Source organism: Hyphococcus aureus (genome assembly GCF_042643165.1).
In the GTDB taxonomy this organism is placed as follows: Bacteria; Pseudomonadota; Alphaproteobacteria; order Caulobacterales; family Parvularculaceae; genus Hyphococcus; species Hyphococcus aureus.
The window spans coordinates 1,904,686-1,959,294 of the sequence record NZ_JBHRSH010000001.1 but is presented as its reverse complement, the minus strand read 5'-3'; the positions used below and the strand labels follow the sequence as shown (position 1 = coordinate 1,959,294).

The 54,609-nt window shown below is 57.1% G+C and carries 63 protein-coding genes (2 of these 63 cut by a window edge); 22 read left to right on the top strand and 41 right to left on the bottom strand.

Annotated features, from left to right (window positions below):
• Positions 1-936, bottom strand: partial view of a hypothetical protein gene (locus ACFOOP_RS09650; RefSeq protein ID WP_379880734.1) — the 5' portion only. It extends 486 nt beyond the left edge of the window; the window shows 936 of its 1,422 coding nt (coding positions 1-936); its start codon is at positions 934-936; its stop codon lies off the left edge, out of view.
• 10 nt (positions 937-946) lie between these two features.
• On the bottom strand, positions 947-1,171 hold the full coding sequence (locus ACFOOP_RS09645) for a DUF3126 family protein (RefSeq protein WP_379880733.1): 225 nt from the start codon (positions 1,169-1,171) through the stop codon (positions 947-949).
• A gap of 97 nt (positions 1,172-1,268) precedes the next feature.
• On the opposite strand from ACFOOP_RS09645, the gene ACFOOP_RS09640 reads away from it, so the two are divergent.
• Positions 1,269-1,751: a copper chaperone PCu(A)C gene (locus tag ACFOOP_RS09640; protein ID WP_379880732.1), complete on the top strand. Its 483-nt coding sequence runs from the start codon at positions 1,269-1,271 to the stop codon at positions 1,749-1,751.
• 25 nt (positions 1,752-1,776) lie between these two features.
• Here ACFOOP_RS09640 and ACFOOP_RS09635 read toward each other — a convergent pair whose 3' ends face one another.
• Positions 1,777-2,976 carry a hypothetical protein gene (locus ACFOOP_RS09635; RefSeq protein ID WP_379880731.1) on the bottom strand — a complete coding sequence of 400 codons (1,200 nt, stop codon included), beginning with the start codon at positions 2,974-2,976 and terminating at the stop codon, positions 1,777-1,779.
• A gap of 91 nt (positions 2,977-3,067) precedes the next feature.
• Here ACFOOP_RS09635 and ACFOOP_RS09630 point away from each other — a divergent pair, with 91 nt between their 5' ends.
• The 4 genes from ACFOOP_RS09630 (at position 3,068) to ACFOOP_RS09615 (ending at position 7,243) form a co-directional block, all read left to right on the top strand.
• Positions 3,068-3,913, top strand: coding sequence for a hypothetical protein (locus tag ACFOOP_RS09630; RefSeq protein ID WP_379880730.1), 846 nt, complete (start codon positions 3,068-3,070; stop codon positions 3,911-3,913).
• Positions 3,914-3,963: 50 nt separating this feature from the next.
• Positions 3,964-5,847 (top strand): ABC-F family ATP-binding cassette domain-containing protein, encoded by a 1,884-nt coding sequence (locus tag ACFOOP_RS09625; protein ID WP_379880729.1) that lies wholly within the window; start codon positions 3,964-3,966, stop codon positions 5,845-5,847.
• Between the two features lie 65 nt (positions 5,848-5,912).
• A complete protein-coding gene (locus tag ACFOOP_RS09620; protein WP_379880728.1) occupies positions 5,913-6,206 on the top strand; it encodes a chorismate mutase in 294 nt (97 codons plus the stop codon).
• 101 nt (positions 6,207-6,307) lie between these two features.
• The gene (locus tag ACFOOP_RS09615; RefSeq protein WP_379880727.1) at positions 6,308-7,243 is read left to right on the top strand and encodes a calcium/sodium antiporter; all 936 of its coding nucleotides are present in this window, start codon (positions 6,308-6,310) and stop codon (positions 7,241-7,243) included.
• Here the strand turns inward: ACFOOP_RS09615 and ACFOOP_RS09610 are convergent.
• The 4 genes from ACFOOP_RS09610 to ACFOOP_RS09595 are packed head-to-tail and all read right to left on the bottom strand — an operon-like array spanning position 7,240 to position 9,987.
• Positions 7,240-7,575, bottom strand: coding sequence for a TraR/DksA family transcriptional regulator (locus ACFOOP_RS09610; RefSeq protein WP_379880726.1), 336 nt, complete (start codon positions 7,573-7,575; stop codon positions 7,240-7,242). The two genes, ACFOOP_RS09615 and ACFOOP_RS09610, sit on opposite strands and share 4 nt — an antisense overlap.
• A gap of 12 nt (positions 7,576-7,587) precedes the next feature.
• Positions 7,588-8,037, bottom strand: coding sequence for a DNA polymerase III subunit chi (locus ACFOOP_RS09605; RefSeq protein ID WP_379880725.1), 450 nt, complete (start codon positions 8,035-8,037; stop codon positions 7,588-7,590).
• 3 nt (positions 8,038-8,040) lie between these two features.
• Positions 8,041-8,475: a DUF1499 domain-containing protein gene (locus ACFOOP_RS09600; protein ID WP_379880724.1), complete on the bottom strand. Its 435-nt coding sequence runs from the start codon at positions 8,473-8,475 to the stop codon at positions 8,041-8,043.
• Positions 8,476-8,496: 21 nt separating this feature from the next.
• Positions 8,497-9,987 carry a leucyl aminopeptidase gene (locus ACFOOP_RS09595; protein ID WP_379880723.1) on the bottom strand — a complete coding sequence of 497 codons (1,491 nt, stop codon included), beginning with the start codon at positions 9,985-9,987 and terminating at the stop codon, positions 8,497-8,499.
• Positions 9,988-10,152: 165 nt separating this feature from the next.
• Between ACFOOP_RS09595 and ACFOOP_RS09590 the strand changes: the two genes are divergently transcribed.
• The 6 genes from ACFOOP_RS09590 to rsmA all read left to right on the top strand — a co-directional run bounded on the left by ACFOOP_RS09590 (position 10,153) and on the right by rsmA (position 18,035).
• Positions 10,153-11,265, top strand: a complete 1,113-nt coding sequence (locus ACFOOP_RS09590; protein ID WP_379880722.1) for an LptF/LptG family permease — start codon at positions 10,153-10,155, stop codon at positions 11,263-11,265.
• Positions 11,265-12,359, top strand: coding sequence for an LPS export ABC transporter permease LptG (gene lptG, locus ACFOOP_RS09585; protein ID WP_379880720.1), 1,095 nt, complete (start codon positions 11,265-11,267; stop codon positions 12,357-12,359). Before ACFOOP_RS09590 ends, lptG begins: the two co-directional genes overlap by 1 nt.
• A 113-nt stretch (positions 12,360-12,472) precedes the next feature.
• Positions 12,473-14,797 carry an LPS-assembly protein LptD gene (locus ACFOOP_RS09580; protein WP_379880719.1) on the top strand — a complete coding sequence of 775 codons (2,325 nt, stop codon included), beginning with the start codon at positions 12,473-12,475 and terminating at the stop codon, positions 14,795-14,797.
• A 76-nt stretch (positions 14,798-14,873) separates the two neighbouring features.
• Positions 14,874-16,202 carry a peptidylprolyl isomerase gene (locus tag ACFOOP_RS09575; protein WP_379880718.1) on the top strand — a complete coding sequence of 443 codons (1,329 nt, stop codon included), beginning with the start codon at positions 14,874-14,876 and terminating at the stop codon, positions 16,200-16,202.
• Between the two features lie 4 nt (positions 16,203-16,206).
• Positions 16,207-17,211 (top strand): 4-hydroxythreonine-4-phosphate dehydrogenase PdxA, encoded by a 1,005-nt coding sequence (gene pdxA, locus ACFOOP_RS09570; RefSeq protein WP_379880716.1) that lies wholly within the window; start codon positions 16,207-16,209, stop codon positions 17,209-17,211.
• Positions 17,208-18,035 (top strand): 16S rRNA (adenine(1518)-N(6)/adenine(1519)-N(6))-dimethyltransferase RsmA, encoded by an 828-nt coding sequence (rsmA, locus tag ACFOOP_RS09565; protein WP_379880715.1) that lies wholly within the window; start codon positions 17,208-17,210, stop codon positions 18,033-18,035. Before pdxA ends, rsmA begins: the two co-directional genes overlap by 4 nt.
• A gap of 7 nt (positions 18,036-18,042) precedes the next feature.
• On the opposite strand, the gene ACFOOP_RS09560 is transcribed toward rsmA, so the two are convergent.
• The 4 genes from ACFOOP_RS09560 to ACFOOP_RS09545 all read right to left on the bottom strand — a co-directional run bounded on the left by ACFOOP_RS09560 (position 18,043) and on the right by ACFOOP_RS09545 (position 20,199).
• Positions 18,043-18,462 carry a PaaI family thioesterase gene (locus ACFOOP_RS09560; RefSeq protein WP_379880714.1) on the bottom strand — a complete coding sequence of 140 codons (420 nt, stop codon included), beginning with the start codon at positions 18,460-18,462 and terminating at the stop codon, positions 18,043-18,045.
• 7 nt (positions 18,463-18,469) lie between these two features.
• Positions 18,470-19,057 (bottom strand): methyltransferase family protein, encoded by a 588-nt coding sequence (locus ACFOOP_RS09555; RefSeq protein ID WP_379880713.1) that lies wholly within the window; start codon positions 19,055-19,057, stop codon positions 18,470-18,472.
• Between the two features lie 111 nt (positions 19,058-19,168).
• The gene (locus ACFOOP_RS09550) at positions 19,169-19,705 is read right to left on the bottom strand and encodes a cupin domain-containing protein (protein WP_379880712.1); all 537 of its coding nucleotides are present in this window, start codon (positions 19,703-19,705) and stop codon (positions 19,169-19,171) included.
• 2 nt (positions 19,706-19,707) lie between these two features.
• Positions 19,708-20,199: a CC0125/CC1285 family lipoprotein gene (locus ACFOOP_RS09545; protein WP_379880711.1), complete on the bottom strand. Its 492-nt coding sequence runs from the start codon at positions 20,197-20,199 to the stop codon at positions 19,708-19,710.
• A gap of 385 nt (positions 20,200-20,584) precedes the next feature.
• Between ACFOOP_RS09545 and ACFOOP_RS09540 the strand changes: the two genes are divergently transcribed.
• Positions 20,585-20,953 carry a hypothetical protein gene (locus tag ACFOOP_RS09540; protein WP_379880710.1) on the top strand — a complete coding sequence of 123 codons (369 nt, stop codon included), beginning with the start codon at positions 20,585-20,587 and terminating at the stop codon, positions 20,951-20,953.
• Between the two features lie 17 nt (positions 20,954-20,970).
• Here ACFOOP_RS09540 and ACFOOP_RS09535 read toward each other — a convergent pair whose 3' ends face one another.
• Entirely contained in the window at positions 20,971-22,020 is a 1,050-nt protein-coding gene (locus ACFOOP_RS09535) for an NADP-dependent oxidoreductase (protein WP_379880709.1), read from the bottom strand.
• 229 nt (positions 22,021-22,249) lie between these two features.
• Between ACFOOP_RS09535 and ACFOOP_RS09530 the strand changes: the two genes are divergently transcribed.
• Together ACFOOP_RS09530 and ACFOOP_RS09525 are read left to right on the top strand one after the other, a co-directional pair.
• Positions 22,250-22,618, top strand: a complete 369-nt coding sequence (locus ACFOOP_RS09530; RefSeq protein ID WP_379880708.1) for a YMGG-like glycine zipper-containing protein — start codon at positions 22,250-22,252, stop codon at positions 22,616-22,618.
• A 162-nt stretch (positions 22,619-22,780) separates the two neighbouring features.
• Positions 22,781-23,143 (top strand): YMGG-like glycine zipper-containing protein, encoded by a 363-nt coding sequence (locus ACFOOP_RS09525; RefSeq protein WP_379880707.1) that lies wholly within the window; start codon positions 22,781-22,783, stop codon positions 23,141-23,143.
• A gap of 29 nt (positions 23,144-23,172) precedes the next feature.
• Here ACFOOP_RS09525 and ACFOOP_RS09520 read toward each other — a convergent pair whose 3' ends face one another.
• From ACFOOP_RS09520 to ACFOOP_RS09490, 7 genes are all read right to left on the bottom strand, one after another.
• Positions 23,173-23,448: a hypothetical protein gene (locus ACFOOP_RS09520; RefSeq protein ID WP_379880705.1), complete on the bottom strand. Its 276-nt coding sequence runs from the start codon at positions 23,446-23,448 to the stop codon at positions 23,173-23,175.
• A complete protein-coding gene (locus ACFOOP_RS09515; protein WP_379880704.1) occupies positions 23,445-24,353 on the bottom strand; it encodes an alpha/beta hydrolase in 909 nt (302 codons plus the stop codon). The genes ACFOOP_RS09520 and ACFOOP_RS09515 overlap by 4 nt, the downstream gene beginning before the upstream one ends.
• 65 nt (positions 24,354-24,418) lie before the next feature.
• Positions 24,419-26,431: a TonB-dependent receptor gene (locus tag ACFOOP_RS09510; protein WP_379880702.1), complete on the bottom strand. Its 2,013-nt coding sequence runs from the start codon at positions 26,429-26,431 to the stop codon at positions 24,419-24,421.
• 37 nt (positions 26,432-26,468) lie between these two features.
• A complete protein-coding gene (locus ACFOOP_RS09505; RefSeq protein WP_379880701.1) occupies positions 26,469-27,485 on the bottom strand; it encodes a fumarylacetoacetate hydrolase family protein in 1,017 nt (338 codons plus the stop codon).
• Between the two features lie 346 nt (positions 27,486-27,831).
• Positions 27,832-28,182 (bottom strand): hypothetical protein, encoded by a 351-nt coding sequence (locus ACFOOP_RS09500; RefSeq protein ID WP_379880700.1) that lies wholly within the window; start codon positions 28,180-28,182, stop codon positions 27,832-27,834.
• Between the two features lie 186 nt (positions 28,183-28,368).
• Positions 28,369-28,611, bottom strand: coding sequence for a DUF6980 family protein (locus ACFOOP_RS09495; protein ID WP_379880698.1), 243 nt, complete (start codon positions 28,609-28,611; stop codon positions 28,369-28,371).
• Positions 28,604-29,737, bottom strand: coding sequence for a homogentisate 1,2-dioxygenase (locus tag ACFOOP_RS09490; protein ID WP_379880697.1), 1,134 nt, complete (start codon positions 29,735-29,737; stop codon positions 28,604-28,606). The genes ACFOOP_RS09495 and ACFOOP_RS09490 overlap by 8 nt, the downstream gene beginning before the upstream one ends.
• A gap of 220 nt (positions 29,738-29,957) precedes the next feature.
• Here ACFOOP_RS09490 and trxB point away from each other — a divergent pair, with 220 nt between their 5' ends.
• Complete coding sequence (gene trxB / locus ACFOOP_RS09485; protein WP_379881547.1) at positions 29,958-30,920, top strand: thioredoxin-disulfide reductase; 963 nt, start codon at positions 29,958-29,960, stop codon at positions 30,918-30,920.
• 3 nt (positions 30,921-30,923) lie between these two features.
• Here trxB and ACFOOP_RS09480 read toward each other — a convergent pair whose 3' ends face one another.
• Genes ACFOOP_RS09480 through ACFOOP_RS09450 form a run of 7 tightly spaced genes read right to left on the bottom strand, consistent with a single transcriptional unit; the run spans position 30,924 to position 38,160 of the window.
• Entirely contained in the window at positions 30,924-31,352 is a 429-nt protein-coding gene (locus ACFOOP_RS09480) for a VOC family protein (protein ID WP_379880696.1), read from the bottom strand.
• A gap of 18 nt (positions 31,353-31,370) precedes the next feature.
• On the bottom strand, positions 31,371-32,231 hold the full coding sequence (locus ACFOOP_RS09475) for a beta-keto acid cleavage family enzyme (RefSeq protein ID WP_379880695.1): 861 nt from the start codon (positions 32,229-32,231) through the stop codon (positions 31,371-31,373).
• Entirely contained in the window at positions 32,232-34,190 is a 1,959-nt protein-coding gene (locus ACFOOP_RS09470) for an acetyl/propionyl/methylcrotonyl-CoA carboxylase subunit alpha (RefSeq protein ID WP_379880694.1), read from the bottom strand.
• Positions 34,187-35,023 (bottom strand): enoyl-CoA hydratase/isomerase family protein, encoded by an 837-nt coding sequence (locus ACFOOP_RS09465; protein WP_379880693.1) that lies wholly within the window; start codon positions 35,021-35,023, stop codon positions 34,187-34,189. The genes ACFOOP_RS09470 and ACFOOP_RS09465 overlap by 4 nt, the downstream gene beginning before the upstream one ends.
• Positions 35,024-35,026: 3 nt before the next feature.
• The gene (locus ACFOOP_RS09460; RefSeq protein ID WP_379880692.1) at positions 35,027-36,208 is read right to left on the bottom strand and encodes an acyl-CoA dehydrogenase family protein; all 1,182 of its coding nucleotides are present in this window, start codon (positions 36,206-36,208) and stop codon (positions 35,027-35,029) included.
• Complete coding sequence (locus ACFOOP_RS09455; protein ID WP_379880691.1) at positions 36,209-36,550, bottom strand: hypothetical protein; 342 nt, start codon at positions 36,548-36,550, stop codon at positions 36,209-36,211.
• Positions 36,550-38,160, bottom strand: a complete 1,611-nt coding sequence (locus tag ACFOOP_RS09450) for an acyl-CoA carboxylase subunit beta (RefSeq protein ID WP_379880690.1) — start codon at positions 38,158-38,160, stop codon at positions 36,550-36,552. Before ACFOOP_RS09450 ends, ACFOOP_RS09455 begins: the two co-directional genes overlap by 1 nt.
• A gap of 176 nt (positions 38,161-38,336) precedes the next feature.
• Between ACFOOP_RS09450 and ACFOOP_RS09445 the strand changes: the two genes are divergently transcribed.
• Positions 38,337-38,753, top strand: a complete 417-nt coding sequence (locus tag ACFOOP_RS09445; RefSeq protein ID WP_379880688.1) for a PaaI family thioesterase — start codon at positions 38,337-38,339, stop codon at positions 38,751-38,753.
• On the opposite strand, the gene ACFOOP_RS09440 is transcribed toward ACFOOP_RS09445, so the two are convergent.
• From ACFOOP_RS09440 to ACFOOP_RS09430, 3 genes are all read right to left on the bottom strand, one after another.
• Positions 38,754-39,359: a glutathione S-transferase family protein gene (locus ACFOOP_RS09440; protein WP_379880687.1), complete on the bottom strand. Its 606-nt coding sequence runs from the start codon at positions 39,357-39,359 to the stop codon at positions 38,754-38,756. It lies immediately after the preceding gene.
• A 228-nt stretch (positions 39,360-39,587) separates the two neighbouring features.
• Complete coding sequence (locus tag ACFOOP_RS09435) at positions 39,588-40,316, bottom strand: VPLPA-CTERM sorting domain-containing protein (protein ID WP_379880686.1); 729 nt, start codon at positions 40,314-40,316, stop codon at positions 39,588-39,590.
• Positions 40,317-40,537: 221 nt separating this feature from the next.
• A complete protein-coding gene (locus ACFOOP_RS09430) occupies positions 40,538-42,091 on the bottom strand; it encodes a long-chain-fatty-acid--CoA ligase (RefSeq protein ID WP_379880685.1) in 1,554 nt (517 codons plus the stop codon).
• 123 nt (positions 42,092-42,214) lie between these two features.
• Between ACFOOP_RS09430 and ACFOOP_RS09425 the strand changes: the two genes are divergently transcribed.
• The 6 genes from ACFOOP_RS09425 (at position 42,215) to ACFOOP_RS09400 (ending at position 46,555) form a co-directional block, all read left to right on the top strand.
• The gene (locus ACFOOP_RS09425; RefSeq protein ID WP_379880684.1) at positions 42,215-43,180 is read left to right on the top strand and encodes an NAD(P)H-dependent flavin oxidoreductase; all 966 of its coding nucleotides are present in this window, start codon (positions 42,215-42,217) and stop codon (positions 43,178-43,180) included.
• Positions 43,181-43,241: 61 nt separating this feature from the next.
• Positions 43,242-43,421, top strand: coding sequence for a hypothetical protein (locus tag ACFOOP_RS09420; protein ID WP_379880683.1), 180 nt, complete (start codon positions 43,242-43,244; stop codon positions 43,419-43,421).
• Positions 43,422-43,497: 76 nt separating this feature from the next.
• Positions 43,498-43,980, top strand: a complete 483-nt coding sequence (locus ACFOOP_RS09415) for a CreA family protein (RefSeq protein ID WP_379880682.1) — start codon at positions 43,498-43,500, stop codon at positions 43,978-43,980.
• A 62-nt stretch (positions 43,981-44,042) separates the two neighbouring features.
• Positions 44,043-45,461 carry a pyruvate kinase gene (gene pyk / locus ACFOOP_RS09410; RefSeq protein WP_379880681.1) on the top strand — a complete coding sequence of 473 codons (1,419 nt, stop codon included), beginning with the start codon at positions 44,043-44,045 and terminating at the stop codon, positions 45,459-45,461.
• 80 nt (positions 45,462-45,541) lie between these two features.
• Complete coding sequence (locus ACFOOP_RS09405; protein ID WP_379880680.1) at positions 45,542-45,748, top strand: hypothetical protein; 207 nt, start codon at positions 45,542-45,544, stop codon at positions 45,746-45,748.
• An 84-nt stretch (positions 45,749-45,832) separates the two neighbouring features.
• The gene (locus tag ACFOOP_RS09400) at positions 45,833-46,555 is read left to right on the top strand and encodes a dienelactone hydrolase family protein (RefSeq protein ID WP_379880679.1); all 723 of its coding nucleotides are present in this window, start codon (positions 45,833-45,835) and stop codon (positions 46,553-46,555) included.
• A gap of 531 nt (positions 46,556-47,086) precedes the next feature.
• Here ACFOOP_RS09400 and ACFOOP_RS09395 read toward each other — a convergent pair.
• The 12 genes in view from ACFOOP_RS09395 to sufB are tightly spaced (at most 36 nt apart) and all read right to left on the bottom strand, a layout consistent with a single transcriptional unit that may run on beyond the window.
• Positions 47,087-47,494 (bottom strand): TfoX/Sxy family protein, encoded by a 408-nt coding sequence (locus tag ACFOOP_RS09395; protein WP_379880678.1) that lies wholly within the window; start codon positions 47,492-47,494, stop codon positions 47,087-47,089.
• A complete protein-coding gene (locus tag ACFOOP_RS09390) occupies positions 47,494-47,862 on the bottom strand; it encodes a HesB/IscA family protein (RefSeq protein WP_379880677.1) in 369 nt (122 codons plus the stop codon). The genes ACFOOP_RS09395 and ACFOOP_RS09390 overlap by 1 nt, the downstream gene beginning before the upstream one ends.
• Position 47,863: 1 nt before the next feature.
• Positions 47,864-48,265 carry an SUF system Fe-S cluster assembly protein gene (locus tag ACFOOP_RS09385; protein ID WP_379880676.1) on the bottom strand — a complete coding sequence of 134 codons (402 nt, stop codon included), beginning with the start codon at positions 48,263-48,265 and terminating at the stop codon, positions 47,864-47,866.
• Between the two features lie 9 nt (positions 48,266-48,274).
• Positions 48,275-49,516 carry an aminotransferase class V-fold PLP-dependent enzyme gene (locus ACFOOP_RS09380; protein ID WP_379880675.1) on the bottom strand — a complete coding sequence of 414 codons (1,242 nt, stop codon included), beginning with the start codon at positions 49,514-49,516 and terminating at the stop codon, positions 48,275-48,277.
• Complete coding sequence (locus tag ACFOOP_RS09375; protein WP_379880673.1) at positions 49,509-49,745, bottom strand: hypothetical protein; 237 nt, start codon at positions 49,743-49,745, stop codon at positions 49,509-49,511. The genes ACFOOP_RS09380 and ACFOOP_RS09375 overlap by 8 nt, the downstream gene beginning before the upstream one ends.
• Positions 49,742-50,971, bottom strand: coding sequence for a Fe-S cluster assembly protein SufD (sufD, locus tag ACFOOP_RS09370; protein WP_379880672.1), 1,230 nt, complete (start codon positions 50,969-50,971; stop codon positions 49,742-49,744). The genes ACFOOP_RS09375 and sufD overlap by 4 nt, the downstream gene beginning before the upstream one ends.
• A 5-nt stretch (positions 50,972-50,976) precedes the next feature.
• Positions 50,977-51,723: a Fe-S cluster assembly ATPase SufC gene (gene sufC, locus ACFOOP_RS09365; protein ID WP_379880670.1), complete on the bottom strand. Its 747-nt coding sequence runs from the start codon at positions 51,721-51,723 to the stop codon at positions 50,977-50,979.
• A complete protein-coding gene (locus ACFOOP_RS09360; protein WP_379880669.1) occupies positions 51,723-52,178 on the bottom strand; it encodes a YybH family protein in 456 nt (151 codons plus the stop codon). Before ACFOOP_RS09360 ends, sufC begins: the two co-directional genes overlap by 1 nt.
• Positions 52,175-52,615, bottom strand: a complete 441-nt coding sequence (locus tag ACFOOP_RS09355) for a RidA family protein (RefSeq protein WP_379880668.1) — start codon at positions 52,613-52,615, stop codon at positions 52,175-52,177. Before ACFOOP_RS09355 ends, ACFOOP_RS09360 begins: the two co-directional genes overlap by 4 nt.
• Positions 52,612-53,100 (bottom strand): cupin domain-containing protein, encoded by a 489-nt coding sequence (locus ACFOOP_RS09350; RefSeq protein ID WP_379880666.1) that lies wholly within the window; start codon positions 53,098-53,100, stop codon positions 52,612-52,614. Before ACFOOP_RS09350 ends, ACFOOP_RS09355 begins: the two co-directional genes overlap by 4 nt.
• Positions 53,101-53,136: 36 nt before the next feature.
• Positions 53,137-53,634 carry a cupin domain-containing protein gene (locus ACFOOP_RS09345; RefSeq protein ID WP_379880664.1) on the bottom strand — a complete coding sequence of 166 codons (498 nt, stop codon included), beginning with the start codon at positions 53,632-53,634 and terminating at the stop codon, positions 53,137-53,139.
• On the bottom strand, positions 53,634-54,609 hold the 3' portion of the coding sequence (sufB, locus tag ACFOOP_RS09340; protein ID WP_379880663.1) for a Fe-S cluster assembly protein SufB. The gene runs 575 nt beyond the window's last position; the window shows 976 of its 1,551 coding nt (coding positions 576-1,551); the start codon falls outside the window, past its right edge; its stop codon occupies positions 53,634-53,636. The genes ACFOOP_RS09345 and sufB overlap by 1 nt, the downstream gene beginning before the upstream one ends.

Sequence of the window (54,609 nt, the reverse complement as noted above, 5' to 3'; positions counted from 1 at the left end):
CAGGGCGACCACAACGAAAACGCCGACGATAGCCGTCGCCGCCGATGCTGTCGCCGCCGGAAGGCGTCTCCGGAATGGCCGCCAGCTTTCGGCGAAACGCTGACGGCGCCGGTTTTCCTCAACCGCAGCCTGTTCGCTTGGCCGGATCAGGGCGAGCGCAGCAGTCGCGAAAACGAGCGCCGCCGCAGAAGCAAGCAGGACTTCGACGCTTGCCGCCGCCAGCTCGCGCCAACCAATCATGCCGTAGTTGGCTTTGAAGGTGACGATCACCATCCAGGCTGCTGCCGCGAGCACACTAAACGCAGCGGGTGCAATCGCCATATGGCCTGCTGACGCCGCAGCAGTTTGTGGCGTCAGCCCTCTAGCAAAATGTCGGGCGTAATCGGCGCCCACCCCCGCCCCAACACAGACCCCTGCGGTCATGGCGATGGCCGATGCGGCTGCGCTGAAAGGCGATGACAAGAGGTTTTCAAGTGCAAGATAACCTATGCCGCCTGCGACGCCGGTAACTGCGGCAATGGGCCCGACGCCACCAAGCCGTAAGGTGCTCCGCGTCAGGGGCGCCAGGATAGCGAGAAAAGTGAAGTAGCCCACGGCAGCTCCCACAGCCACCCTCGGCGCCGTCATCTGTAACGGCGCGTCAAGGGCACCGAAGGCCGAGGCGAGCAAAAGCCCGCAGAAAACAACCATCAATGCCAGAAAAATAACCCGCATGACGGGCCTGTTCGGGGTCAGCGCCGCCAGCGCCATTGGCGCACAGACGATAAAGCCTGCCGCAATCAAAAACCGAAGGATCAAGACGCTGCTTAAAGCCCCAGGATGGCTGCGCGCGCCAAGCACGCACAATACTGCGAGCCCAAGCGCCATCACGCCCGACGCAAGCAAGGGACGTTCAGCAGACAGCCTTCCGACAAACCCCGTTGGCGCCCCGGGCAAAGGTCACCTCTTAATTGGTTGGCCGTTCTGGCAGGTCGATTTCGAGGATCGCCATGTTGAAGTCATAGGATACGTCGCCGTCTTCATCATCGCGGAATATGACGCCAATGAATTCTTCGCCAAGATAAACCTCAGCCGAATCATCCTTGTTTGCTCGCTCCCGCACGGTGAGATTGGGCACGCTGAATTTGGTCCGCAAATAATCCTGCAGGCGGGCGACTTCGGTGGCATCCATAACGCTCTAATCCTTTACTTTAGCCCGTCTTAACCCTATCCGCTGCGGGCGCCAACCGCTTCGAGCGACGCCAATTCATAGAAAATGGAGCACAATCATGCACATCTTTCGCATCGTCCCCTTCTCCGCACTGGCTCTCCTCGCCGCCTGCTCCCGTCAGGAGACAACAACCGCGTGCGCCGGAGATGAGATCATCGCCAGCAATGCGTGGGTCCGGGCCGCGAGTGAAGGCAGCCCCATGAGCGCCGCCTATGTTGAGCTCTGCAATGGCGGAGACGCCGCAGACCGGCTGATCGCCGTGCGCTTTGATGATGCTGACGCCGCGGAAGTTCACCTAACACGAATGAGCGAAGATGGCGTGGCGAGCATGGCACCGGCGGAAGGCGGCCTGGATTTGCCCGCCCACGAGAAAACCGAACTCGCCCCGGGCGGCGCACATATCATGCTGATCGGCCTCACCAGCCCTCTCGAAGAAGGCGAAGAAGCAGCGCTCACCCTCGAATTTGAAAACGCCGAGCCCATGACCCTCATGTTCGAGGTGCGTTCACGAGTGGACGCCGCCGGGCATTCCGGCCACTAGGACCTCAACACCCGACACAAGCGCTCTACTCCATGCGGTTGCGATCGCGGAAAGTGACGATCTGCAATTTGTCCTCACCCACATGGTCGCGGATGGTCGCGTCGAGGTCTGCGATATAAAACCGGCTCCACTCGTTGGATTCAACGACGTTGAACATCATCGACGTGGCGCCGCGAAGAATAGTCGCCGTCAGCGCAAGATAGATAAATGCGGCGGCGCTCATGACTCCAATAGACTGCAACGATGCGCCTCCAGCCGCCATCAAGACCGCCAGCGCGCCAAAGGCGGCAACTCCAAGCGCAAGCCCACCCACCCAGTAAAGGGTCGTGTTCCGACGCATCTGATAAAACTTGTTGCGCAGCACAAGCTCGCACAAAAACAGCCGCATGGCGAACCAATGATACGAAAGAGTCCAGGAACCAGCTTCCTCTTTCAGTTCTTCGCGCTGGCCCATGCGCTTGTCGCGTTCCACATTAAGAGCCCGGCGTTTGGAGACCTGAAAATTATTGTTGATGCGCGCAAATTTCGACGTGATGTAATTATCGAGGTTTAATAGATTACGCTGCTGCACAACTTTGTAAGGCCATGAATAGACGAGGAACGCAATGACGAGCCCCGCCAGGGATGCAAGCGCATACCAGGTGGCGCCATCACCCGCTGGCTCTGCAAGCGCCGCGAAAGGCGCCGACGATCCTGAGCGGTGCAACAAAAAAGCTGCGCCGAAAAACACGGCGAACATCAGCGGGGGCCAATAGAGCAACATACCGCGTGTGTTGTCATTTAGCGTCTTGCGGAACAACGTCGTCACTTCAAGAAAACGTTTATCGATACTGTCCTTGTCGAAGCCTAGCGCTGTATTCAGATATTCCTGTTCAACTTCTTCATAGAAAAAATCACCCCGCGCGAAGATGGGAAAGCCATAACGGTAAAAGGATTTTGCATCGCTTGCATATGCCGCCGCCTGTTCGAGGGTCAGTTCCGACGCAGCCTTTTCAGTCAATCGCGGACGCGGCAGTTGCTTAAACAACGCCGCCTCAATTCCTGATGGCGGCTCTTCCAGATATTCTTCCTCTAGCAGATCAGCGCCAGCAGCGCTTGCGACGAGAGCGCCCCCCGCATTGGCAGCTGTGCGCCCCGCGGATCGTGCATCCTTGAGCCCTCTTTTGAACAATCTTCCCAGCCCGCGAAACGGCATAATCAGTATATTGATGATGCGTCCAAACATTGCCTTCCCTCCTCTCTCTTTTCTTTGTAAAGGTGGGAACTCCTTGCGCTTCATACAATCTGAAAGCGCAGCCGCAACAAATGTTTCACAAATGAACGCAAGCGGAGTGAACGAAAAACGCAATATTCACACGGATTTTCTTTTTGATCTCGCAATGGCGAAAAAGATTGCGCAAAAGCATGGCAAAGACGATAATCAGCCTATGAAATTACGTTTCTTTATGGTCGCCTGCCTGGCGGCCACCCCTTTTTACATTTCAACGTCAGCCGCGCAGGACCAGCCCTGCGCCAGCGAAATCATCCTTAGCGAAACTATCGTCACCGCCGCCGACGTAACAACGTCCTACGGATCGGCCTATCGTGTGGAAACCTACTACCGCACGCCCCTAGAAACAGCGGCGCGCTTCATCACTGAAAAACCGGCGTCGATGGCGATTGAGGGGCCTTTCGTCTGGACCCGAACGGAAAACGGCGCGGCCCTTGGCGGTGATGATGAACGCCGCTTCATCCTCGGTCATCAGTTCCACGCCCTCGCTTTTTATTTCGACGCTATCATGACCAGCATTGAAGACATGAAGGACATTCCGTTTGAAGACAAACTTCATAGCGGCCTTAAGGGTGTCTATCCTCAAGGCGGCGCGGCTGCGATCATTTTTGATGACAACGACAAACCCCTTGACCTGACCCTGAGTCTGCCCGGCGAAACTCCTATCAACGTCGTCTATCGAGACTGGCGCAAAACCGTCTCCGGACGTGCGGCGCCTTATACGGTGATAATCACGCACAAGGGCAATACATACACTTATCACTACGATGAAATCGCGTTTAGCTTGGGCGATCAACAAGCGTTTCAAGATCGTTATCCGGTCCCGCCGATTGAGGCGATCGCCGAATTTCGCGCAACGGCGGAAAAATGCACCATCTCCAATAACGAATAGACGGTCCGGGTCTTTCCCTTACGCCATGGCGAGGCTAAAAGCCGCCCGCCATGCTGCATGTAAACGATCTGACATATAGTATCGAAGGCCGCGCTCTGTTCGACCAGGCGACGGCGGCAATCTCAGATGGATGGAAAGTAGGCTTTGTCGGGGCCAACGGCTCAGGTAAATCCACGCTCTTTCGGATTATCAAAGGTGAGATCTATACGGGCGGCGATGAAATCTCGATCCGCAAGAACCGCCGCATGGGCTCCGTCGAACAGGAAGCGCCTTCCTCTGACGTTTCGCTTATCGACACGGTGCTAGAACAGGATAAGGAACGCGCGGCGCTGATCGCCGAAGCAGAAACCACGACCGACCCCCACCGCATCGCGGAGGTCCAGACCCGCCTCGCCGATATTGAGGCGCATTCGGCGGAGGCGCGAGCCGGCGCTATCCTGTCGGGGCTCGGCTTTTCCGCAAGCGACCAGAAACGCGCATGCTCGGAGTTTTCAGGCGGCTGGCGGATGCGCGTGGCGCTTGCCGGCGTCCTTTTTTCCGCCCCTGACCTTCTCCTCCTCGACGAGCCGACCAACTATCTCGATTTGGAAGGAACTATCTGGCTCGAGACCTATCTGCGCCGTTATCCATACACAACGCTGATTGTGTCTCATGACCGCTCACTGTTGAACAACGCTGTCACACATATAATGGCGCTGGAAGGCGGTAAGCTGTCCGTACACACAGGCGGCTTTGACAGCTATGAGCGCAAGCGCGCCGAAGCTCGCGCCCAGGCCGCTTCCTTCAAGGCGCGGCAGGAATCGCGGCGGCGGCACATGCAGGCTTTTGTAGATCGCTTCCGTGCAAAAGCTTCAAAGGCAAAACAGGCGCAAAGCCGCATCAAAATGCTTGAGCGGCTCGAGGAAGTCGCAGAACCCATTTCCGAACGCACGGTTCCGTTCCACTTTCCAAATCCCAAGCCCATGGCGCCACCCATCATTCGCGTGGTTGACGCCGATCTCGGCTATGAAGAGGGAAAACCGATCCTCCGGAAAGTGAACCTGCGCCTGGACCATGACGATCGCATCGCTATTCTCGGCCCCAATGGCGAAGGCAAGTCCACGCTTGTAAAAGCCATGTCCGGGCGACTGCCGCCGCTCACCGGTAATGTTTTCAAGCATAAAAAGCTTCAGATCGCCTATTTCGCCCAGCATCAGCTGGATGAACTAAAACCTAAAAACTCCGCCTATGATCATGTGCGAGCGCTGATCCCCGACGCCACCGAAGCGGAGACACGATCCGCCACAGCGCGGCTGGGGTTCGGACCAGAGAAAGCGGATACAAAAGTTGAAAAACTATCAGGTGGGGAAAAGGCGCGACTGCTGCTCGGACTTATCACCTTCCACGGCGCTCACCTCCTGATCCTCGACGAACCAACAAACCATCTTGATATGGGCGCGCGTGAAGCGCTGATCGAAGCCCTCAACGATTTTCAGGGCGCTGTTCTTCTCATTACTCATGACGCGCACCTCGCCTCTGCCGTCGCGGATCGGTTGTGGCTCGTCAATAAAGCACAGGCCGCCCCCTATGACGGCGACCTTTCCGATTATCGCGAACTCGTCCTCGCGGCCAACAAGACCGCGCCGAAGGAAGGCGCGAGCAAACCAGCAGTCAATGAAAAGGAAATTGCACGCAAGAACGCCGCTGACGCGCGCCTCGCCCTCCAGCCCCTGAAGAAGTCTGCCGACGAGGCCGAAGCTCGCCTTGAAAAACTCAATGACACGCTCACGCGCCTTGACGAGGCCCTTGCCGAACCCGGGCTTTATGAAAAAAAACTCGCCCGCGCGACCAAGCTGCAAAAAGAACGTGCAGCCCTTATCGCCGCCATCGATAAAACAGAAACCGACTGGCTTGCGGCTCTTGAAGCCTATGAGGAGGCGAAGGCCAAAGCCTGAGCCGGGATTTGCGAAAGGCGTCGGGACTTGGCATTCTGGCCTTGTAAGTGTTTGGGGATTGAGAAATGAAGAAAGCCGCTGACTGCGAAACCATGGAGGAAGTCCGCGCCGAGATCGACAGGGTCGATCAGGCGCTTGTCGACCTCCTTTCCGAGCGCTGGACCTATGTGGACCGGGCCTGGGTGTTCAAGCGTTCGGCTGCGGAAGCCTCGGTTCCCTGGCGTAACCGCGACGTCATTGAAAAAGTGAAATCGCGCGCGGAAATCGCCGGCATGCCCCCGGAAATGGCTGAAGCCCTCTGGCGGCTTATAATCGGCTGGGGCATTCAATATGAAGAAGAGCGCCTGAAAGAAAAATAGATCCTCTCATAAAAAAATAATTTCCATACGGCTTAATTTCTACTGGCGAAAAGGCGGCGGCTCCTTATATGCCCTTGCCAGTCTTCCCGGGGCTATACCTCATGTTCTGGCTTTTCATCGCCATCGGCCTGGTTCTGTTGACGCTTGGCGCGGAGTCGCTGATCCGCGGCGCAACTGCGCTCGCCCGGCGGTTTGGTCTTTCCGAACTCCTGATTGGTGTCACCCTGGTGGGGTTCGGCACCTCCGCTCCCGAACTGGTATCGAGCATTAGCGCTGCATTTGCGGGATCTCCCGGTGTCGCAGTTGGCAATGTCGTAGGATCGAACATCGCCAACATCCTCCTGATCCTTGGTGTCGCCGCCCTGATCGCCCCCGTGCCGGTGGGCGCTGACGGTTTTCGCCGCGATGCGCCGGTGCTCGCTTTTTCAACTCTCGCCGCCATCGGGGTCTCCATGACCGGCGAATATGGGCGCATCGCCGGCGGCGCTTTTGTCGCCGCGCTCTTGGTCTATATTGCCTGGGCATATATGACCGAAAAGCGCGCGTCGGAGGCGCAGCTTCTCGACATTCCCCATGAGGCGCGGCGTCCGTTTTTTCCGTCAGTCGCCTTCGCTATCGCAGGGCTTGCCCTGCTCATCGGCGGCGCCAAGTTGCTTATCACAGGCGCGATCGGTATTGCGACGGCGTTCAATGTCTCGGAAACGCTAATCGGCCTTACTATTGTCGCGGTTGGAACGTCTTTGCCGGAACTTATGACGTCGGTCGTTGCGAGTCTGCGCGGCAAGAGCGATCTCGCCTTCGGCAACATTGTCGGTTCCAATATCTACAACATCCTGGGCATTCTTGGCGCCACTGCCCTTGTTCACCCGGTCGCCGCGCCGTTCGCCATTATCCGCTTTGACAACTGGATCATGGCGGCGGCGACGGCAGCGCTGATTCTATTCGCCATTACCGGCAACCGCATCGAACGCTGGGAGGGCGCTGTGCTGGTTCTCGGTTACGCCGCATACATTAGCTTTCTCGCAGTAAACGCCTAAGCGGCGCAGGCGGCGCAACGCGTAGCGGTAAGATCGATTTCCAAGCGTTTAGGCGCAATCGCCTCGCCGCATTCGGCGCAGTAACCATATTCGCCTTCATCAAGACGTTTGAACGCAATCTCAATCTTGCGCAGCTCAGCCGCCCGGCGCGAATCCTGCGCTTTTGCCATAGCCTGTTGCTGAAGCGCATCCTGGCGCGAGAGACGGCCAATGGACTGCTGATCGAGTTCGACAGGTTTGCGTGCATCCTTTGCGCTGGCGGAAAGAGCGTGTAGCTCCTCTCGCCGTGCTTCCAGAAGTGCGCGAAAATGATCAAGATTGACGCCGCTCATGGGATGCGGCCCTTAATTCTGTTTTTCCCAGCGCCCTTTCGGCGACTGTTTCCAATAGGCGACGTCATGGCCGGCCGCTTTCGCTTCCTTCCAGAAAGCGCGCGCCGCGCTGAGCGCGTCCTCGTCACGCCCATCAAAAATCGTCACGCAACGGGTAAAAGCGCCAACGGTATTCGCCTCGGCGGAAGCATTGTCGGTCAAAAACAGGACATCCGCTTTGTTCGGCGCATCCTCGCCATCCGTCAGCCAGACAGGCTGTGCTTCGCCATCACCCGCAGCCCCGTGCGGCAAAAACGACTCATCGCGATATGTCCACAGAAATCCATCAAGCGCCTCGACACGCTCGCGCGAGGATGCCCGCACCACCGCGCGCCAACCACGCTCCAGGGTCTTTTCCAGTAGCCCCGGCAAAACATCTTCAAGGCCACCACGCTCCAGATGATAAAACATGACATCGGTCATGACTTACTCTGCAAGCGCCGCCCGCAAAGCTTCTACGCGCTTGCGGTTGGCGCCCATGTCACTGTGACCAACGCGAGAGGCGGAACGCACATGCACTTGCGTTTCGCCTTTGCGAAACTCAACGTCATCGGCAAAGCCCATCAGAGGCGTTGAAAAGACCGCGCCTATATAATCATTGCGCAAGGCGACGACGCGCCCGCCGTTTTCCTGAATTGTATCCGGCAGCTTGTCCCAAGACGACAGCGGCAGAGGTTCAATTGCATGACTCTCGGGCACTCCCGCTTCACTAGTCACGCAATTAGGAGACGACGGACACTGCGCCAGCGCGCCATCGACAAGGCCCGGCGGCGCGCCGTTTTTCGATTTCTGCGCAAGCGCTATGAAGCCGATAATACCGGCGAGGATAACGCCGATAACAATAATAGCAATGAGCTTCATAGACCGTTCCCTTGCGCTGTATTAGCCCTCGTGATGGGTGCGAATGAATTCGTCGAGGAGACGAACGCCAAACCCCGATCCACCTTTGGGACATGTAGGCTTGTCTTTCGTATTCCAGGCCATGCCAGCAATATCGAGATGCGCCCAGGAAACACCCTCTTTGATGAAGCGGCCAAGAAACGCCGCCGCCGTTGATGATCCCCCGCCTTTGCCGCCGATATTTTGCATGTCAGCGATTTCAGACTTGATCATCTCGTCATGCGCTTTGGTCAGCGGCATACGCCAGAGCTTGTCGCCGCTCGCATCGCCTGCAGCGTCGAGTTGTTTGGCGAGCTTGTCGTCCTTTGTGAAGACGCCGGCGAATTCATGCGCAAGGGCGACGATAATGGCTCCGGTCAAGGTCGCCAGATCGATCACTGTTTTCGGCTTGTAGGTTTCCTGCGTCCACCACAGCGCATCGGCGAGCACAAGGCGGCCTTCCGCATCGGTGTTCAGAACTTCAATCGTCTGACCGGACATGGACGTGACGACATCGCCGGGACGCTGCGCCTTGCCGTCGGGCATGTTTTCAACAAGTCCGATAACGCCGACGACATTCGCCTTGGCCTTACGGCCGGCAAGTGAGGCCATGGCGCCGGTCACTGCGCCCGCGCCGCCCATATCCCATTTCATATCTTCCATGCCGGGGGCGGGTTTCAATGAAATACCGCCCGTGTCGAAGGTGACGCCCTTGCCAACGAAAGCAACCGGCGCTTCGCCTTTCTTACCGCCCATCCATTCCATGGCGACGAGCTTTGATTCCTTGTCGGAGCCATAGCCGACACCGAGCAGCGACCCCATGCCGAGCTTTTTCATCTCCGTTTCGCCAAGCACCTTCACCTTGACGCCAAGCTTTTCCAGCTCCTGGCAGCGTTTGGCGAAGCTATCAGGGAACAGGATGTTTGCAGGCTCAGACACAAGATCCCGTGTCAGGAATACGCCGTCACTGATTTTCTCAAGATCTGCGTATACTTCTTTCGCCTTGGTGGAGGTTGTCGCAATCGTGATCTTGGTGAGAACGGGCTTGTCCTCTTTCTTCTCTTTGGTGCGGTACTTATCGAAGCGGTAACACTTCATTCGCGCGCCAATGGCGATTCGCGCAGACAGCTCATCCGCGGCGACTGCCTTGGCGGAAAGCCCGGTCACCGCGATAATTCCGGTCTTGTCGGCGCACCCCAAAAGACGGGCCGCAGCGGCGCCGCCCAGCGCCTCTGCGTCAAGCGCCGTGAAGGATTTCGAATCACCCGCCCCGAGAAGGATGATACGGCTGTTCGCCACCCCCGACGGGGCGACGATGTCCAGCGCCTTTTCTTTCTTGCCCTTGAAATCCGCCGCCTTGACCGCCCGCTCCAGCGCGCCTTCCGTGGCTTTGTCGAGATCGGCGTAAGCTTTTGGTTTTGGGCCGCTCTCAAAGACCGGAATGACAATAGCGCCGCTTTTGGGAAGCGCCGCTGCGGAAAACGTGATTTGCATGAAAGTCCTCTTTTCCAGTTCCGTTTTTCATCTGTTCTCGCGCCTGCGCCCATGGGCGCTTTTGGCGGCGGACAGGTTTGTGCTAGGCCCGACCTGACGATAAGGATGGGCGGCTTGGCGGCGCTACTCTAGCGCCGCCGCGGGAGAAAGGAAGACGGGATTTCTGTGAGCAGCCTGGACAAATATATCCTGCGCCAGTGCCTGACGCCGCTTGCCTTGATTCTGATCGTCACCACCGCCATCGTGTGGATGACCCAAACCCTCCAGCGCGTCGACATCATTATCGAACACGGGCAGGGTCTGAGCGTTTTTTTAATCCTGAGCGTATTGATTATCCCGAGCCTTCTCGCGGTGATCATCCCTTTCGCGCTTTTCGGCGCCGTGGTTTACGCCCTCCATCGCCTCCATACCGATAGCGAAATCGCTGTCATGTTCGCCGCTGGCGTTAGCCGATTGCGCATTGCGGCGCCGCTGTTGGCCATAACCACTCTCGCGGCGCTGGTGACTTTCTATGTCAATGTAGACCTTATGCCGCGCACCTATCGTATCATGAAACACATGGTGGCGGATATTCGCGCAGACTTTGTCAGCTCTCTGTTGCGGAGCGGTGAATTCATCGACGCTGCTGACGGACTGACAGTGTATGTAGATGAAATACGCCCAGGCAATCAGTTTATAGGTCTTTTGATTAACGACTACCGCAACGCCAAGGACCGCAAGACCTATTTCGCCCAGCGCGCTATCTTGAGAGAAACTGATAGCGGTCCGGTTCTGCTGCTAAAAAACGGCAATATTCAAACGGTCGCGCAATATACGGGCAAGGTCGACATCATCCAGTATCAAGACTGGGCTATCGACATCTCTTCGATGCGACAGGGCGCCGGAGAATTGCAGCTGGAAATGACTGAGCGTTACCTCGGCGAACTTCTCAATCCGGATATGTCGAAGATTTACGATCGTCAGAATGCCACAAAGCTGATTGCAGAGGGCCACGCCCGTATCACGGCGCCGCTTTACGCCTTCGCCTATGTTTTTATCGGGCTTTACGCCCTGATCGGCGGCTCTTATTCGCGGCGCAGCTATTTCATCCGGGTCGTCATGGCTGGCGCAGCGATTTTTCTGCTGCGTGTCGCCGGCTTTCTGGCGCAGGGTTTCGCCGGTGCGAATGGTGAAATGTGGCTCATCTATGCGGCGCCCCTCGCCGCCATCGGCTCCTCCGCCTTCCTTCTCTTTGCGCCACCGCCGATGCGGCGCAAGCTGGCTGAAGGCGCCGCCTGATGCCGCCCATCACACTTTTCCGTTATATCCTCTCACGCACCTTCATCGCCGTCGGCGGCCTTTTCGCTGTTCTCACAGCACTCGTCATGCTGGTGGATCTCATTGAAAACATGCGCTTCAGCGGCAAGATTGCTGGCGGCGATTTCGGTCTGGCGCTCAGCATGACTTTGTTGCGCGCGCCTTCCAATGTGCAGGCGCTCATCCCATTCGTATTCCTGTTCGGTTCAATCTGGATGTTCCACCAGTTGAACAAACGGTCGGAAATTTCTGTTATGCGCTCAGCGGGTCTTTCCGTATGGCGCTTGCTTGGTCCGTCGGCCCTGATCGCCGCCATTTCAGGTTTCTTCATCATCACAGCCGTCGACCCCCTGTCGGCGCATTTTCTCTCGCAGGCTGAAACGCTTAAATCCCGCATGGAAGGCGGTGACCGCAATCTGGTGCGCATCTTTGGCGATGGCATCTGGCTGCGTCAGCGCGACGAAAACGGTCAGCTCATTATCAACGCCGCCAATTACGACAACACAAGGGCGGCGCTCGAGAAGGTGACGATCTGGCGCTTCGATCCCGAGAATAAATTTCTTGAACGATTGGACGCCTCGGAGGCCTTCCTCTCCGGCCGCACATTGGAGCTTCACGATGCGCGGTTGCGGGCGCCCGGCGTGGAAAATGAACAATTCACGCCGATCTACGCCGTGCGCACCTCCCTCACCTCCGGAAACTTACGCGAAAGGGTGGCGCCGCCAGAGACCCTGTCTCTGTGGAGCCTACCCCGCTTTATTCTTCTGGCCGAAGCCGCAGGAGTGCCCACCGTGCGCTACAATATCCGTTTTCACGATTTGTGCTCCACACCCTTGAAGTTGCTCGCCATGGTGTTGATCGCCGCCGCCTTTTCAATGCGCCCGACCCGAACCGGCGGTGCCCTTAAACTGGCGGTAGGGTCGATCATCGCCGGATTTTCGCTGTTCATCATCTCCGAAATCTCCACAGCCCTGGGTGAATCGGGGCTTGCCCCCGCGGCTCTGGCCGCCTGGATTCCGGCTGTGGTGGCGAGCCTTGCGGCCGTGACCGTCCTGTTGCATCTGGAGGATGGATAGGAAAGGCCGGCGCCCTCCGGAAAAGGGCTATCGGCTGGACCTCGCCAACCGCCTCATATAACTCTACCCCCACGATAATTTCAGTGATTCGCGCGGCGAAGGGCCTACATTCCGTGTCAACCAGTAACCGCCTTATAGCGCGCCTGTTGATGACGACAGTGCTTGCGGGCGCTGCCACTGGCCTGTTGGCTGCGCCGCCCGCATGGGCGGCCGCCCCAACCGTCACAGCCAGCGAGAATGAGTCCGATCAGGTCCTGTTCGAAGCGGACAGCGTCGAGCGCGAATTTGACGATGGACCGATCATCGCAGAAGGCGATGTGCGGGCCTATTTCGGCGCACGGTACCTTCGCGCCGACCGTTTGATCTACGATCCCGAAACCGACATTGTCATCGCCGAGGGCAATGTTTCAATCACTGACGCCAACATGGAAACGGCCTTTGCCGGACGGGTTGAGCTCTCCGGCGACCTGCGTGACGGCATCGCAGAAAATTTCAGCGCGCTTCTGGAAGATAACGCGCGCCTCGCCGCCGATAGCGCGGTGCGAGAACAAGGCGCCCGTACGCGCCTTAACCGCGCCGTCTATACGTCATGCAATGTCTGCAACAAGGATGGCGAGCCAAAAACACCAACATGGCGCATCAAGGCGCTGCGCGTTACGCGGGACGAGGAACGCAAGGTTCTTCGGTTTCATCACGCCTTTCTTGAAATTGCGGGCGTACCGATTATTTACGCGCCCTATTTGCAAACGCCGGATCCTTCGGTGGAGCGTCAGTCGGGATTTTTGCCTCCGGATATTGGCGCATCGAGCCGCCTCGGCTTCAATATCGAGCTGCCCTACTATCTGGCTATCTCGAATTCACAGGACGCAACATTTTTTCCAAAATACACGGCGAAGGACGGCGTCTTGTGGCAGGCAGAATGGCGTCGCCGCGGCGCTAACGGCTATCATGTCCTCTCTGGCGGGGTAATCGACGCCCCCAACGATACAACGACGCCAGCAGCTTTCACGGAAAGCACGCCGGGGGTTCGCTGGCACCTGTTCGGACGCGGCCACCGTGACTTCGGCGAAAACTGGCGTGCAAGCTATGACTTCGAGCGCATTTCCGATAAGGAATATCTGCGTCAATACGACGTTGAGCGCCGCGGCGATTTGCGCCAGGAGCTCGACCGCAGCCGCACCAATCAGCTTCGCAGCAATGCACGCGTTGCCTGGAACGAGGGCGGTTCGCATCTAACTATCGATACTTATCTGTTTCAGGGCCTCAGAACACAGCAAAACCGGCTGGCGATGATGGAACAGGGCCTTGGCCGCATCGATGACGCCAGAACCACGCCTTATGTGCTGCCGCTGATCGACTTCCGGCATGACTTCAACTCAAAAGTCGCCGGCGGCGCCGTGACGGCGCGGGCGAACATCGCCTCGCTCTATCGCACACAAGGCATCGACTCTCAGCGCTTCACCACATCGCTCGAGTGGGACCGGGACATCATCACCCGCGGCGGCCACCGCTTCAATCTCTTCGCCAAAGCGCGCGCCGATGTATTTTCTTATCAGGACCTGGACCAAGGCACGGAAGTCTGTTTTAGCGGCGATGCTCCGTGCGCTATCGGTTTCCCGGGCTTCTCGGAAACCGACACAAGCGATATTACTTCGCGCTTTGCCCCCACCATTGGGCTTGAATGGACATACCCGCTGGCGCGTGAATTCCACGGCGCACAGCTCTACATAGAGCCGCGTGTACAGCTCATCGCCAGCCCGACAGGGCTGAATGACGACGATATTATCAACGAAGATTCGCAAAGCATCGAATTCGATTACGCTGGCCTTTTCGACTTCAATAAAGCAACTGGTTACGACGCTTTCGAAGACGGTCAGCGAATGAATATCGGCGTGACAGCATCCGCCGAAACGCTGAACGGCTTTCTTGTTGAAGGATCAATCGGCCAGCAGATCCGCTTGCAGGAAACCAAGGCCTTCAACGATTCTTCAGGCCTCGGAGAAAAAAGCTCCGACATCGTCGGCTCCTTAAACATTGAGTACAAAAATAAAGTCGGCCTCGAAAACCGGTTCCGGATCGACAACAATTCTGGCGATGTCCAGCGCGCTGAATCGCGCGCCTATTATCGCGGAAAAATTATTCGCGCGGGTCTCAGCTATGTACGTTTGAATGAAGAGAATATCGCCAATAATCTCGTCAAGCGCGAAGAGTTGACGGCAAACGCCAATATTAAGCTCACACGACACTGGTCGGTTGGCGGCGGCTGGCGTCTTGATCTCGACAGCAACCAGACGATCCAGCAGAATTTCTCGGTTGGCTATGAAGACGAGTGCTCCATGCTCGGCCTAACCTATCGCCGCGATCGCACCCGCACGCGTAATGTCGAGCCCGATAATGCTATTTTGCTTACCTTCACCTTGAAATCATTGGTCAATTGAGCGCTTGCACAGGCGGCAATTACCACTATTTTCCCCGTAGGCGGGCGTGAATACAAATTACAGGACAACCCACAGAATGCGATTTTCCGTAATTAGTTCAGTTGCTTACTTTATCGCGACGGGTCTGGCGGCTGCCCTCCTGACGCCGGCGGCGGCGCAAATTCAGACCAATTCCGAGGGTTTAACCAGCGATCAGGTGATTGAGCGTTCCGGCGTACCGCCAAGCGCCGTGGCTGCCGTGGTCAATGACGCTGTGGTCACTACATTCGATGTGCGCCAGCGTATGAAGCTCATGCTCATCTCCGCAGGCGGCCAGATTCCGCCAGAAGCCATGCCTCAAATCCAGGCCCAGGCCCTGCGTGACCTGATTGAAGAACGTCTGAAACTTCAGGAAACTGGGAAGTGGGACCTCGTTGTCGGCGAGGACGAAGTTCAGAATGATCTCTCGCTGATGGCGGCCCAATCCAACATCACTGTTGATCAAATGGTTGACGAACTGGGCAACGCCGGCATCTCGGTGAACACTCTGAAAGAGCAAATTCGCAGCCAAATCGCCTGGCCGCAGCTGGTGCAGGGCCGTTATCGTGATCGGGTGCGCGTTAATGAAGACGAAATTGAGACGACGCTGGAACGCATGCGCGAAGACGTCAGCAAGGAACAGTTCCTTGTTTCCGAAATCTGCATTCCCGTCGACAATCCATCACAGGCCCAGGAATATTATCAGGGCTCATTACAGCTGATCGAACAGATGCGCCGCGGCGTTCCCTTCGCGGTCGTCGCACAGCAATTCTCCGCATGCACGACGGCTGCTGTAGGCGGCGACCTTGGCTGGGTGCGCGCAGGCGAGCTTGATGAAGAGCTCGACAATGCAATCAGGACGTTGCCGCCGGGATCAGTCACCAACCCCATCCCTTCCGACGGCGCATTCATTATTCTCGCAGTTCGCGACAAACGCGCCGCCGCAATTGCAGGCGAACCTACATTCACTCTCGCTTATGCCAGCGCCGATGAATCCCTGGGCAACGCCGCAGCGCACGCAGCGCTTGAAAATATTGAAACTGCTGAAGTCTGTTTCAGCCGAGGCCTCCGAATCGATATGGGTAAAGGGGTCGGTTTCAGCCTTCTGGAAAACGTTACACTCGATAAAATAGATGAGCGTTTCCGCCCTTTCATCGAGGATCTCGAACGGGGCGAGCAGTCTACAGTGATTGAAGCGGACGGCGCTTATCATTCGGCTTATGTTTGCGACAAGGATGAAGGCCTTGGCCTTCCGTCCCGCGCAGCAATTGAAAACCGGATATATTCGCGCCAGCTCGAACGGATTGGCCAACAATATCTGCGTGATATTGAACGCGACTCCATGGTCGACATCCGCTCCTATAACCTGACGCAACCGAACGGCTAGAACCATGCCTGCTCCCCTTGCCCCGGCTCCCTTAGCCGTGACCATGGGTGAGCCCGGCGGCGTCGGCCCGGAAATAACCCTCGCCGCCTGGGAGACCTTGAGGAAAGACAGTGTCTTTTTTGTCATCGCGGACCCGTCACTCTTCCCAGCGGAGAAAATCGCCCTGATTGCCAGGCCCGAAGAGGCTGCGTCGGTTTTTACAAACAAGCTTCCTGTGTTGCCGCTTGAGATGCCTGTCATCGCAACGCCTGGCGCGGCATCTTCCTCAAATGCCGACGCCGTCATCGAAAGCATCACCCGCGCCGTCGCGTTTGCACTCTCCGACGCAGCCTCCGGCGTCGTCACCAATCCCATACAGAAATCAGCGCTGATCGCCGCAGGCTTCAAGTTTCCAGGACACACGGAATTCCTCGCCGATTTAACGAAAGACGCTGCAATGCCGGTCGGGCGTTTGCGCGGTCCGGTTATGATGCTTGCGGGGCCGGAGCTGAAAACCGTCCCGGTCACCATCCATCAATCCGTCATCGAAGCGGCGCGCGCACTCAACACGGACATGATTGTGCAAACCGCAACGGTCACAGCACAAGCGCTCGCTCAGGAATTCGGCGTCACCGCTCCCCGCCTTGCGATTTCCGGACTTAACCCACATGCTGGTGAAGCAGGCGCATTAGGCCGCGAAGACGAGGAGATCATCGCGCCTGCGATTGCAGCGTTAAGAGCTTCCGCTATTGACGCTCGCGGCCCCCTTCCCGCCGACACTATGTTCCACGCCGAAGCGCGGACAACTTATGACGCCGCGATCTGTATGCTGCATGACCAGGCTCTTATCCCGGCAAAGACGATGGCCTTTCATGACGCTGTGAATATAACGCTCGGCCTCCCTATCATCCGTACCTCGCCAGATCATGGCACAGCCCTCGACATCGCCGGCAAAGGGGTCGCCCGCGCCGACAGTCTGATAGCCGCTATAAAAATGGCCGCTGCCATGGTCGCACACCGCACCCCATGAGCGCGCCCCTTCCTCCCCTGCGCGATGTGATTGAGCGCTATGAGCTTGGCGCAAAGAAGTCGCTTGGCCAGCATTTCCTTCTCGATCTCAACATGACGCGAAAAATCGCGCGCACGGCCGATATTGGCAGTGGCGATCAGGTGCTGGAAATCGGCCCGGGGCCTGGCGGTCTCACCCGAGCGCTTCTTGAAACAGGCGCGCACGTCACCGCCATTGAGCGCGATCATCGCTGTATCGAAGCCCTTAGCGAAGTCGCCGCTTTTTTCGACAACAAACTTGCGGTAATCGAAGCCGACGCACTGACCGCAGATGAAACTACATTTCTGGCTGGAAAAACGCCGGTGAAGATTGTCGCCAACCTTCCCTACAACATATCGACGGAGTTGCTGATCAAATGGCTGAAAGCAGGCCCCGCTTTATGGTCCGTAATGGCGCTGATGTTTCAAAAGGAAGTGGCCGACCGCATCCTCGCAGCGCCGGGATCAAAAGCTTATGGCCGACTTTCTGTGATCGCGCAGACGACCTCTGTACCCTCGCGCGCCTTCAATCTTCCCGCGCGCGCCTTTACCCCACCGCCAAAAGTCGACTCCAGCGTCGTTTTATTTGAACAGCCTCGGGAAGGCTTTCCGGCGCTAGGCGCACTAGAGAAAGTAACGCAGGCGGCTTTCTCGCAGCGCCGAAAAATGTTGCGATCTTCACTAAAACCTATTTTCGGCGATAAACTTTCCGAAACGCTCCTGTCAGCCAATATTGAAGAAACACGGCGGGCCGAAGAGCTGAGTATCGATCAGTTCAAGAAACTGGCTCTAGTTATTGCGGAATAAAGCAAGCTCAGCTTTCTTTTGGTTGGCGAACCAACTGCGTTTGCGTCACCACGGCCGCAAGCTTTCCATCCTCACGGAAAACATCCGTCTTCCAGACCTGAAGCGTGCGGCCAAGATTAACTGGCGTTGTCACGGCTTTCGCGGTCTGCCCAACCGGAATTGCGCGCAGAAAATTAGTTTTACTTTCAATTGTCGTCGTCATGAACCCCTGCGGCATGTTCATGAAAGCGCCGATTCCGCCCATATTATCGGCGAAAGCCATAATAGCGCCGCCATGGAGCGTCGCCGGTATTGTGCAGTGATCAGGCGTCACCAGCAGTTCACCTTCAATGCGTTCTTTCGTCACCAGCGTCATCGTCACACCCATCATTTTTGCGAAGGGTGCGTTGTTCTGATTGAACGCGCTGGCGAGGTTTTCTTCGCTCATCTGATCCTCATATCCATCGGCGCACACGCCGCGCATAAGCGTCGTATTGTGCGCCGAAACGGCCGTGCAAATAATGCTCTTCCTGCCGAATGATGATAGTCAGTCCAACAAAACTGACAATCACCGCAACTGCAGTCAGAGGCCCGGGAGCTGCTAAAAGTCCGCCGATAAGAAAAAGCATCACACCGAGATAGACCGGATTTCGAGAAAAGCGGTTGAGGCCGCCCACTACCAGCGCGTCTACATGATTTTCCGCCCCCGGGACGCCCACCCGCCAAGACCGGCCCATACCGGCCTGACTGGCGAGTATGATCACTGCGCTGAAAATAAGAAGCCCCAGCGCAGCCCAGGGCGCCGGTGACTCTCGCGTCGCGACAAGATCGTCCAACACCGGAAAAGGCGCACGAAAAACAAAGTAGAGATCGAGAACGCCCGCCCCTGCGATCAAACAACGCTGCATCCAGTTGGTGTTTCGCTCTGCGACGGCGTTCGGATTGACGCCGCGTAGTCTCAGAGCAATGCCAAAAGCAATCATCCAGCCCATCAGAAGAATGACGATTAAGGCGACCCGCCAGGCCAGCATTTCTTGAGACATACGCCGCTCCGCTTTCCAAAGAGCGACAGGTAAAAACTTTTAAGCGTAAAACGCAAGATTTATCCGCATAAAGAGTAATGTTATCCCGAATGTATGTTATATAAAAACTTCTCAGGCCGCATGAATCAGAACAGCTACTAGCAGGGCCGTATCGTCACCGCGATTGACCCAGCCATGGTTGGTTGCACGCTGGATCACAACATCGCCGGGCTTCAACCCCACCGCCTCGCCATCATCAAGCAGCAAATCCACAATTCCCTTCACAAGCACGATGACATCGAGAGACTGAGTCTTGTGCATCGCCGGATGCCGGGTCGTGTCAACACGGCAATGGCCAGCCCCAACAGCGCCAAAACCGAAGGCTGCAGATGCTTCAAGCTCTTCGATGGTTTTGGCCGGATCTTCGCGTGCAATCGTAAACCAGCGCACTTTTACCGACCCCGGATCCGGCTCAAGCCTCAAATCCGCGTCAGCCAAATGATCCTTAGCATCCAGGAGCCTGGCCTCATCAAGATCAGCGGACCAGATTTCAGCCAGCCCCGCCTCCTCGAGCGCAACCAGTTTTGCGGCGGCGCCATCAATCAATACGCGTGAACGGCCTTCTTTATTGTTATCCGTAACGATGCGGCGGAGCGATTGCCAATCCATGATTACTCAATAACCGCAGGCGCGATGCGCGCAACAACATCACTGGCGTCATAAAAATCACCGTCTTCCGGAGGCTCGCCTTCGCCCATCAACACCTCAAGACGCGTGGTGAAATAATCGCGCCCGCCGATCTTGCCGAGATCGCCGCTTACGCCAACGCCGACGCCTGTGCTGCGCCCATAAGAGCCGCCCCCCACCCCCGCGCCGATGCCCACACCGCCGCGCTGTTCACCCGTCGTATTGCGGCCGATAACACGGAACCAGTCATAACCATTTTGCAGCGCCAGTTCGCCCGCGCGTTTTAGCGCATAATCCTCAACGGCTTCGGGCGGCATGTCGCCAGACCCACGATAGGTAATGCGATAGCGGTTGGATTCGATCCGTGTTTCTTCATAACCAAATCCTTTGGGGTCCGCCGGACCGTAATTCGCGGGCCCCACCGTGGCGCAAGCAGCGAGCGACATCGCCGCGGCCAAAATGATAAGCTTGTTCATAAAAGCCTCCCATAACTCGCAAAATGTTAGCACCAGGCCAGAGCTCACGCAAAAGATGCATGCCCCTATTATACGAGCCGCGCCGGAGCGTAGGCTTTCAAATTACGGTTTTTACGCGAGATATTTAGTACAGCCTGAAATTAGCAGAATCTCGCTTGCGCGCCTCAGCCGAATCACCCAGCGTCATTTTGCGGGAAGAGTGCGTGAGTGAGGGGGAAATGGACCGTATGGCTGATTGCGCCTGCTATCCTGTGCTCCGATCACCTTTGGTCGGCTTGCTTCCGCCGCCCTATTCAGTGACTGCCTCCGCTAAAACGGATAAAATCATACTTATGTCCGATAATAGCGCCGGATCGGCGCAACAAAATTTTTTGAGGAGGGGAATGTGAAAAACCCATCAACCGCCGATATTGCGGAACTAAAAACCCGCGCCAATGACAAACGATTTGAGTCGCTTGTTGAGAATTATGTCAGCACCCTTTCCCGGCTGCGGGAAATTGGCCGTGAGCAACCCGCAGAAGCGACACGCCAGGCACAGCTTGATAGCGAAGAAACAGAGCTGCTTAGCGAGAATGAGCAGTTGATCAACACGGCCTGCGCCATGAAAGCGGAAAGCCTGGCAGGCGTCAGAAACAAGCTCGAACTCTGGCGCATGGATGTTCTTGGCGCCACTCCCGCCGAAAATCCGTCCGATCAACTCATTCTCTCCGTCATTGACGATCTGGAGCGGTTGATCAGGCGGCAGGCAGGTTAATGCCTGCCGCCTAGCTTCTAGATGCGATCAGGACCGACGCGCACTACGGCCTTACCGAAATTCTCGCCTTTGAAAAGACCTATAAAGGCTTCAGGCGCTTTGCCTAAACCTTCATAGACGGACTCCTGAAACTTGATTTTGCCTTGTGCGAGAAGCGGCGCCACTTCCATGGCGAACTCCATCACCTTGTCCATATATTCAGACACGATAAAGCCCCGGATCATGACACCGCGCCCGACGACATTGATCAGGTTCGGCGGGCCGGGTTCTGCTTCCTTGTTATTATATTGAGCAATCATCCCACACCACGCCATACGTCCCCCCAACGCAATGCAGTTCAGCGCCGCCTCAAGATGCATGCCGCCGACATTTTCGAAATAGCAGTCAACGCCTTTAGGCGCTGCTTCCGCCAGCGCCTTCGTCAGTTCAGCAGCATTCTTGTAATCCTTGTAGTTCAGTGCGACATCGACGCCCGCCACTTTTTCGAGCCAGTCGCATTTTTCCTTCGAACCCGCAGAAGCGATAACACGGCAACCTTTGGCTTTCCCGAGCTGGCAGACGACAGAACCAACAGCCCCGGCGGCGCCCGAGACAAACATCGTCTCCCCTTCTTTCGGCTTCAGGATTTGCGTCACGCCCGACCAAGCCGTGAGCCCCGGCATACCGAGAACGCCAAGATAGGCGGAAAGCGGCGCCATTCCCGGATCGACTTTTTGGGTGCGCTCACCCTTTGAGACGTAATATTCTTTCCAGCCGCCCAGGAAATCGACGACATAATCGCCCGGCGCAAAGCCGTCGATATTCGATTCGACCACTTCAGAAACAGCGCCCCCTTCAAGCGGGCGGTCCAGCGAAAATGGCGGAATATAACTTTTTACGTCTGGCCGCATCCGACCGCGCATATAAGGGTCAACTGACATCCAGACAGTGCGGCAAAGCATTTCCCCAGGCCCCGGCGCCGAAACCTCGAAATCGCTTTCAACAAAGTCACTCTCCGCAGGCATCCCCGCCGGATACGCTTTCAGAAAAACCGCTTTTGATCGCCGCTCGCCCATCATCTTCTCCATTAATACCGCCTGCTTGGCTGCACAGGCGCTTTTCCCGCACCCTATGGCATTCCGCCCTCCTCGCAAGAGCGTGATGCACCTAGCCCGCTTTGGCCCAAATCCGCCCCTTCTCCGCCTCATTCTCGCCTTGCCTGAACGGTTAATTAATTTTTGACAAGGCGGCAGGGGCCGCATGTGGTTGAGTTAGAAAAGCGAATTTCACGCATCCCCCATGCGAAGGAGATAGATCATGAAGAATCTGATTGTGGCTTCCGGCGCGCTAATGCTCGCCGTGACGGGCTGCCAGTCCACCGGCGAAGGCGCGTTTACAGGCGCAGTTCTTGGCGCCGCTGGCGGTGCGATCGCTGGCGAGATTTTCGCTGGCAGCCCCGGCAAAGGCGCAGCCTATGGTGCGCTGGTTGGCGCGGCGCTAGGCGCCTATGAGGGCTGCTCACGCGCCGGCACTTGCTGGGGCCGCGCCCGCGATAACGGTTATCGTCAGTATGATCGCTATTCAGGCCGGTATTATTATGAAGACCCGGAATATGGCGACACCTATTGGGAGGATGGCTCCTTCCGTGAATATGGCCGCAATCCACCCCGTCGCCGCGGCTACTGATCCCACAGGTTAGTTGCGTAAGCGAACGGCCCGTCTCGGCGGAGGCGGGCTGTTTGCTATGCACAAGATTGCATAGCGGAAAGCTTCGGAACGATACTGCAAACTCTCGTGTTGCCATTCATGTGCGCTCCGCAACAGGAGCAGTGAGATAGGGAGCACCCCATGAAACTTGTTCTTACCTCAGCCATCAGTGGAATAATGCTGGTTTCCGCCTGTACACAGTCAGGCACAGCAGAAAGAAACGCGGTTTATGGCGCCGCTGCAGGCGCGGCTGCAGGCGCCGTCGCCGGTGAAGTGATTGCAGGCAAACCCGGCCGAGGCGCGGCGTATGGCGCCGCGATCGGCGCTATCGGCGGCGCAATCGTCGGTTGTGAACGCTCGAATGAATGCTGGAACCGCGCCAAGAACGGCGACCGCCGCTATTATGATGAGCGCGCCGGCCGTTATTATTATGTCGACCCCCAATATGGCGACACCTGGTGGGAGAACGGTGAGTTCCGCTCCTATGGGCGCGGCAGACCGTAAAAAGATCAAATCGCCATACGCTCGCAGGTTTAATCAAGCTGCGGGCGTTTTTTTCTGCCCTTACCCATCTGGCTCAGTGCAATTAAAGTCATTGTGGGAACAAACGCATCCGCCTGTCCCGTCGGATCGGCGAGCTCCCAGAAAGCAAAAAGGCCTGGCCAGCCCCATAGCGCTACAGCAGCCACGCCCAACACCGCATCGAACCCCATTTCAAAGCCCGGGATAATGATCCCCATACGGCCGATGGTGAAGTCCGCAAGGTCGAGTATAACTGCGATCACAAGCTTGGCCAGGTCCGTCCTCATGCAGCCACATCCATTTCGGTTTTTTCCCGTATGAAAGCCGCCGCTTCGCGGATTGATTTCATCGCCTCGGGAAAGCGGCCCGGAAAGATTGGCCAGACATGGATCAACCCTTTCTCCGTCACGAGTTTAGATTGCACCCCTGCGGCCGACAGTCTTTCTTGAAGCCTTGTTGAATCATCCCGTAAAACTTCGCTGTCGCTGACGAAGATCAACATAGGCGGCAACCCTGTAAGATCAGCATAAAGCGGCGATGCTAGCGGCGCTTTCGGGTCGGCAGCGGCGAGATACCGCTTTGCGCCCTCAACAATATAAACCTTTTTGAACATGGCATCTGATTTCTCATTCTCGTCGAGAGAGGCGCCGGTCGTAGCGAGGTCCGTCCATGGCGAGAGCAAGAGCGCGCCCGCAGGGCTCGGCAGCCCACGCGCCTTGATGGACAAGAGCAGCGCCAACGCCAGACCGCCGCCAGCGGAATCACCGCCAATCACAAGCTTTGCGGGATCCCGCCCCTCCCCTAACAGCCATTCATAAGCGGCGACCGCGTCATCCACCGCAGCAGGAAAAGGATGTTCCGGCGCCATGCGATACTCGAGTGAGAAGATCTCGGCCTGTGCAGCTTTTGCAAGTGAATAGGTAAAGGCGCGATGAGACCTTGGCGACCCGAAAACATACCCTCCGCCATGGATATAAAGCACAGTCCGGCCGGGCTCTGCATTTTCAGCCCGGTGCCATTCTCCTTTGACCGCGCCCTCAACCACATCGCAAGAAACACCTGCTGGCGGTTGTTTCGGCGCCAGCGCGTCCGCCCCGTCACGCAAGGTCTTCGCCTCCAGGAGGTGGATCGGCTTCGACTTGAACGTCGCCTTCATTACCCAATTGAACAGAACCGCCTGAATGCTCGGCATGCCGCCTCCCTTTTTCTAAAGGGTAGACGTTTCTCTCAAGAGGGAAAAGCCTTCAAGGCATCAACTCAGTTTCGATAACGCAGCCCAAAGCCAAAGGTTCTGGTTTCACCGGGGAAATAACGATCATTACCAAAGGCGAAATCCGCACGCTCAGCGTAAAGTTCATTGGTTACATTACGCACCATGACAAAAGCGGCAAGCGCCTCCGTGAGCCCCAGTTCGGCGCGCAGGTTGAAAATATCATGACCCTCATATTTATGGTCATTGGCCGCATCCGTAAAATAAGATCCCATCGCGACCCACTCAGCCTCCGCCATGATGCGGTCCACAGGCCGCCATTGAAGTCGCGTATTCGCCATGACCCGCGGCGCCGTATCCACATCGTCGCCAAAGCTGATCGCCTCGGTCGCATTGCCGACAGGTCTATCAAAACGATACGTGTGCTTTGCATAAGTAAACGCACTTTGCAGGGTCAGCGTTTTCAATAGATCAATCCGGACATCCGCTTCCACGCCGACATGGCGCGTCTTTCCGTCAGCCACATTGAACCCATCGGCGTCCCGAAAGAAAAAATTGTCCTTGTCCATGAAGAATCCGGCGAGTTCGAGATTAATCCGCTCGCCAAACGCGCCGCGAAAGCCAAGCTCAACTGCATCAATCGTCTCAGGGCGCGCCTGGTCGCCGGTCTGGTTGATTTGCAGGCGGTACAGATCTGTCGTCTGGGGCGGACGAGCACCGCGCGCATAGCTGACATAAACCGAAGCATCATCATCTAGTTCATGACGCAATGAGAATTTCGGGCTCGCCGTAACAAATCTATCTGTTTGATCGGGAAGCCGCAGAAAGCGCCCGACGACATCACTATCCGTCATGTTGTCATATTTATAGATTGTGCCGTCAACGCGGATCGCGGCGCTCGCTGTAGTGCGCGGCCCCAAAGCATGTTCGCCCTGCACAAACCCGGAAGCGTTTACGGCCTTGACGTCATAATCGTAATGAAGGCCCGGCGTATATGAAAACACCTGCGGCATTGACTGGAACTCGGACAAGAACCCGTCCGTATATTCCGCATCGATCCCGGCAATGAGCGAAAGAGGCCCGACATCATGATAAACCGCGCTCTGAACCCCAACACTCTTATGTCCATTTTTCTCAAGCGCGTTTGACGGCAAAAAATGCTGGGGAAATTCCATCTCGCTCCAGCGCGCATATGGCGTCACTTGAATGCGTGTTTGCTCACCAGCGTCGAACTCGATTGTAGACTGGAGCCGCGCCGCCTTGGCGTCGCGATAGGCCTGCGGAAAATCATTGGTTTTGCGCAGCTCTTTGTCCTTGAGGGTCGCCGCCCCAAAAATGAAGCCTGCGGTTTCCTGTTCAAGATTATCGAAGGAAAAGATCGTATCCACGCTGACGCGGCCATCATCATAAACATGACGCAAGGTCAGCTTTTGCTGGTCGAGCCCCGCATCGACACGGTAGCCAGCTTCGGTAGTGACTGAAGCAGCCGCATAAAGACCATTGGCGCCTTCAGTTCCTGAAACACTGCCTTTGAATTTGTAGCGGTCCTGGGTGTCGCCATAAGCTTCCGCAAAAACCGAAAAATTCTCTGACGGCGATGGCGTCAGCACATTAACGACGCCATGAATAGCGTTGGCGCCATAAAGCGCGCCGGACGGTCCGCGCACAATCTCGATACGGTCTGCAATTTCATAATGAGCATCGAACAGCCCATTGATATTAGCAAACCCGGCAGAACGGATGGCGACGCCATTTTCAAGAAAGAGAAATGAGCCGGCACCCGCGCCTGATGTGAGGACGGGCGACCGGATAGCCGTCAATTGTTCAGCGCCGGAGCCGCGATGAAGCGTTACGCCCGGCGCACGCGACAATATCTCCGAAATATGGTCGGCATCGATAAGCTCAATATCATTGGCGGTAATTGCCGTAATGCTCTGCGGCACATCAGACAAAGCTGTGGCGCGCCGCTCGGCAGTAACGACAATCCCGTCTTCAGCCAGGACCGGCGTCAAGGTCGTGACCGACAAGAGACAAGCGCAAAAGACAGAAAGATTCTTCACAACCGGGAACTCGCTTCAACTCGCAGCCCCAGCCTTACTATTTCCGCTCGTATTTCGCCACCTTTTGCGAAATTGAACCAAAGATAGAGTGGCCATTCTTGTCCTTCATCTTGATTTCGACCGTGTCGCCGAATTTCATGAAAGGCGTTTTGGCCTCGCCGTCGTAGATTGTCTCAATAGTACGAATTTCTGCAATACAGGAATATCCGTCACCACCGTCAGCGATAGACTTGCCCGGCCCGCCGTCGAGCTTATTAGAAACTGTGCCTGAGCCAATAATAGCGCCAGCGCCCAGCGGCCGGGACTTTGCGGCATGAGCGATCAGTTGCGGGAAGTTGAAGGTCAGGTCCTTGCCGGCATTCGCCTGTCCGAAGGGCTCGCCATTGTAGCGCACCAAGAGCGGCAGATGAACGGCGCCCCCATCCCAGGCGTCACCCAACGCATCGGGCGTCACGGCCACCGGCGTAAAAGCCGATGAGGGTTTCGATTGGAAAAAGCCAAAGCCTTTGGCCAGTTCCGCCGGAATAAGGCCGCGCAAGGAGACGTCATTCACCAACATAACAAGGCGGATATAACCCTTAGCCTCTTCTGGTGTGACCCCCATAGGCACATCGCCGGTTATAACGGCGATCTCCGCCTCCATGTCTATGCCCCAGCCTTCATCCGTTGGCATGACAATATCGTCGCGAGGACCTAAAAATGAATCAGATCCGCCCTGATACATCAGCGGGTCTTCATAAAAACTCGCCGGCACTTCGGCGTTACGTGCTTTCCGAACAAGCTCTACATGGTTGATGTAGGCGGAACCATCCGCCCACTGATAAGCTCTTGGCAATGGTGATGCGCATTCACGCTCATGAAAGCGCTCGACAGGGACTGAACCAGTTTCAACGCCATGGGCCAATTCGCGCAAGCCGGGCTCACAATGCTCCCAATCATCAAGCGCCGCTTGCATGGTCGGCGCGACACGCTCTGCGTCCGTGTAGCGTGTTAAATCGTTGGAGACGACAACCAGCCGTCCATCGCGGCCGCTCTTCAAAGATGCGAGTTTCACAGATTGAATTCCTTTTTCAATATGGACGCCAACTGCATCGCAGCGTCTTTATCCAATTGTATGGTCTGGCTCGTCTTACCCGGTATTTGACGCTTATCTCGGCCATACATGTCAATCTGTAAGAGACGTCGGCCATCTCGTTCAAAGCTAAAGTACTCTGCATCTATCTCATCATGCGTACTATAGCGATCACGTTCACCTTTAACGAAGGCTTTTATCTTTGCCATATAGGAGCCTGTTTATATTCACTGTATTTTCATTGCGCAGGATTTAACCGATAGGCCCAAAAAAGCAAAGCCCGCCGGCGCAAAAACGCCAACGGGCCGATCAATGAAAATCGTTAGTTCTACCTGATCCGAACAACAGCTCGCGTACGGCTCACTTCATATTTGCGGCCGCCTTCATCATAACACCAATAAGCATCGTAACGAGCTCTGTGACCGTCATGCCACGTATATTGGAAGGCCTTGTAGCAGTCATAACCGCCATAAGCTTCGTAATAACGGTGACGTCGCCGAGGCTCTTCATAGGCATACCATCTGCCGGAACGATGGCCTTTATAAGTATACGGATCGCCTACCCGGACATCAACGCCGAGATCGACATCGGCGCCTACCCCCAGACTGACTTGTGCATGAGCCGGCGCGCTCGCTAACATCGCCCCCGCCAGAACGGCGAATGAAACTTGCTTCAACATATCGTCGTCTCCGTTTCTGCTGATAGAGGAGAAACGGCCTGGGGACGCAAATGTTCCGTGGCGAAAATGAGGCGCTGAACAAACAGCTAGAATGTCCCGAAAAACCTCCCTTTTATAATCATTTTTCTTTTTGAACTCTCGGTAATCACTCGCAAATTAGGACACTGCACGGGTCAGTGTACCCCGTCACTGATCTCCGCCGGAAAGTGCCGCGCCGCACCAAGGACAATGGCGAATCAATATCACGTCCCTGCCGCCGTCATGCACTATTAGCGCAAACTGATTGAGACCTTCATTATAGGCGATGAGGCTGTCCGGGCACTCAAACGGATCGTCATGCTCGGAACAATTCATCTCCAGCGCCGCCTGCATGGATTCACAACACAGGCTCTCAGGATCGGGGTGCTGTGTGCGCGCCGTTTCAGTCATTCCCGCGCCAGCTGTTCACATAGTCCAGATTTTCAACAGCGCCAGCGCTCTCTCCAATATTCAGCGGATCACGCGTGTCGACCATAACTGCATACTCATCCGTCGCCGGCTTTTTCTGCTCGAGCATATTTTTCAGCGCCTTTGGGTGGGGGCCGTGCGTGAAGCCTGAAGGGTGAAACGTCATCATCCCAGCATCAATATTGTCGCGACTGAAGAAATCGCCGGCATGATAGAACAGCACCTCATCATAATCGTCGTTATTATGGAAGAACGGCACTTTCAATGCGCCGGGATCGGTCTCGAAGGGACGTGGTGCGAAAGTGCACACGACAAACCGATCAGACAGAAATGTTGTATGGGCTGAAGGCGGCACATGATACCGATGCGACATAATCGGGCGGATATCGCGGACATTCAATTGAACCGGCGAAAGCTCTCCATGCCAGCCAACAACATCCAGCGGATTGTAAGGATAGGTGGCGACTGAAACCTCCCCACGCTTTTTGATTTCAACGCGTGTTTCGCCATCATCCGCCTGATGCGCCTTGAAAGCGCCGTTGATTTTTGGCGCATTCATTACAGCCGGGTCGAAAATTGCATGCGGTCCGAGAAGGCCCTTATCCGGCAGCGTGTAATGACTGTTGGTGGCTTCAATCATAAGGATTGACGCGAGGCTCGACGGCGCGAGCCGCCACATGGTCCCTCGTGGCAGCATAATGTAGTCGCCAGCTTCAAATTGCAGATGGCCGTAATCGCAGAAGAGATCACCCTTCCCTTCATGCACAAACAACAACTGGTCCCCGTCGCCATTGCGCGCCAGTGACGGCATCGCACTATCTAGCTTCCAGTATCTGATTTCTGTCGCGTTGTTGTGGAGAATGCGCGGCGCTGCCCATGGAGAGGGATTAGCGCCTTTCATTGCAGCTAGATCGAAAGCGCGCGGGCGCAGCGGCCCTTCGAAATTCACCCAGCCCGTAGGTGGGCGACGGTGATGCATGAACGCTGCGGGACCGAAAAACCCTTCTTTGGAGATTTCGCGCTCATAGGTGCCGTCTGGCATGTCAGCATGCGCCTGCCGAGAAGCTTCGCCTTCAACCCGGCTTGGGGTGATCCATCTGCGCGACATCCGCTCTCCTTCGGCCCTTTCGCTTCAAGTGGCCCATTTGGTCAAATTAGTAACATTTGTTACCATTTTTTTTGCCGGCAAGCAAGCCGACTTACACCCAGATGAGCTACGGGGAAAAGCCGCCCTTCCCCTTGCGGCGGGCCTTTGGTAACGCGTGTGCGAGCGCGTCTTGCCTGCGCCAACACGGGACCCATTTTAGGGGCCAGACAATATTCGAGGAATAGCCGTGAAGAAGACCCCTTTGCTGATTCTGGGCTCCGGGCCCGCCGGCCTCACCGCCGCCATCTATGCCGCCCGAGCAGGGTTAAAACCGCTGCTGGTGCATGGACTCCAACCCGGCGGTCAGATGACCATCACCACCGATGTTGAGAACTATCCAGGTTTTGCGGATGTCATTCAGGGCCCTTGGCTGATGGAACAAATGCAAACACAGGCCGAGCATGTGGGCACGGAATTCGTCAACGACCTGATTACCGATGTGGATCTGTCAAAACGCCCCTTCACGCTGAAAGGCGACGGCGGAGAGACCTATGTAGCCGACGCGCTAGTCATTGCTACTGGCGCTCAGGCGAAATGGCTCGGCCTTCCCTCTGAACAGAAATTTCAGGGTTTCGGGGTTTCCGCCTGCGCCACCTGCGACGGTTTTTTCTATCGAAATAAAGATGTCCTAGTTGTCGGCGGCGGCAACACCGCTGTTGAAGAAGCGCTTTATCTTTCAGGCCTTGCGAAAAAAGTAACGCTTGTCCATCGCCGCGACGAGTTACGTTCGGAGAAGATCCTTCAGACACGGCTCTTCAATAAAGAAAATATTGACGTTATCTGGGATCACAAGCTTGACGATATTCTTGGAGACGAGAACCCTCTCGGCGTCACGGGCGCACGCCTTAAAAACGTCAAGACTGGCGAAACTCAGGAGATTAAAGTTGATGGCGTTTTCATCGCCATCGGGCACAAACCGTCAACTGAACTTTTCGAGGGCAAGCTCGCCATGAAAGATCATGGCTATCTTGTCACCGAACCAGATTCGACAGCGACTGCGATCCCCGGTGTGTTCGCCGCTGGCGACGTAACCGACGATATTTACCGTCAGGCGGTGACCGCCGCAGGCATGGGCTGCATGGCCGCGCTAGAAGCGGAGAAGTTTCTCGCCGCCCAGGAAGCCGCGCTCGAAGCGGCGGAGTAAACCCTAACCCGCCACATTCGCGTCCATATTGATCATCCACTGAACGCCGTAGCGATCCGTTACCATACCGAAATAGGAGCCCCAGAAGGTTTCCTGCATCGGCATCGATTCCTTGCCGCCGTCTTTCAGCTTGTCAAAAGCTGCGTCTGCTTCTGCGCGCGATGACGGCGTGAAAGAAATCGAAAAATTATTGCCTTTCACGAGCGAGCCCGCGTGCCCCTGCGCCCTGTCGGATCCCATCAACACATTGTCGCCTAGTGGCAATGACACATGCATGATCCGGTTTTTTTCATCTTCAGCGACGCCCACCATCTCCGGAGGTCCATCTGAAAAACGCTGTTTTACGGCAAACTCGCCACCGAACACGGATTTGTAATAGTCGAACGCTTCTTCGCAATCGCCGTCAAAGGTCAGGTAGATATTGAGGCTCATGGGCTATCCCCAGTTCTCTCAGGAAAGCTTCAGCATAGCCCTTGTTTGCGACGGCGTCGCGACTTCCCGCCCCGCTTCGCGCGCATATTTCGCGAGAGCTTCGATCATCGGCCCATTGGAGGAGGCTTTCTCGCCGTCCGGCAGATAGAAGCAGTCCTCGAGACCCGTGCGTAAATTGCCGCCGAGCTCGGTTGCACGCCGGTGCACCGGCCAGACGTCTTCGCGGCCGATGACCGTCGCCTGCCACGACATGCCGTCCTTTTTATACCTGATGAGGAACGGCAACAGATCCGGATCCGCAGGCATGCCTGACGCAACGCCCATGACAAAATTATAGTCAGCGTGATCGGTCATGCCGTTCTCGATATAAAGCCCCACCGAGCGAACAATGCCGATGTCGAAACATTCAAACTCCGGGATGATGCCGATATCATTCATCACATCGATGAAGTCTTTCACTTTCGACGCGGGATTGTCGAACACCATGGGCGGCCAGGCCCATGAGCCGTCTTTCCGGGTTTTCAGATAATTCAGCGTACCGGCGTTGCAGGCCGCCATTTCCGGTTTGCAGGCGCGCAGATAGTCGAGAACATATTGATATTCCGAACCGACGACGCCGGTGGTCATGTTGATAACGACGCCAGGGCACGCAGCGCGAATCGCTTCGTTTATTTCGGTACAGATCGCCGGGTCCCAGGTGGGCAGATGTCCTTTGCCCTTTTCCTGACTGCGATAATGCACATGCATAATCGTTGCGCCGGCGTCGAAAGCGCGTTTGGCCTCCGCCGCCATTTGCTCCGGCGTTACCGGCACAGGATGTTGTTCGGGATTGGTCAGCACGCCCGTCAGCGCGCAGGTGATGATCGCTGTATCTGACATTTACGCCTCCGCTTTCAGCGCGACAAGTTTCGCGCGGATCACAACCTGTTCGCCTTCCTTCGCCAGCACCTCGGCGACGATGCCGTCTCTTGGCGATTTCAACTGATGCTCCATTTTCATCGCCTCGACAGTAGCAACCACTGTTCCCTTGGAAACGGGATCGCCCGGTCCGACGCGAACGGAGGTGACAAGTCCCGCCATGGGCGCTTTCACCACATCCTCCCCGCCGGCGTTTTCGCTCGCGGGAGCGAGTGTGAAATCCGTATAGCGCTCCCAATCGCCGTCCGTCTCGATTTCTAGATGATAGTGATTGCGCACAAAGCGCGCGACGCCAATGCGGCCTTCATGGCGGTAATGGATCGTGGTTTCGCTTTTGGATAAGACTTCAATCGCCGCCTCTTCGCCGTCATTCGTCGCCGTAATTTTCGCGCCGTCTAGCCTGATGTCAGCCTTGATGATCTGTTGCCCTGTTGTGACAAGGTGCAGGGGAAAGCCACAGGAACCCCGTGAATGCCAACCAGTGAGCTGGTCGCCGAATGGCAAGTCGACAAGCGCGGCGCCGGCAAGCGCAATCGCCGCCGCGCCGCCAGGTGCGTTGCGTTTCGACAAACGCTCAAGATTTCTCTCTATATAACCTGTGTCGGCCTCTCCTTTGTCGAAGGCTTCGTCTTCGAGGAGTGAAACAAGAAAATCCCGGTTGTGGGCGAAACCGAGCAGCACTGTTTTCTTCAATACCGTAGTAAGCTTCAGGCGCGCTTGATCACGCGTCGTCCCATGGGCGATGACTTTTGCAATCATGGGATCGTAAAATGTCGTGACTGTGTCGCCCTCTTCAACGCCGCCATCGACTCGCACGCCCACGCCGTCCGGAAAATCAAGCAGGCGTATCTTTCCGGAATAGGGCATGAAACCCTGCGCCGGATCTTCGGCGTAAAGCCGCGCCTCCATGGCCCAGCCGTCAAAGTGCACGCCTGTTTGATCAACGAGCAGTTTCTTTCCTTCGGCGACATCGAGTTGCCAGGCTACAAGATCGAAGCCTGTCACCATCTCCGTCACCGGATGCTCGACCTGAAGCCGCGTGTTCATTTCAAGGAAGTAAAATTCATCCCGTGCAGGGTCGTAAAGAAACTCCACTGTTCCGGCGCCGACATAGCCTACGGCCTGCGCTGCTTTAACTGCGGCGGCGCCCATTTGCTCCCGCTTTTCCGGCGTGATGACCGGCGACGGCGCTTCTTCGATCACCTTCTGATTGCGCCGCTGAAGCGAGCAATCGCGCTCGCCGAGATGGATGCAGTTGCCATGAGCGTCAGCGAAAACCTGAATCTCCACATGGCGCGCGCCGAGAACCGCACACTCAATCAGAAGCCGGTCGTCAGCAAACGCGCTCTTGGCTTCCTTGCGCGCCGAAGCGATGGCGTCTGCAATCCCAGCCTTGTCCTGCACAATGCGCATGCCGCGCCCACCACCACCGGCGGAGGCTTTCACCATCACCGGAAAACCGAGCTTTTCAGCTTCCTTGATAAATACTGCATCGGACTGATCGTCGCCCTGATAGCCGGGGACGCAAGAAACGCCCGCCTCGATCATCCGGCGCTTCGCAATCGCCTTGTCGCCCATGGCGGCGATGGCGGTTGCGGGCGGGCCGACAAAAATCAGCCCTGCGTCGGCACACGCCTTGGCGAAGTCCGCGCGCTCCGAAAGAAATCCATAGCCCGGATGCACCGCATCGGCGCCGGTGTTTTTCGCTGCGGCTATCACAGCCTCGATATTGAGATAGCTATGCGCGGGCTCCGGCGCGCCGATATGAACCGCTTCATCGGCCATGCGGGCATAAAGCGCATTTTCGTCGGCGTCCGAATAAACGGCGACAGTTGCAACACCCCTCGCCCTCGCCGTCTTGATGATGCGGCAGGCGATTTCACCACGATTGGCGATGAGGAGCTTGCGGATCGGCGTCATGCTTGTTTCGTCGCTGAGAATGCCTCAAGCCAGGGCGGCGTCGCTTTCTGGGCAAACGCCATCGCACCCTTGCGCCCTTCGCCGCGCAGGCATCGCGCAAAGTCTTCGGCAGCTTCATCCAGTTGCACTGGGTCGATCGGAGCCGCGGCGCGATTGAAAATCGCTTTTGTGGCGGCGTTCGCTTCCGGCTCGCAGCGGCCGATGGAGGAAAGCGTTTCGGCGAGGGCACCCTCGATCCCCGCATCGCCATTCACCACTCTGTCGATGAGCCCGATGCGGCAGGCTTCCTGCGCGCCGAAATGAGCGCCGGTCAGACCGAGACGCCGAGCATTGCAAAGCCCCATGCGCCGCACCAGAAACGGCCCAATCTGCGCCGGAGGCACACCAAGAGTCGTTTCGGATAATGAAAACCGCGCATGAGCCTCAGCGATAGCGACATCGGACACGCTGATGAATCCGTTGGCGCCGCCAAACGCCGATCCTTCCACCAATGTCACTAGCGCCTGCGGGATTGCGTCGAGCTTTAACAATACATCTCCGAAAACCCGGTTGCTTTGCGCAATAGGATCCGCGGTGCCGTCAGGCGGCTCCGACGCCATCACCATCTGCCCGAACTCCTTGATGTCGCCGCCCGCGCAAAACGATCCGCCGGCACCGCGCAAGACGACCATCCGAATCTCACGATTGCCTTCGAGCCAATCGCAAAGCGTCATCAAGCCATCCATGATCGCGAAGTTGATTGCATTCTTCGCCTGCGGACGGTTTAGCGTCACGACCAGCGCCGATTGGCGCCGCGACAAAAGAAGATCATCAAGTTCAGGCAGCGCAGTCATTTCTCAAGCCTTATTCGATTTCCCGGGCAACGTGCCCATATATTTGCAGATAATCGACAACATCACCTCGTCGGCGCCGCCGCCGATAGACGCGAGCCGCCCGTCGCGATAGGCGCGCGAAACCGGCGTTTCCTCCATGAAACCCATTCCGCCCCAATATTGCAGGCACGCATCGTTGACCTCGCGCGCAAGACGCCCGGTTTTCAGCTTCGCCATGGAGGCAAGCATAACGACGTCCTCGCCATTCATCATTTTATCGACGGCGTCCCAAGTGAGCGAACGCAACGCCTGCACTTCGGTTTTGAGCTCGGCGAGGCGGAAATGCACCACCTGATTGTCGAGAATGGATTTTCCGAACGCCTTGCGCTGGCGCGCATATTCCGCCGTCTCGTCAATTGTCTTGTCGAGGCTGACAAGACTTGAGAGCGCGCACCAAAGCCGTTCTTCCTGAAACTGCATCATCTGATACATGAAGCCGGCGCCTTCCTCACCAATGCGATAGCGCTGGGGCACGCGCACATCCTCGAAGAAGAATTCCGCCGTATCGGACGAGCGCATGCCGAGCTTTTTGAGTTTGCGGGCCACCGTGACGCCTTTCCGGTGCTTGCCGCTGTCGTCTTTCAGCGGCAAACAGATAAGCGTCTTGTTCTGGTGAACAGGGCCATCGCCAGTGTTGACGAGAAGGCACATCCAGTCAGCTTGCGTACCACTTGTCGTCCACATCTTGCCGCCATTGATTACATAATCATCGCCGTCCTTTTTCGCTGTCGTTTTGATCGACGCCACATCAGACCCGGAGCCCACCTCCGAGACTCCAAGGCAGGCAACATAGTCGCCGGCGATGGACGGCTTCAGGAAATCCTCTTTCGCGGCGTCCGTGCCAAAACGCGAGAGCGCCGGCGTCGCCATGTCGGTCTGAACGCCGATGGCCATGGGCACGCCGCCGCAATTGATATGGCCCAGCGTTTCTGCGACGACCGCGCCATAGGACCAGTCGAGCCCCATGCCGCCATATTGTTCCGGCTTAGTGACGCCGAGAAGCCCGAGTTCGCCCAGCCCCTTGAACACCTGATGCGCAGGGAAGATACCAGCCTCTTCCCACTCATCCACATAAGGATTGATGTCCGCATCGATGAAACTCTTCATCGTCTTGCGTATCTGTTCATGTTCGGTGGTGAGTTTCATCTATTTCTCCTCACTCGCTTTTATCCTTGGCATTACATAAAGGCTGCTCCAGGCAACCCAAATCAGAGGCGGTAAGTACGCAAACCAGCCGCCTCCGAAGTGAGCGATTACAAGCATGGCTCCAAATGAGAGAGCCATCATCGCCATCATAAATAAGAACAGACCCCAACGGTAGTTTCTACCAAGTATCTTTGGGACAATAAAAATTTGTCCCAAAACAAGCCAGGCAATCATTGGAATGAACGACCAATAGCCGCCATCAAAAATAGTGATGACTACTGCTAAACCAACCGCGACAAACATTGTAAAGAAAGCTAAAAGCCAAAGCCGCCACTTCTTCATCACATCCTCGCAACGCCGAAGACATTCGGCCTTAATTCGCGACGTTCCGCTTCGGCGCAAGTATCGAGACAGAACGCCAGCACTTTACGCGAATCCCGCGGATCGATGAGCCCGTCATCCCAGAGCCGCGCCGTCGCGAAGAGCGCCGTTGATTCCGCGTCATATTGTTCGGTGATGTGTTTCGCCATGCCGTCAAGGAATTCGGTGTTCGGCTCCTCGCCTTTCTTGCGAGCGCCCTCCTCCGCGACAATGCGCATGGTTTTCGCGGCCTGTTCGCCGCCCATCACGGCAATGCGGTTGTTGGGCCAGGCGAAGATAAACCGCGGATCGAAAGCGCGCCCACACATGCCGTAATTCCCGGCGCCGAATGAGGCGCCAATATGAAGCGTCAGTTTCGGCACCCGCATATTGGTGACCGCCTGAATCATTTTCGAGCCGTGCTTGACAATGCCGCGCTGTTCGGCGTCCGTGCCGACGAGATAACCGGTGGTGTTTTGCAGGAAGACCACCGGGTTGCCCGCCTGCTCCATCAGTTGAATGAACTGCGCGACCTTCGCCGCGCCGTCGGCGTCGATGGGACCATTGTTGGAAATGATCCCAACCTGGTGGCCGGCAATCGCAGCCTGCGTACAGACCGTCGCGGGTCCGTAACCGTCCTTGAAGCTGAGCATGTCGGAGCCGTCGACGAGGCGCGCGATGACTTCGCGGCTGTCGTACGGCTGGCGGTAATCCACCGGCACAATGCCGAGAAGGTCTTCGGCGCCGTAGAGCGGTTCGTCGAAACTCTTCGTTTCGCGCGCCCTATCCCAGCCGAGCTTAGACACGATCTCCCGGGCAATCCTGACGCCATCGCCGTCATCCTCTGCCATGTATTCGGCGAGACCCGAGACCTGATAATGCATCTCGGCGCCGCCAAGGTCTTCGTCTGTCGCGACTTCGCCGGTCGCAGCTTTCAACAGCGGCGGCCCCGCGAGAAAGATTTTCGACTTGCCGCGTACTGCAACGACGTAGTCCGACAACCCCGTCTGATAAGCGCCGCCTGCAGTCGACGAGCCATGCACTACGGAAATCACCGGGCATCCGGCTGCAGACAGCCGCGCCAGATTGGCGAAGGTGCGTCCGCCCGGCACGAACATCTCCGCCTGGCGCATCAAATTGGCGCCGGCGCTTTCGATCAACTGAACGAATGGCAGTTTGTTTTCAAGCGCGAGCGCCTGCGCTCGCAACGCCTTGTGAACGCCCATGGGTGTCGCCGCGCCGCCCTTGATGCCGCTGTCTGACGCGGAGACAACACAGCGCACGCCGGAGATGAACCCGACGCCGGACATGCCCCCGCCCCCGGATATGTTCCGGTCGCCGTCATCGTCATGCATCTTGTAACCGCAGAGCGTTGACAGTTCGATAAAGGGCGCGCCGCGATCGAGCACCAACGCAAGCCGCTCGCGCGGCAACAACTGCCCCCGCTTTTCAAATTTCGGTTTCGCGCGCGCCGATGTTTCAATGATCTTTCGTTCGAGCGCGCGGAAGCCTTCAATCAGTTTCAGATGATCGGCGCGGTTCTTCGCGAAGTTTTCACTGCGCGGGTCAATCTCGCTTTCAAAAACCGGCATTACGTCCCTAAAGAGGTTATTTTGCGGGGGATTGTCGCCCGCCGCGGGGGATCAGGTCAAACCTTTCGACGCACCACCCCCGACTTTTTGCAGTTAACGCTGCGCAAGGCGATTGCATGGCGGGCCAAGGCGCACAAGTCTCCGCTTAACCTACCCAAAGCCAACCCGAGGCCGACATGACCGAAGTTTCCACCAGTTTCAATAATGCAGGCGCCGACTACCTGCCCGGCCTTCTCGGCCTTGAATTTACCGGCTTTGGCGATGGCTGGGTCGAGGCGGAAGTGAAAGTCCGCCAGGCGCTGATGGCCCCCAATGGTTTTCTGCACGCTGCTTCCGTCATCGGCCTTGCGGATTCGGCCTGCGGTTATGGCTGTGTGCGGGCGCTTCCCGAAGGCGCGGCGGGTTTTACGACCATCGAGCTTAAATCCAATTTCCTTGGCACCGCGCGCGACGGCATTGTTGACTGCCGCGCAGAAGCGAAACATCTCGGCCGCACGACACAGCTTTGGGACGCGAGCGTAAAACACCGCGAAAGTGGCAAGGTCATCGCCATGTTCCGCTGCACGCAAATGGTGTTGTGGCCTAAAAGCTAATTAGTTCGCCGTTGCGCTTATAAAAGCATCCCGCTTGCTCAGCCGCCCCCACCATTCTTTCACATTCGGTGTCATGGCTTCGGAAATGCCGAGCGTATTCGCGAAATAAAGCGCGTAGGCGACGCATATATCGGCCATCGTAAACCGGCCGGCGCAAAGATAATCACGTCCTTCGAGACCCGTCTCAACCGACCGCCAGCGTCCAAGAAACCAGGCGCGGTAATCCTCCACCACCTGCGGCTGGCGGCGTTCCTCGGGTTCGAGCGCCGAATAACGGAAGACAAGCGTTTGCGGAAATGTCAGCGTCGCGTCGGAGCGCTGCAGCCAGTTGAGATAGGCGCCGTAGTCCTCTTCCTCCGGCGTCACGGCCAGCGGCGTCGGCCCGTATTTGACCCCGAGATATTCGCAGATCCCCGCGCTTTCCGTCATCATAACGTCGCCGTCGATCAGGCACGGCACCGTGCCGAGCGGATTGACCTCCTTATAGGACTTGTCGAAGACGCGCGGCGGAAACTGAAGCGTCACAAGCTCATAGTCGAGGCCCATCTCCTCCAACGCCCAGACACAGCGCAGCGACCGTGCGCCCTGACAGTGATAGAGCTTCATACCGTCATCCTTTTTCCGTCAGCCTTGTCTAGCTTCATGTGCAGGCCCGCTCAATCAGAGAGGGCGGCTTCATCACGACAATGCTACCGGAACCTCAAGGTTTTCAATCTGTGGTCGTGGCATACACCGATAAAAGCGAACTTTCCGCCTTGCAGATCGACACATAAAAAAACCCCGCCTTGTGACACCACAGGCGGGGTTCGTTGAGTAGACTTTTGTGCGTCTTAATTAAGCGACACTCTTGCGTTTTCCAGCGAAACCAAAGCCCGCAACGCCAGCCATGAACAACCAGGCGGCGGCCGGCAGCGGCACTTCCGGCATCGGTTCTTCAAAACTCAGCCCGACAATTGCGGCGATATCGGAAGATCCGACAGGTGTATTTTCATCGTCGCGGCTGGTCTGAACGTAGAGCGGAGCGGCGATAGCGGCGCCCATAGCAAAGCCGAGATCTGAGAAATCAAAACCCCAGATCGTATATTTCTTGCCGTCGACTTCCACCACGGAAAGCTTGTCGCCGATGATCTGATCGCCATTCAGGATCAAGGTCACCGCCGGCGGATCATCCTGGTCAAGCGTTTCGAAAACGATGACGTCATTTCCGGCGCCGTTGATCAAGGTTTTGCCATTTTCGAAGAAGGCGGCGAGCACGTCAGGGTCTTGCAGAACGGTGTTGTTTTCGTCGAGTTCAACGTCAGTATCGAGATCAAATCCGACAACCTCAACCGCGCGGCACTCAACACCATTAGAGCCAACTGTTGACGTTGGGTCCGTTGGATCAACGCAAGCTTCGCGACGGTCATCGAGATTGCCTGCGAAGACGCCGCCTTGCGCCCACAGCACTGTGGTTGCGGCGTCGTCAGTATCAAAAGCCACACCGCCCAAATTCATCGGCGCGGCTTGTGCGCTGGCGGCGAAGGCGAACGCCAACCCCAACGCTGTAGCGAGAATTGATTTCATGTTTTCCCCCATGTTTTCTCTCCACCTCCGATTCTATCAATTTCGGCGCCGAACCGGAAGCGCCATTGCATCAAAATGGGACAATTCTGCACAAACTGGGCATTTTGAAGGCGTTTGTCGCAACCGGGAGGCGAATTCGGCTGTTTCAGGAAGCCGGATGCAGTCGTTTTTGCCTAAATCGCCCCTGGAGCGCCCTCCTTTTTGGCCGCAGGGGTGAAAAATCACCCCCTTGATTCGGCGCCTCTGAGGGTCGTTTTGAGAATTTTTCCAGAGGGATTTCGGGGCAGCGCGTCCAGAAAAGCGACATGCCTGGGCAGCTTGAAATCGGCGACCTTGCCCTTGAGAAAGTCGACGATACCCGCCGCATCGATTTCGGCGTCCGGCCGCTTCACGGCGACGACTTTGACCGCCTCGCCCCATCGCTCATCGGGAACGCCGATCACCGCGACTTCCAAAAGGGCGGGGCATTTCGCCAAGACGTTCTCAATTTCCGCAGGATAAATATTTTCACCGCCGGATATGATCATATCCTTGATACGATCAACAACATAAATGAATCCGTTTTCATCGACGTAGCCAGCATCCCCCGACCAGTACCAGCCATCGCGGAGCACTTCTTTAGTCGCGTCAGGATTCATCCAGTAACCGTCCATAACAAACCATGAGCGTGCGACGATCTCTCCCGTTTCGCCTTGGGGTTTTTCCACGCCAGTGACCGGGTCGTAAATTTTCACCTCGCAACCGGGAAGCGGTCTGCCGGCGGAAACCCGTTGCTTCTTGCCTTTGGCGTGATCGTCATGAGCCAGCACGGTCACGCCGCCGGTTGTTTCGGTCATGCCGTAAAATTGCGTAAAGACCGCATTCGGCATCGCCGCCATGGCGGCGTCCAGCAATGGCTCCGGCATCGGCGCCGCGCCATAGCTAACGCCTACAAATTTTTCCAGCGAAGCGCCCGCGCTTTTCGCAGCTTCAAGGATCATCATAATCATGGCCGGAACAAGAAACGCACTCAAAGGCGAGTCGCCCTGAGTCGCCTTGACAATAGCGGCGGGATCGAACTGACGAAGCTGGATGATAGGCATTGAGCGCGCAACAGCCATTAAACCGAAATTAACGCCGGCGACATGAAAATGAGGCAACGCGTGCAGTATCGCCTCATCTTCCGTCTGCGGAATAATGACGCCTGCCCCCTCTCCCGCAACGCCGACCTCGAAATAGCAGCGATTGGGCAGGACGACGCCTTTGGGCAGACCTGTCGTGCCGCTGGTGTAAAGCTGCACTGCGACGTCCTCAGGCGTTGGTTTATAATCCTGCACCGCATCTTTTTGCTGATCCACCAGGGCGTCGAAACAGTCCGCTCCGCCAGTTTCTAGCAGCATGGCATTGACGCCCGCCCCGCCGCCCGCCGCCGTTAGCGCCTCGATAAAAGCCGCCTCACCAACCAACAGTTTCGGGCGGGCGTCATCAAGGATTTTAGCCACTTCCGCAGGGGCGAGACGCCAGTTGATCGGGGTCATCACCGCACCGATTTTCGCGGCCCCGAAAAGAACATCCCAGAAAGTCGCAACATTCCGGGCAAGCCAGCCGATGCGGTCGCCGCGCCCGACGCCCAAAGAAACGAGCGCCTGCGCCGCTCGATTGGCGCGCGCATTCATTTCCGCATAGGTGAAAGACCGGCCTTCAAAAGAAAGACCGATCCGCTCGGGCCGCTCGCGAGCCTGAATCTCAATGAGACTGGCTATTACGGGCGGGTTTAGAATTTCGCGCTGACCCATACGGCTCCCTGTCTTTTTTCCGGCACTATGCCCTTTTCCCGACCCGCGCGCAAAACCGGGCTGCCTTTGCCGGTTGCGAGATTGCGCGGCTTCGCCTTAGCTACGGGAAAACAGGAGAAAATCATGACGTCCGTTTCCGAGCTCAAAACCAGAATGCGTTTGCCCATTATCGGCGCGCCGATGTTTATCGTCTCAACGCCGAAGCTGGTGATTGCCCAATGTCAGGCTGGCGTTATTGGTTCTTTTCCAGCGCTGAACGCCCGGCCTGCGGAAATGCTCGACAAATGGCTAGTGGAGATCAAAGAGGCGCTCGCACGCCATGAAGAAGAGCAGCCCAACCTGCCAACAGCGCCTTTCGCAGTGAACCAGATCGTCCACCGCACCAATGAACGTCTGATGCATGACGTCGAGGCCTGCGTGAAACACAAGGTTCCGATTGTCATTACCTCTCTCGGCGCGCGCGAAGAAGTTTATGAGGCGATTCACTCCTATGGCGGCATCGTTCTGCATGATGTGATCAACAACAAGTTCGCGAAGAAAGCGATCGACAAAGGCGCTGACGGTCTTATTTGCGTCGCCGCCGGCGCAGGCGGACATGCGGGCGTGCAGTCGCCCTTCGCGCTGGTCCAGGAAATTCGCGAATGGTTTGACGGCCCCCTCGCCCTGTCCGGGTCGATCGCTCGCGGCCAATCCGTGCTGGCGGCCGAGGCCATGGGCGCAGACTTCGGCTATATCGGATCGGCTTTCATCGCCACAGAGGAAGCAAATGCGGATGACGCCTACAAACAGGGCATCGTTGACGCCTATGCAGATGACATTGTCTACACGAATTATTTTTCTGGCGTGCATGGAAACTATTTGAAACCTTCCATCCGCAATGCCGGCATGGATCCGGACAACCTTCCTGAAAGCGACCCATCGAAGATGGATTTCCAATCCGGCGGCGACAACGCCAAAAAGGTCTGGAAGGATATCTGGGGCTGTGGACAGGGCATTGGCGCGGTGAAGGAAGTCACCTCCACAGCCGCTTTTGTCGACCAAATGGCGCGCGAATATGAATCGGCGAAGGCCGCGCTTTGCAGCCGGTAGGCGTAGGGAACTAACCCGGCGAGAGACTGTTTTCTCCAGATACGAATATTGGAGAACCGCTATGTCCGCTTTTACCGCCTATCTTCTCGGAGCCATTGTGCTCGCCGCCGGGCTCGCTTTCGGCGCCTATCAGCTCGGCGCGCCGCCAATCTGGATCGGTATCGGCGCCTTGGTCGTAATCGGTCTCGGGATCATGAGCGCCGCGGCGAAAACCAAACGGAAAGACTTACCCGAGGGCTGAACCAGCCATAGACCGAATGAAGAAAAAGCCGCTTTTCGAAGTGGCTTTTTTGATGAAGCGAGCGCAAGGTGACGCCATGAGAATCACGCTTTTATTTTCCTGCGCCGCAGCAGCGACGCTCACCGCCTGTGGTCGCAGCGACACGGAAGTCGGTGAATTCAAAAATGACTGGGTCGGCAACGAGATCAAGGTCGAAGCCCTCTCAGATCCGAAAGTCGAAGGCGTCACCTGCCACTTATCGCATTTCGATCGCGGTTTTTGGGACCGGGTCTCTAAAGGCAACTGGTTCGAGGACCCGTCCAATGCTTCGATCGCCTGCCGTCAGACCGGCCCGATCCGGATCGGCGATATCGACAACGCGAAAGACGGCGAGGAAGTCTTTTCCCAGCGCATCAGCCTTGTATTCAAGTCCATGGCGGTGCGGCGGATCTATGACGCGGAAAATCAAACACTGATTTACGTGGCCTATAGTCGTCGGCCGGTGGAAGGATCTGCGAAAATGGCGATCTCAACAATCTCCCTATACGGTCAGACGGTCGAGCGCGAAGAGAAGAACTGAGCCGCGGTTCGGCGCCATATTAGGTGTTCTCAGACCGTGCGAAACCGCGTAGCGTCGGCTTCATGCGTAAACGTCTTTGCAAAATTGTAGCCACGATAGGCCCCGCCAGCGCCTCACCTTCCATGTTGCGCCTTTTGTTCAATGCCGGCGTCGATGTCTTCCGCCTCAATATGAGTCATGGCGACCATGACAAACTCGCCGGGATTGCAAAATCGATCCGCGAGATTGAGCGCGACACCAATGTCCCCGTCGCCATATTCGCGGACCTGCAAGGGCCGAAAATCCGCACAGGCTCCTTTGAGGGCGGCTCCATAAAGTTGCGCTATGGCGCGGAATACAAACTCTCGCTGTCCTCTGAGTCCAATGACGATCACGTCATTCCTATTCCCCATAAGGAATTGCTGGATGTTCTGGAGCCGGGCGACATTTTGAAACTTGATGACGGCCGGCTGCAGCTCACCATCTCCGAACGCAACAGCCGCTCCATCATCGCCAAAGCCGATACCCCGGGCGAGCTCAAAAATAAAAAAGGAATTAACGTTCCGGGCCGGCGATTGCCAATTTCGGCGCTGACCGAAAAAGACCGCACAGACCTCGATTTCGCGCTCAGCATCGGCGTCGATTACATCGCCCTTTCTTTTGTTCAGCAGCCGGATGACGTGCGCGAGGCGCGCGAGCTTATCGCGGGGCGCGCGGGGATCATTTCCAAAATCGAAAAGCCCTCCGCTATCGACCATATCGACGAGATCATAGATCTGTCTGACGCGATCATGGTGGCGCGGGGCGATCTCGGCGTAGAATGCGCGCCGGAGGACGTCCCCCTCCTCCAGCGCAAGATTGTGCGCACCTGTCGCCGCGTCGGCAAGCCGGTGATCGTGGCGACCCATATGCTCGAATCCATGGTGGAATCGATCGCGCCGACCCGCGCCGAAGCCTCGGACGTGTCGACCGCCGTCTTTCAGGGGGCCGACGCCGTGATGCTCTCCGCCGAAACCGCGGTCGGGCGCCATCCCCCTACCGCCGTCGCGATCATGGACCGGATCATCGCGGCCACAGAAGATGACGAAGAATCCGGCAGTTACAAGACCGTCACGCGCGAGGAAGAGGAATACACCACCGCCGACGCCATCACCCTCTCGGCGCGGCGTATCGCCGAGGTGCTCGACTGCCGGTTCGCTGTCGCCTACACCAAAACCGGCTCGACGGTGCAGCGCCTGTCCCGGGACCGGCCAAAATGCCCCGTTATCGCCGCAACGCCAGATGACGCCGTCGCGCGAAAGCTCGCGCTTTATTGGGGTGTCCGCTCCGTCGTCACCGAGGATATTTCGCATTTCCATGAGATGCTGGAAAAGGCCGACACCATCGCCAAAGCCAATGGCGGCGTCGATGGCGACCGCATCATTATCCTCGCCGGCTATCCCTTTGGCCGGCCCGGAAAAACCAACACCCTCAAGATCAGCCGCCTTGGCGCCATAGAGTAAACTGCCCATTCACCAGAACTTAGGGAACTTGTTGCATAACGCTGCTGTTCTTGCGGGGGATGCAAGTAAGAGGGTGGGTTATGCGTATCATTTCAGGCAGCGATCAAGAGCTATACATCATCACGCCGGACAATAATGTCTGCAGCTTCGTCGGCCAGAAACCGGCGCGCGCCAACCCTTTGCACGACGCAGCGCCCCGCCCGGCCCGTGAGACAATCGCCGATGCGTTCATGTCGGCTTGTGCGAATTTCGCCGGAAACCTGCAACGGGGCGCATTCCGCAACTAACGCAGGACAGCTTCACGTTCGAGGCTGACAAACGCGGATCAGGCTGGCAAAACCTTCATCAGATTGCAGATGGAGGAGAACCACATGGCGGCCCAGACGCGTTCCTTTGATTACACGATAGACGGCGAGACTTTCGAAGCCTTTCTGGCGGCGCCCGCCAATGCTTTGGATGGCGCACCGAAACCCGGCGTTCTGATCTGTCACGCCTGGGCTGGCCGCTCCCCCTTTGAAAATCAAAAAGCAGAAGCGCTCGCCAAGCTTGGCTACACGGGTGTCGCCATCGATCTTTTCGGCAAGGGCGTTCTTGGCGAAACGAAAGAAGAATGCCAGACGCTCATCAAACCCTTCACCGAAAACCGTCCGATGCTGCAAGAGCGGCTGAAAGCAACCATCGACATGGTCAAGGATCAGCCGGAAGTCGACGGCGCGAAAATCGCCGCCATCGGATTTTGCTTCGGCGGGCTTTGCGTTCTCGACATCGCCCGCTCTAACGCGGACGCCGCAGGCGTCGTCAGTTTCCATGGCCTTCTCCATGCGCCGGGCAACACCGCCGCGAACATCAATCCGAAAGTGCTGGCGCTCCATGGCTGGGACGACCCCATGGCGACGCCGGACAATGTCAAAGCCTTCGGTGAAGAAATGACCAAGGCGAAAGCCGACTGGCAGCTTCACGCCTATGGCGGGACCATGCACGCCTTCACGAATCCGAAGGCGAACGATGCGGATTTCGGCACCGTCTACGACGCCGACGCCGACCGGCGGTCGTGGCAGGCGATGACGAACTTCCTTGCCGAGCTTTTCGGCTGACATACGCTTGTCTACATCCATCGCAACAGCTTTATCCCGCCGCGACTCCGAAAGGTCCGAGCGCATAAAGTGGAGAGGCGCGGGGCGTGAAACGTCCATCGCACTATGAAACATAAGGGCGCATCACGCCCCGCATTTGCAGCGTTGTTCAGCGTCGGCGGGCCCGGCCGTAATGACGACCCCTGACGGTTTTTACGCGCCAGAGTTACGCCGCCAGAAAGCCCGGGCTCTGCGACCGGCCAGCGCGCGAAGAGTTTCCGTTTCGCAACCCTCGCGCCCTGCGCGCCGCAATCCGGATCGATGGGAACGGCAGGCCTCACCGCCTCTCCGCATCCGGACTGTTTTCGATCATATGGGAGGTTTGGAAGTGGTGGATAACTTTGCACCAAACCTCGAAAAACCAGCCTTTTTCGCCTGTCCGGGGTTTTTTTCCACTTATTAGGGTGATGATTTGAGGCTCATTTTCTCCTCCCCCGCTTGCGGGGGAAGAGGGAGAGTCCCTCAAACATAGACTCCAACCTCCGCCCCGCTTTATCGCCGCGCGCGATTCACGGATTTTGACTTTGCTGTTTTGGGAGCGGCCTTTTTTGCAGCTTTCTTTTTGGCCGGCTTCTTGCCGCGCGCGGAAGCGCCGAGCGCCAGTCCGGTCCAATGGCGAAGCGCATCATTGTCGTCGAAGATTTCTTCCGGCGCATTGTAATAGGACATGGTTCCGGTCTTGCCGTTCATCTCCACTTCGAAGGGATGAAGCCCCGCCGCCTCGAACTCTGCACGCGTCACGTCATCGACTTTGAACCAGATATCGTCATCGCCGATGATCGCGAAAATCGCGCCGTCGCAGTAAATCCCGGCGCCGCCGAACATCTTGCGGATGGAAATTTCACCAAAGGGTGAGAACAGGTCTTTGGCGTAATCGATAAACGACGCCGAAGGCGCCATTACGCGTCAGCCTTCGCAGGCACAATCGTCACACTTTCGCCGCAGCCGCAGGCGTCAGTCTGGTTTGGATTGTTGAAGACGAAACGCTGCGACAGCTTCTCGGTGACGTAGTCGATCTGCGTTCCAATAAGAAACAGGATCGCTTTCGGATCAATCAGAATCTTGATGCCGTTTTCTTCGACAACTTCATCCATGGGCCCCGCCTCGGTCGCGTAATCCATGGTGTATTCCATGCCGGCGCAGCCGCCGTTTTTGACGCCGATCTTGACGCCGATGAAATTCTCCTCAGCGTCTGACATGATCTCTCCCATGCGCGCTGCGGCGGCATCGGTCAGGGTTACGACTTTAGGTCTCGGACGTCTCGCCATTTTACAACCATCCCAGTTCGAGCTTCGCTTCGTCGGACATGCGCTCCGGCGTCCAGGGCGGCTCGAACACCATGTTCACCGTCACATCGTCAACGCCTTCGACACCGCGCACCGCGCCTTCGACCCAGCCGGGCATTTCGCCCGCCACCGGACAGCCCGGCGCCGTCAGGGTCATATCGATCGTCAATAGCCGGTCGTCGTTAAGGTCCACCTTATAGATGAGGCCCAGCTCATAAATATCAACCGGGATTTCCGGGTCGTAAACGGTCTTCAGCGACTTGATGACGTCGCCTGTAATCCGCCCTAGCTCCTCCTCCGGGATTGAGGATGCGCCGGAAGTTTCAGCCTGCGGCGCCGGTTCGGCGGGCGGGTTTACATCGATAATGTCGCGTTGCTCGTCCATAACTAACTCTCAGCCCAGCATCTGGTGCGTTTTGTGGAGACCGGCAATCAAGGCCTCTACGTCTTCATGGGTGTTGTAGGCGGCGAAGCTCGCGCGCGCGGTCGCCGGAACGCCAAGGCGTTTCATCAACGGTTGCGCGCAATGATGGCCGGCGCGCACGGCCACGCCGGTGCGGTCAAGGATCGCGGAAATGTCATGCGGGTGCGCGCCCTCTACGGTGAAGGCGATGATCGGCGCCTTTCCTTCCGCGCGCCCGAAGACCCGCACGAAATTCAGTTTCGCCAGTTCTTCAAGAACATGGGCGTTCAGCCGCGCCTCATGCGCCGCGATGGCGTCAACGCCTTTGCCCGCCATCCAGTTCAAGGACGCGCCGAGACCGATCGCTTCAAGGATCGGCGGCGTGCCTGCCTCAAAACGGTGCGGCGGATCGTTATAGGTGACGGCGTCTTGCGTCACCATGTCGATCATCTCGCCCCCGCCCTTGAACGGCGGCAGGGCTTTCAAAGCGTCCATCTTGCCATAGAGAACGCCGACGCCTGACGGCCCGTAAAGCTTGTGGCCGGTCAGCACGTAAAAATCGCAGTCAATGTTCTGAACATCCACGGCGCCATGGACGCCCGCCTGGCAGCCGTCAAACAGGATTTTCGCGCCATGGTCGTGCGCGATCTTCGCCAGCTCTTTCGCCGGCGCCGGCGCGCCAAGCACGTTCGACATGTGTGACAGCGCCACAAGTTTCGTTTTCGAGGTGAACAGCGCGGCGTATGCGTCGAGATCAATCTCCCCGTCATCGCTGACATCGAGCCATTTCAACACCGCGCCCTTGCGCTCGCGCAGGAAATGCCAAGGCACGATATTGGAGTGATGCTCCGCGACGGAGAGGATGATTTCATCCCCCTCCCCGATTTCATTGACCCCCATTGCGTAGGAGACAAGATTAAACGCGTCCGTTCCGCCGGAGGTGAAAATGATTTCATCCGGCGACTTCGCATTGAGGAATGTTGCAACCGTCTTGCGCGCCTCTTCATAGGCCGCCGTTGTTTCGTTGGACAGCAAGTGAAGCCCGCGATGCACATTCGCATAGGAATGCGCCATCGAGTGCGTCATCGCTTCAATGACGGCCTTAGGCTTTTGCGCCGAGGCCGCGCTGTCGAGATAGACAAGCCGCTTGCCATAAGCGTCGCGCGACAGAATTGGAAATTCCTTGCGGAGTGCCTCGACATCAAGAGTCGCTATTTGTGATCCATCACTCATCGCGAGAATCCAATGCTTTCCCAATTGGTGTATGTTTTAACAAGGACACACTAGTCACTAAAGCTGCGGCCGTTAGAGCCACACCAAAAACAAGAATCCAATCCACTTGGTCGATCAACAACGCACTTTTCGAAACAAAGTCTGGCTGACTTGAAACATCAATACCGACAAACTGGGCCAGAAATAATCCCAACGAAAAGACTAGAAATACGCCAAAAAACATTTTCATGCCTGCTCCAGCCAATCACTGACGCGCACCGCAAAGATCGCGCGCAGCGCCTCGTTTTCAATGCTTTCCGTCACTTCACCGACAAACGCCTCAACCAGCAATGCGCGCGCCTGAACCTCGCTTAAGCCCCGCTGACGCAGATAAAAGAGCGCATCGTCATCGAGCGCGCCGACCGTAGACCCGTGTGCGCATTCCACATCGTCGGCGTAGATTTCAAGCTCGGGCTTGTGGTTCGCTTCCGCGCCATCAGATAAAAGCAGCGCATTGGCGGTCATTTTCGCGTCGGTCTTCTGCGCCTCGCGCAAGACATGGAACTTGCCCTGAAAGACGTTGCGGCTGCGATCCCGGGCGACGCCTTTGTGCAACTGGCGCACGGCGCAATCGGGCGCAACGTGTTTGACGTCGCTTGTGAAGTCGGAATGGCGCTCGCCCGAGAGCAAGGCGGCGCTGTTGATCGCCGCTGAAGAGCCCGGCGCCCAGAAATGGGCGTGTGTCTCATGCCGGCAAAGCCGCGCTCCCGTTGACAAGGAGGTCTGCTCAAAGCGCGCCTCCTTATCGATCTTCGCGGCGCAAATCCCGTTGACGATGCTGTCGCCGGAACTATCCTGCAACATGACCCGGCGGCATTCGCCGCCATCGCGCACGACCATATGGCAGAGATGGGAATAAAATCCGGCGCCCTCGCCTTCATAGGTTTCGATGATTTGAACCTTTGCGCCTGGCGAAATACGCATCATGGTCTGGGCGAAGGAAAACCCTGCGCCTGAAACGATATGGCGAATGAGGATCGGACGCTCAACGTCACACCCTTCAAGCACCTCAAGCCCCAGCGCCTTTCGCGTCATCGCGACATTCAGCGTCGCGATGGGATGTTTTTCCAGCTCCGGAATGGTCGCGACCGGGTCCATGATTCCGTAACGCAATCCTTCCGGCATGGGTTCGTCAGGCAGGCTCACCTTGCCGTTGACGATGCGAAATTCCAGCGGCTCAAGCGCGGCAAAAGGAGACGGCGCGATCAGGTCCGGCGCGCTCGCCTCTCCAGGCGTCACACTGCGCAGCGCCGCATTGACGTCGGTCCATTTCCACCCCTCGACGCGGCGGTTCGGCAAGCGCAGCGAGGCGAACCGGTCAAACGCCGCCGCCTGCGCCTCGTTCGTTTTCGAACGGGCGGCGAACGCGTCTTCCAGCGCGGCTTCAAACGGAGAAGGGTTGGATAGCGCCGTCATTTCGTTCACGCCGCCTCAATAAACTGTTCATAGCCGGATTTTTCGAGCGCCAGCGCCAGCTCCGGCCCGCCGGATTTGACGATGCGCCCGCCGGCCAGCACATGCACGGCGTCCGGTTTGATATAATCGAGCAATCGCTGATAGTGGGTGATCACGAGGAAACCGCGGTCAGGCCCACGAAGGGCGTTCACCACATCGCCGACCATTTTTAACGCGTCGATATCGAGACCGGAATCGGTTTCATCCATGATCGCAAAACGCGGTTCGAACATCGCCATTTGCAGCATTTCCATGCGCTTTTTCTCGCCGCCGGAAAAACCCACATTGAACTGGCGTTTCAGCTTGGCGTCATCGAGGCCGACAAGTTTCGCCTTTTCACGAATGAGGCGAATAAAATCCGCCGCCGACACTTCGTCTTCTCCGCGCGCCTTGCGCTGAGCGTTCATCGCCGTGCGGATGAAATTCATGGTCTGGACGCCGGGAATTTCCATGGGGTGCTGAAAGGACAGGAACAAGCCTTTCGCAGCGCGTTCATCAGGATCGAGATCAAGCATGTTCTCGCCGTCCAGCGTCACGCCGCCCGACGTCGCTTCATACCCGTCGCGCCCGGCGACGGTGTAAGACAGCGTCGACTTGCCCGAGCCGTTCGGCCCCATAATCGCATGCACTTCGCCCTTGGGGACGTCCAGCGACAGGCCCTTCAGGATTTCATTGCCGCCGACGGCGACGTGGAGATCGTCAATCTTCAACATTATACGTCTTCGCTACTGGTTTGTTGGATGATGCGTGTGTTCTGATCGTGGATGAGCCGCCATTGGCCATTTTCCAGTCCGAAAACCAGAATGAGCCATGACGCGCGCGGGTCGCCCTCGGGCGTATCGCGATAATCATATTTCAGGAGCGCGGCGGCCATGTCCTCGCCTTCCATGACTTTCACGACGTCAGGGTCCATGCGCCAGTTGGAATCGGCGAACCATTCTTCGTGAAAGTCGAACACGCCTTGCGTCGTTTCTATAACCGATCCGTCCGGAAAGATAAGATGAAGGTCTTCGCCGGATGTGACCGTCGGTTTGTAGGCGTCAAAGTCCTTCGCCGCGATCGCGGCGAGATGCGCGTCAAGCGCGGTCCGGAAGTCAGGACGCGTTGTCTCAGCGGCGCCGCAAGCGGCGAGCCACAGCGCGCCGAAAAGAACGACCAGATATTTCATGATTTCACCGCCAGACATTCGATCTCAACCGCGGCGCCGAGCGCCAACCCGTCAACACCCATGGTCGACCGCGCCGGCTTGTCGCCGGGAAACGCCGCTGCATAGGCTTCGTTCATCGCCGCATATTCGGTCATGTCTTCCAGAAAGACCGTGCATTTCACAATATCGTCGAGGCCGCTGCCGAGACGCTCGAGGGTCGCCTTATAATTTGCAAAAATCTGGTGCGTCTGCGCGCCCGCGCCACCGTCCACCACCGTCGTCGTTCCCGGCGCGCGGCCAATCTCGCCCGACAGATAAATTGTGTCGCCGACAACAACCGCCGAAGAAAACGGCAGATCGCCGAGCGATGGATCTCGGTCGAACGTCCTTGCGGTCTCAGCCTCACCGCAAGCGGTGAGCAACAGGGAGCCAACAAAGACGATTGCAATAAATCTCATTGTGCGTCCTCTTTCATCACCGCGCTCTTAGGTTCGAAAATCAGATAGACAGTCGTCGTGTCGCCAACATTGACGGCCTCGTGCCATTCGACGCCGGGGCTCCACCATGACGCGCCGTCCGGCGTTTCCTGCTCTCGCGTTCCGTCGGCGTCAGTAATGCGCATCGTCCCGCCTTTGAGGATGTATCCATAATGAGGCGGATGATAATGGCGTTCATGGCCGACGCCCGGCGCAAAGGTGCAACGCCCGACGCGGGTTTCGTCATTCTCAAAGAGGAGTTCGCAAACCTTCTCGCCCTTCCAGCCCGCATCGAGCGCATAGGGAAGCGAAGATGTCTCCTCCTCCGCCGACGCACTCGGCGCCCAGAGGCGGAACATCATCACCACCACCGCCGCCACGAGTACGACGGCGACAATGCGCAACAGCCACGCCATGAGGCTATTGTCCTTGATATCGAGCGGGCCGCCTTCGCGTCGCCAGAACATCAGCTCATCCTCTCAAGCTCGGTTGCGGACATTGGCTCAATCATCCTCGCCGTCAAAATAATCCACCGCGGAAGATGTGCGCCCGACATAGCGCAGGCGCACTTTTTCCGATGAGCCATCTTCACTGGAGAAAGCGGCGAATTTTCCAGAGTCCGGATATTCCACCACATCCATATTGCCGCCGGCGGAAATCGACAGATATTTCAGCAACTCCTTGCCGGTGTTGATAATCTGGTGCGCGCGTTCAGGCCCGCCGCAGGGCGCCGACAACAGATCGCCCGGCTTAATCGGGTGTGTCCCCTCGCCGAAGCGATATTCGCCTTCGCCTTCCAGGACGAAAAACAATTCTTCCGTCGCATGATGAACGTGAAACGGAAAGGCGCGCTTTCCCGGCTCCACAATTGTCATATTGACGCCGAGCTTATCCAGCCCCAGCGCCGGGCCCATACGTCCGAGCCTGGCTTTGAACTTTCCATTCGGGCTGGCGAAGTCCATGAACTCCGCGTCATCGATGTTCATGACACACTTGGTCATCACCCAACGCTCCCCTCTAAGCTGACGCTCACGAGCTTCTGCGCTTCGACGGCGAATTCCATGGGCAGCTCCTGCAACACTTCCTTGCAGAAGCCGTTGACGAGAAGCGCCACGGATTCTTCTTCCGACAAACCGCGTTGCTGGCAATAAAAGAGCTGGTCTTCGGAAAGACGCGAGGTGGTCGCTTCGTGCTCGAGGATCGCGCGCGGGTTTTTCGATTCCACATAAGGCACCGTATGCGCGCCGCAATTATTCCCGATCAACAGCGAGTCGCACTGGGTGAAGTTGCGCGCGCCCTCGGCCTTGCGGTGAATGCTGACGAGACCGCGATAGGTGGAGTTCGATTTGCCGGCGGAAATTCCCTTCGAAATGATCCGCGACTTGGTGTTCTTGCCCAGGTGAATCATCTTGGTGCCGGTGTCGGCCTGTTGGTGATTGTTGGTGATGGCGATGGAGTAGAACTCGCCCTGGCTGTTATCGCCTTTCAGCACGCAGGACGGATATTTCCACGTCACGGCGGAGCCGGTCTCCACCTGCGTCCATGAGACTTTGGAATTCACCCCGCGGCAGTCGGCGCGCTTGGTCACGAAATTATAGATGCCGCCCTTGCCGTCCTTGTCGCCGGGGTACCAGTTCTGCACGGTTGAATATTTGATCTCCGCGTCGTCTTCGACGACGAGTTCAACCACGGCGGCGTGCAACTGGTTTTCATCGCGCATGGGCGCAGTGCAGCCTTCGAGATAAGACACGTATGACCCCGGCGCCGCGACGATGAGCGTGCGCTCAAACTGGCCGGTATTCGCTTCGTTGATACGGAAATATGTGGACAGCTCCATGGGGCAGCGAACGCCCTCCGGCACATAAACGAAGGTGCCGTCGGAAAAGACCGCAGAGTTCAGGGTCGCAAAGAAATTGTCGGAGGTCGGCACCACCGTGCCGAGATACTTCCGGACCAAATCGGGGTGCTCGCGCACG

Bases quoted from the DNA above. Each gene is read 5' to 3' on its own strand.
- ACFOOP_RS09600 (WP_379880724.1), bottom strand. From the start codon at position 8,475: ATGAAGCTCATTGCTATTATTGTTATCGGCGTTATCCTCGCCGGTATT.
- ACFOOP_RS09595 (WP_379880723.1), bottom strand. From the start codon at position 9,987: ATGCAAATCACGTTTTCCGCAGCGGCGCTTCCCAAAAGCGGCGCTATT.
- ACFOOP_RS09390 (WP_379880677.1), bottom strand. From the start codon at position 47,862: ATGGCGAGACGTCCGAGACCTAAAGTCGTAACCCTGACCGATGCCGCC.
- ACFOOP_RS09460 (WP_379880692.1), bottom strand. From the start codon at position 36,208: ATGAAACTCACCACCGAACATGAACAGATACGCAAGACGATGAAGAGT.
- ACFOOP_RS09605 (WP_379880725.1), bottom strand. From the start codon at position 8,037: ATGACCGATGTCATGTTTTATCATCTGGAGCGTGGTGGCCTTGAAGAT.
- ACFOOP_RS09550 (WP_379880712.1), bottom strand. From the start codon at position 19,705: ATGGATTGGCAATCGCTCCGCCGCATCGTTACGGATAACAATAAAGAA.
- ACFOOP_RS09380 (WP_379880675.1), bottom strand. From the start codon at position 49,516: ATGAGTGATGGATCACAAATAGCGACTCTTGATGTCGAGGCACTCCGC.
- ACFOOP_RS09450 (WP_379880690.1), bottom strand. From the start codon at position 38,160: ATGCCGGTTTTTGAAAGCGAGATTGACCCGCGCAGTGAAAACTTCGCG.
- ACFOOP_RS09350 (WP_379880666.1), bottom strand. From the start codon at position 53,100: ATGTTCTGGCGACGCGAAGGCGGCCCGCTCGATATCAAGGACAATAGC.
- ACFOOP_RS09355 (WP_379880668.1), bottom strand. From the start codon at position 52,615: ATGAGATTTATTGCAATCGTCTTTGTTGGCTCCCTGTTGCTCACCGCT.
- rsmA (WP_379880715.1), top strand. From the start codon at position 17,208: ATGAGCGCGCCCCTTCCTCCCCTGCGCGATGTGATTGAGCGCTATGAG.
- lptG (WP_379880720.1), top strand. From the start codon at position 11,265: ATGCCGCCCATCACACTTTTCCGTTATATCCTCTCACGCACCTTCATC.
- ACFOOP_RS09480 (WP_379880696.1), bottom strand. From the start codon at position 31,352: ATGAGCCTCAATATCTACCTGACCTTTGACGGCGATTGCGAAGAAGCG.
- ACFOOP_RS09555 (WP_379880713.1), bottom strand. From the start codon at position 19,057: ATGTCTCAAGAAATGCTGGCCTGGCGGGTCGCCTTAATCGTCATTCTT.
- ACFOOP_RS09615 (WP_379880727.1), top strand. From the start codon at position 6,308: ATGTTCTGGCTTTTCATCGCCATCGGCCTGGTTCTGTTGACGCTTGGC.
- ACFOOP_RS09445 (WP_379880688.1), top strand. From the start codon at position 38,337: ATGACCGAAGTTTCCACCAGTTTCAATAATGCAGGCGCCGACTACCTG.
- ACFOOP_RS09545 (WP_379880711.1), bottom strand. From the start codon at position 20,199: ATGAACAAGCTTATCATTTTGGCCGCGGCGATGTCGCTCGCTGCTTGC.
- ACFOOP_RS09610 (WP_379880726.1), bottom strand. From the start codon at position 7,575: ATGAGCGGCGTCAATCTTGATCATTTTCGCGCACTTCTGGAAGCACGG.
- ACFOOP_RS09630 (WP_379880730.1), top strand. From the start codon at position 3,068: ATGAACGCAAGCGGAGTGAACGAAAAACGCAATATTCACACGGATTTT.
- ACFOOP_RS09440 (WP_379880687.1), bottom strand. From the start codon at position 39,359: ATGAAGCTCTATCACTGTCAGGGCGCACGGTCGCTGCGCTGTGTCTGG.
- ACFOOP_RS09575 (WP_379880718.1), top strand. From the start codon at position 14,874: ATGCGATTTTCCGTAATTAGTTCAGTTGCTTACTTTATCGCGACGGGT.
- ACFOOP_RS09530 (WP_379880708.1), top strand. From the start codon at position 22,250: ATGAAGAATCTGATTGTGGCTTCCGGCGCGCTAATGCTCGCCGTGACG.
- ACFOOP_RS09455 (WP_379880691.1), bottom strand. From the start codon at position 36,550: ATGAAGAAGTGGCGGCTTTGGCTTTTAGCTTTCTTTACAATGTTTGTC.
- ACFOOP_RS09560 (WP_379880714.1), bottom strand. From the start codon at position 18,462: ATGAGCGAAGAAAACCTCGCCAGCGCGTTCAATCAGAACAACGCACCC.
- ACFOOP_RS09525 (WP_379880707.1), top strand. From the start codon at position 22,781: ATGAAACTTGTTCTTACCTCAGCCATCAGTGGAATAATGCTGGTTTCC.
- ACFOOP_RS09360 (WP_379880669.1), bottom strand. From the start codon at position 52,178: ATGAAATATCTGGTCGTTCTTTTCGGCGCGCTGTGGCTCGCCGCTTGC.
- ACFOOP_RS09345 (WP_379880664.1), bottom strand. From the start codon at position 53,634: ATGACCAAGTGTGTCATGAACATCGATGACGCGGAGTTCATGGACTTC.
- sufC (WP_379880670.1), bottom strand. From the start codon at position 51,723: ATGTTGAAGATTGACGATCTCCACGTCGCCGTCGGCGGCAATGAAATC.
- ACFOOP_RS09640 (WP_379880732.1), top strand. From the start codon at position 1,269: ATGCACATCTTTCGCATCGTCCCCTTCTCCGCACTGGCTCTCCTCGCC.
- ACFOOP_RS09400 (WP_379880679.1), top strand. From the start codon at position 45,833: ATGGCGGCCCAGACGCGTTCCTTTGATTACACGATAGACGGCGAGACT.
- ACFOOP_RS09535 (WP_379880709.1), bottom strand. From the start codon at position 22,020: ATGGAGAAGATGATGGGCGAGCGGCGATCAAAAGCGGTTTTTCTGAAA.
- ACFOOP_RS09405 (WP_379880680.1), top strand. From the start codon at position 45,542: ATGCGTATCATTTCAGGCAGCGATCAAGAGCTATACATCATCACGCCG.
- sufD (WP_379880672.1), bottom strand. From the start codon at position 50,971: ATGACGGCGCTATCCAACCCTTCTCCGTTTGAAGCCGCGCTGGAAGAC.
- ACFOOP_RS09415 (WP_379880682.1), top strand. From the start codon at position 43,498: ATGAGAATCACGCTTTTATTTTCCTGCGCCGCAGCAGCGACGCTCACC.
- ACFOOP_RS09495 (WP_379880698.1), bottom strand. From the start codon at position 28,611: ATGACTGAAACGGCGCGCACACAGCACCCCGATCCTGAGAGCCTGTGT.
- ACFOOP_RS09620 (WP_379880728.1), top strand. From the start codon at position 5,913: ATGAAGAAAGCCGCTGACTGCGAAACCATGGAGGAAGTCCGCGCCGAG.
- pdxA (WP_379880716.1), top strand. From the start codon at position 16,207: ATGCCTGCTCCCCTTGCCCCGGCTCCCTTAGCCGTGACCATGGGTGAG.
- ACFOOP_RS09470 (WP_379880694.1), bottom strand. From the start codon at position 34,190: ATGACGCCGATCCGCAAGCTCCTCATCGCCAATCGTGGTGAAATCGCC.
- ACFOOP_RS09430 (WP_379880685.1), bottom strand. From the start codon at position 42,091: ATGGGTCAGCGCGAAATTCTAAACCCGCCCGTAATAGCCAGTCTCATT.
- pyk (WP_379880681.1), top strand. From the start codon at position 44,043: ATGCGTAAACGTCTTTGCAAAATTGTAGCCACGATAGGCCCCGCCAGC.
- ACFOOP_RS09420 (WP_379880683.1), top strand. From the start codon at position 43,242: ATGTCCGCTTTTACCGCCTATCTTCTCGGAGCCATTGTGCTCGCCGCC.
- ACFOOP_RS09435 (WP_379880686.1), bottom strand. From the start codon at position 40,316: ATGAAATCAATTCTCGCTACAGCGTTGGGGTTGGCGTTCGCCTTCGCC.
- ACFOOP_RS09515 (WP_379880704.1), bottom strand. From the start codon at position 24,353: ATGCCGAGCATTCAGGCGGTTCTGTTCAATTGGGTAATGAAGGCGACG.
- ACFOOP_RS09385 (WP_379880676.1), bottom strand. From the start codon at position 48,265: ATGGACGAGCAACGCGACATTATCGATGTAAACCCGCCCGCCGAACCG.
- ACFOOP_RS09500 (WP_379880700.1), bottom strand. From the start codon at position 28,182: ATGTTGAAGCAAGTTTCATTCGCCGTTCTGGCGGGGGCGATGTTAGCG.
- ACFOOP_RS09520 (WP_379880705.1), bottom strand. From the start codon at position 23,448: ATGAGGACGGACCTGGCCAAGCTTGTGATCGCAGTTATACTCGACCTT.
- ACFOOP_RS09645 (WP_379880733.1), bottom strand. From the start codon at position 1,171: ATGGATGCCACCGAAGTCGCCCGCCTGCAGGATTATTTGCGGACCAAA.
- ACFOOP_RS09625 (WP_379880729.1), top strand. From the start codon at position 3,964: ATGCTGCATGTAAACGATCTGACATATAGTATCGAAGGCCGCGCTCTG.
- ACFOOP_RS09375 (WP_379880673.1), bottom strand. From the start codon at position 49,745: ATGAAAATGTTTTTTGGCGTATTTCTAGTCTTTTCGTTGGGATTATTT.
- ACFOOP_RS09465 (WP_379880693.1), bottom strand. From the start codon at position 35,023: ATGACTGCGCTGCCTGAACTTGATGATCTTCTTTTGTCGCGGCGCCAA.
- ACFOOP_RS09490 (WP_379880697.1), bottom strand. From the start codon at position 29,737: ATGTCGCGCAGATGGATCACCCCAAGCCGGGTTGAAGGCGAAGCTTCT.
- ACFOOP_RS09425 (WP_379880684.1), top strand. From the start codon at position 42,215: ATGACGTCCGTTTCCGAGCTCAAAACCAGAATGCGTTTGCCCATTATC.
- ACFOOP_RS09635 (WP_379880731.1), bottom strand. From the start codon at position 2,976: ATGTTTGGACGCATCATCAATATACTGATTATGCCGTTTCGCGGGCTG.
- ACFOOP_RS09395 (WP_379880678.1), bottom strand. From the start codon at position 47,494: ATGGCGCCTTCGGCGTCGTTTATCGATTACGCCAAAGACCTGTTCTCA.
- ACFOOP_RS09475 (WP_379880695.1), bottom strand. From the start codon at position 32,231: ATGTCAGATACAGCGATCATCACCTGCGCGCTGACGGGCGTGCTGACC.